General features: G+C 69.9%; 38 protein-coding genes and 3 pseudogenes. 26 read left to right on the top strand and 15 right to left on the bottom strand.

Features of this window, described 5'->3' with window-relative positions:
• The 5 genes and pseudogenes from HY049_02600 to rsmA all read right to left on the bottom strand — a co-directional run.
• Positions 1-499, bottom strand: a 499-nt coding sequence (locus tag HY049_02600; GenBank protein MBI3447801.1) for a DNA translocase FtsK, incomplete at its 3' end; no start/stop codon positions are given.
• Between the two features lie 531 nt (positions 500-1,030).
• Positions 1,031-1,471: pseudogene (locus HY049_02595) on the bottom strand (DNA translocase FtsK).
• 144 nt (positions 1,472-1,615) lie between these two features.
• Positions 1,616-2,131, bottom strand: a pseudogene (locus HY049_02590) (DNA translocase FtsK 4TM domain-containing protein).
• Entirely contained in the window at positions 2,131-3,741 is a 1,611-nt protein-coding gene (locus HY049_02585) for a ribonuclease J (protein ID MBI3447800.1), read from the bottom strand. The pseudogene HY049_02590 and the gene HY049_02585 overlap by 1 nt, the downstream one beginning before the upstream one ends.
• 28 nt (positions 3,742-3,769) lie before the next feature.
• Positions 3,770-4,567 (bottom strand): annotated as a pseudogene (gene rsmA / locus HY049_02580) (ribosomal RNA small subunit methyltransferase A).
• 147 nt (positions 4,568-4,714) lie between these two features.
• Between rsmA and trxA the strand changes: the two are divergent.
• Both trxA and HY049_02570 read left to right on the top strand, forming a co-directional pair.
• Positions 4,715-5,047 (top strand): thioredoxin, encoded by a 333-nt coding sequence (gene trxA, locus HY049_02575; GenBank protein ID MBI3447799.1) that lies wholly within the window; start codon positions 4,715-4,717, stop codon positions 5,045-5,047.
• Between the two features lie 141 nt (positions 5,048-5,188).
• Positions 5,189-6,340 carry an epoxide hydrolase gene (locus HY049_02570; GenBank protein MBI3447798.1) on the top strand — a complete coding sequence of 384 codons (1,152 nt, stop codon included), beginning with the start codon at positions 5,189-5,191 and terminating at the stop codon, positions 6,338-6,340.
• Between the two features lie 9 nt (positions 6,341-6,349).
• Here HY049_02570 and HY049_02565 read toward each other — a convergent pair whose 3' ends face one another.
• From HY049_02565 to HY049_02535, 7 genes are read right to left on the bottom strand one after another with little or no spacing between them, the layout of a single operon-like run.
• On the bottom strand, positions 6,350-6,856 hold the full coding sequence (locus HY049_02565; GenBank protein ID MBI3447797.1) for a chemotaxis protein CheD: 507 nt from the start codon (positions 6,854-6,856) through the stop codon (positions 6,350-6,352).
• A gap of 16 nt (positions 6,857-6,872) precedes the next feature.
• Positions 6,873-7,490 carry a chemotaxis protein CheC gene (locus tag HY049_02560; GenBank protein MBI3447796.1) on the bottom strand — a complete coding sequence of 206 codons (618 nt, stop codon included), beginning with the start codon at positions 7,488-7,490 and terminating at the stop codon, positions 6,873-6,875.
• 16 nt (positions 7,491-7,506) lie between these two features.
• Positions 7,507-9,465: a chemotaxis protein CheA gene (locus HY049_02555; GenBank protein MBI3447795.1), complete on the bottom strand. Its 1,959-nt coding sequence runs from the start codon at positions 9,463-9,465 to the stop codon at positions 7,507-7,509.
• A gap of 7 nt (positions 9,466-9,472) precedes the next feature.
• A complete protein-coding gene (locus HY049_02550; GenBank protein ID MBI3447794.1) occupies positions 9,473-9,841 on the bottom strand; it encodes a response regulator in 369 nt (122 codons plus the stop codon).
• Positions 9,842-9,854: 13 nt separating this feature from the next.
• Positions 9,855-10,334, bottom strand: coding sequence for a chemotaxis protein CheW (locus HY049_02545; GenBank protein MBI3447793.1), 480 nt, complete (start codon positions 10,332-10,334; stop codon positions 9,855-9,857).
• Between the two features lie 13 nt (positions 10,335-10,347).
• Positions 10,348-11,598: a methyl-accepting chemotaxis protein gene (locus tag HY049_02540; protein MBI3447792.1), complete on the bottom strand. Its 1,251-nt coding sequence runs from the start codon at positions 11,596-11,598 to the stop codon at positions 10,348-10,350.
• 10 nt (positions 11,599-11,608) lie between these two features.
• Positions 11,609-12,379 (bottom strand): protein-glutamate O-methyltransferase CheR, encoded by a 771-nt coding sequence (locus HY049_02535; GenBank protein ID MBI3447791.1) that lies wholly within the window; start codon positions 12,377-12,379, stop codon positions 11,609-11,611.
• A gap of 203 nt (positions 12,380-12,582) precedes the next feature.
• On the opposite strand from HY049_02535, the gene HY049_02530 reads away from it, so the two are divergent.
• Genes HY049_02530 through hemW form a run of 8 tightly spaced genes read left to right on the top strand, consistent with a single transcriptional unit; the run spans position 12,583 to position 22,037 of the window.
• Positions 12,583-13,569: an AAA family ATPase gene (locus tag HY049_02530; protein ID MBI3447790.1), complete on the top strand. Its 987-nt coding sequence runs from the start codon at positions 12,583-12,585 to the stop codon at positions 13,567-13,569.
• A 2-nt stretch (positions 13,570-13,571) separates the two neighbouring features.
• Positions 13,572-14,462, top strand: a complete 891-nt coding sequence (locus tag HY049_02525; GenBank protein MBI3447789.1) for a DUF58 domain-containing protein — start codon at positions 13,572-13,574, stop codon at positions 14,460-14,462.
• Position 14,463: 1 nt separating this feature from the next.
• The gene (locus tag HY049_02520; protein MBI3447788.1) at positions 14,464-15,495 is read left to right on the top strand and encodes a hypothetical protein; all 1,032 of its coding nucleotides are present in this window, start codon (positions 14,464-14,466) and stop codon (positions 15,493-15,495) included.
• Entirely contained in the window at positions 15,495-16,490 is a 996-nt protein-coding gene (locus HY049_02515) for a VWA domain-containing protein (GenBank protein MBI3447787.1), read from the top strand. The genes HY049_02520 and HY049_02515 overlap by 1 nt, the downstream gene beginning before the upstream one ends.
• On the top strand, positions 16,491-18,230 hold the full coding sequence (locus tag HY049_02510) for a tetratricopeptide repeat protein (protein MBI3447786.1): 1,740 nt from the start codon (positions 16,491-16,493) through the stop codon (positions 18,228-18,230).
• Between the two features lies 1 nt (position 18,231).
• Positions 18,232-20,088 (top strand): protein BatD, encoded by a 1,857-nt coding sequence (locus tag HY049_02505; protein MBI3447785.1) that lies wholly within the window; start codon positions 18,232-18,234, stop codon positions 20,086-20,088.
• Between the two features lie 25 nt (positions 20,089-20,113).
• On the top strand, positions 20,114-20,884 hold the full coding sequence (locus HY049_02500; protein ID MBI3447784.1) for a hypothetical protein: 771 nt from the start codon (positions 20,114-20,116) through the stop codon (positions 20,882-20,884).
• 1 nt (position 20,885) lies between these two features.
• Positions 20,886-22,037, top strand: a complete 1,152-nt coding sequence (gene hemW / locus HY049_02495) for a radical SAM family heme chaperone HemW (GenBank protein ID MBI3447783.1) — start codon at positions 20,886-20,888, stop codon at positions 22,035-22,037.
• Here the strand turns inward: hemW and HY049_02490 are convergent.
• Positions 22,024-22,767 carry an energy transducer TonB gene (locus tag HY049_02490; GenBank protein ID MBI3447782.1) on the bottom strand — a complete coding sequence of 248 codons (744 nt, stop codon included), beginning with the start codon at positions 22,765-22,767 and terminating at the stop codon, positions 22,024-22,026. The two genes, hemW and HY049_02490, sit on opposite strands and share 14 nt — an antisense overlap.
• A gap of 66 nt (positions 22,768-22,833) precedes the next feature.
• A complete protein-coding gene (locus HY049_02485) occupies positions 22,834-23,952 on the bottom strand; it encodes a PQQ-dependent sugar dehydrogenase (protein ID MBI3447781.1) in 1,119 nt (372 codons plus the stop codon).
• A gap of 100 nt (positions 23,953-24,052) precedes the next feature.
• On the opposite strand from HY049_02485, the gene HY049_02480 reads away from it, so the two are divergent.
• The 9 genes from HY049_02480 (at position 24,053) to HY049_02440 (ending at position 32,899) form a co-directional block, all read left to right on the top strand.
• Entirely contained in the window at positions 24,053-25,198 is a 1,146-nt protein-coding gene (locus HY049_02480) for an acyl-CoA dehydrogenase (protein MBI3447780.1), read from the top strand.
• Positions 25,195-26,172, top strand: a complete 978-nt coding sequence (gene meaB, locus HY049_02475) for a methylmalonyl Co-A mutase-associated GTPase MeaB (GenBank protein MBI3447779.1) — start codon at positions 25,195-25,197, stop codon at positions 26,170-26,172. The genes HY049_02480 and meaB overlap by 4 nt, the downstream gene beginning before the upstream one ends.
• Complete coding sequence (mce, locus tag HY049_02470) at positions 26,169-26,579, top strand: methylmalonyl-CoA epimerase (GenBank protein MBI3447778.1); 411 nt, start codon at positions 26,169-26,171, stop codon at positions 26,577-26,579. Before meaB ends, mce begins: the two co-directional genes overlap by 4 nt.
• Entirely contained in the window at positions 26,576-26,911 is a 336-nt protein-coding gene (locus HY049_02465) for a hypothetical protein (protein ID MBI3447777.1), read from the top strand. Before mce ends, HY049_02465 begins: the two co-directional genes overlap by 4 nt.
• Positions 26,908-27,486 (top strand): FHA domain-containing protein, encoded by a 579-nt coding sequence (locus HY049_02460; GenBank protein MBI3447776.1) that lies wholly within the window; start codon positions 26,908-26,910, stop codon positions 27,484-27,486. Before HY049_02465 ends, HY049_02460 begins: the two co-directional genes overlap by 4 nt.
• A 124-nt stretch (positions 27,487-27,610) precedes the next feature.
• Positions 27,611-28,183, top strand: a complete 573-nt coding sequence (locus HY049_02455) for a hypothetical protein (GenBank protein ID MBI3447775.1) — start codon at positions 27,611-27,613, stop codon at positions 28,181-28,183.
• Positions 28,180-29,070, top strand: coding sequence for a nucleotidyl transferase AbiEii/AbiGii toxin family protein (locus tag HY049_02450; protein MBI3447774.1), 891 nt, complete (start codon positions 28,180-28,182; stop codon positions 29,068-29,070). The genes HY049_02455 and HY049_02450 overlap by 4 nt, the downstream gene beginning before the upstream one ends.
• Before the next feature lie 213 nt (positions 29,071-29,283).
• Positions 29,284-31,983, top strand: coding sequence for a DUF1080 domain-containing protein (locus HY049_02445; GenBank protein MBI3447773.1), 2,700 nt, complete (start codon positions 29,284-29,286; stop codon positions 31,981-31,983).
• Positions 31,984-32,047: 64 nt separating this feature from the next.
• A complete protein-coding gene (locus tag HY049_02440; protein MBI3447772.1) occupies positions 32,048-32,899 on the top strand; it encodes a tyrosinase family protein in 852 nt (283 codons plus the stop codon).
• Between the two features lie 54 nt (positions 32,900-32,953).
• Here the strand turns inward: HY049_02440 and HY049_02435 are convergent, their stop codons facing one another.
• A complete protein-coding gene (locus HY049_02435) occupies positions 32,954-34,690 on the bottom strand; it encodes a GGDEF domain-containing protein (GenBank protein MBI3447771.1) in 1,737 nt (578 codons plus the stop codon).
• 93 nt (positions 34,691-34,783) lie between these two features.
• Between HY049_02435 and HY049_02430 the strand changes: the two genes are divergently transcribed.
• From HY049_02430 to HY049_02400, 7 genes are all read left to right on the top strand, one after another.
• On the top strand, positions 34,784-36,949 hold the full coding sequence (locus HY049_02430) for a thioredoxin domain-containing protein (protein MBI3447770.1): 2,166 nt from the start codon (positions 34,784-34,786) through the stop codon (positions 36,947-36,949).
• 1 nt (position 36,950) lies between these two features.
• The gene (gene mtnP / locus HY049_02425) at positions 36,951-37,814 is read left to right on the top strand and encodes an S-methyl-5'-thioadenosine phosphorylase (GenBank protein MBI3447769.1); all 864 of its coding nucleotides are present in this window, start codon (positions 36,951-36,953) and stop codon (positions 37,812-37,814) included.
• Positions 37,815-37,819: 5 nt separating this feature from the next.
• A complete protein-coding gene (locus HY049_02420; GenBank protein ID MBI3447768.1) occupies positions 37,820-38,761 on the top strand; it encodes a sugar kinase in 942 nt (313 codons plus the stop codon).
• The gene (locus HY049_02415) at positions 38,722-39,504 is read left to right on the top strand and encodes a hypothetical protein (GenBank protein ID MBI3447767.1); all 783 of its coding nucleotides are present in this window, start codon (positions 38,722-38,724) and stop codon (positions 39,502-39,504) included. The genes HY049_02420 and HY049_02415 overlap by 40 nt, the downstream gene beginning before the upstream one ends.
• A gap of 57 nt (positions 39,505-39,561) precedes the next feature.
• Positions 39,562-40,029, top strand: a complete 468-nt coding sequence (locus tag HY049_02410; protein ID MBI3447766.1) for a 6,7-dimethyl-8-ribityllumazine synthase — start codon at positions 39,562-39,564, stop codon at positions 40,027-40,029.
• A 19-nt stretch (positions 40,030-40,048) separates the two neighbouring features.
• The gene (gene nusB / locus HY049_02405; protein ID MBI3447765.1) at positions 40,049-40,510 is read left to right on the top strand and encodes a transcription antitermination factor NusB; all 462 of its coding nucleotides are present in this window, start codon (positions 40,049-40,051) and stop codon (positions 40,508-40,510) included.
• Positions 40,511-40,713: 203 nt separating this feature from the next.
• A partial coding sequence (locus tag HY049_02400) for an Eco57I restriction-modification methylase domain-containing protein (GenBank protein ID MBI3447764.1) occupies positions 40,714-41,409 on the top strand: 696 nt, incomplete at its 3' end.

Below are 41,409 nucleotides of genomic sequence, written 5' to 3'. Positions count from 1 at the left end.
CGCGCGCGTAGCCGAGCCGCAGGCGCCGCTGGAGGTTGCTTGCGGAGACCGACTTCGTCTCGATCGCCATCCGCACCGCCTCGCCGAACATCGTGTCCTCCTCGCCCTCGAAGTCCGCCGCCTCCTTCTTCTCGACGGTGACCGACTCGTCGAAGTTGGGGCGGGCCTGCTTCCTGAGGAACTCGGCCACCTTCAAGCACTCGTTGTCGGCGATGTACGAGCCGTGGAGCCTCAGGAGCCTCGCGCTTCCCGGGGGGAGGAAGAGCATGTCGCCGTTCCCGAGGAGCTTTTCCGCGCCGTTCGCGTCGATGATCGTCCGCGAGTCGACCTTGCTCGACACGCGCAGCGCGACGCGCGACGGGAGGTTGGCCTTGATGACGCCGGTGACGACGTCCACCGACGGGCGCTGCGTCGAGAGGATCAGGTGGATGCCGACGGCGCGCGCCATCTGCGCGAGGCGCGTGATCGAGTCCTCGACGTCGGCGGCCGCGAGGATCATCAGATCGGCCAGCTCGTCGATGACGACGAGGACGTAGGGAAGGGGCTTCACCTCGGGGCCGCCGTCGGCGGTGCTCTGCCCCCCCATCCCGGCCTTCCCCTGCTTCAGGTAGGCGTTGTACTGATCGATGTTCCGGACGCCGCACTCGGCCAGCGTCTTGTAGCGCCGCTCCATCTCGAGCGTGGCCCACTTGAGGGCGTTGCTCGCCTTCTTCGGCTCCGCCACGACGGGGGTGAGGAGGTGCGGGATGTTCTCGTAGATCCCCAGCTCCAGCCGCTTGGTGTCGATCATGATGAACTTCACCTCGTCGGGCGAGCATCGGAAGAGGATGCTGGCGATGATCGAGTTCAAGGTCACCGACTTCCCCGCGCCGGTCGCCCCCGCGATCAGGAGGTGGGGCATCTTCGCGAGATCGGCGACGTAGGGCTCGCCGTCGATCGTCTTGCCGAGCGCGAGCGTGAGGCGCGAGGGGCTCTTCTGGAACTTCGCAGACTCGAGCATCTCCCGCATGTAGATCGTCTCGCGGATGTCGTTCGGTACCTCGATGCCGACGGTGGACTTCCCCGAGACGCGATCGATGCGGACGCTCTCGGCCTCCATCGCGAGGCACAGGTCGTCGGCGAGCGACGTCACCTTGCTGTACTTGATGCCGGCGTCGGGCTTGAACTCGAAGGTGGTGACGACGGGGCCGGGATGGATCTCGATGACCGCGCCGTCCACGCCGAACTCGCGGCATTTCTCGGTGAGTTTCTTCGCCTTCGCGAAGAGCGCCTTGTCGTCCACCGTCGCGGAGGCCGACGCGGCCTGGAGGAGCGAGAGCGGCGGCAGCGTGTAGCCGCGCTCCCCCGGTCCTATCGGCAGGCGCGCCTGCTTCGGTGCGGGGCGGGGCTCGTGCTCGGGCGCGGGGCCCGCGGCGAGGCGGGGGGCCCTCTGCGGCGAGGGGGAGGGGCCGGCTTCGGCCTTCGGCCGCACGGGCGCCGCCGGGACGTCGAGGGTCTGGGAGCGGGCCTGCTTCTTCACGACCTGCTCGCGCATCCGATCGCGCCTCCGCCTCTCGGTGAACCTCGCGAGGGCGGTGCGCCCCTTCCGGGCCGCCGCGGCCGCCGCGCCGCCGAAGAGCTTGAGAACGTCGGGGAAGGAGACCTTCGTCGTGACGACGGCGCAGGCGAGGACGACGGTCAGGGAGAAGATGACCGCGCCGGCGCGGTTCATCACCGACGCCATGGCGTCGCCGATCGCCGCGCCGAGGATCCCCCCCGAGTCGACGCCCGCGCCGAGGAGGTTCGCGCCGAGCGCGAGGTGCAGCAGCGGCAGGAGCCCCAGGAGCATCCCGCCGAAGCCGACGAGGGCCGCGAGAAGGCCCGGCCCTCCTTTCCCGAAGATCCGCCGCAGACCGAGCCACGCCCCCGCGACGACGAGGACGTACGAGACGAGGCCGAAGATCTGGAGGAAGGCCTCCGAGAGGGTGGCCCCCGCGCGGCCGACGATGTTGTGCGCCGGCCCCGGGGAGGCGGCGTGCGCGAAGAACGAGGGGTCTCCCGGCGTGTGGCTGATGAGGGCGAGGGCGAGCGTGAAGCTGAGGGAGACCAGCGCGATGCCGACTGCCTCGCCGAGCCTGGGGATGCGGGCCATCAGACCTCCAGTACGACGGGGATGATCATGGGGCGCCGCTGCGTCCGCTTTCTCAGGAAGCGCTTCAGATCGGCCTGGATGCGCATCGTGATGAAGCCGTTGTCCCCCCGCTCCTCGACGGAGCAGCCGCGGATCGACTCCATGACGACCGCCGCCGCCTCGCTGAAGAGCTGCTTCTCGTCCTGCACCCAGACGAAGCCGCGGCTGACGATCTCGGGCTCCGACTCGACGTTTCCCGTGTGCTGGTCGATGAGCACGATCGGCACCACCACGCCGTCCTCGGCGATGTGGCGCCGGTCGCGGATCACCATCTCCTCGACCTCCTCGAGCGTGCCGTCGATGAAGACCGAGCCGACGCGGGCCTTGCCGGTGACGCGGGCGGACCCTTCGTCGAGCTCGATGATGTCGCCGGTCTCCGCGAGGAGCACCCGCTCGTCGGGCCACCCCATCTCGGTCGCGATCCGCGCGTGCTGCGAGAGGTGCTGGAAGTCGCCGTGGACGGGGATGAAGTACTTCGGGCGGGTGAGCGAGAGCATGATCTTCAGCTCCTCGCGGCTCGCGTGCCCCGAGACGTGGATGCGCGCCGGGCCGTCGTCGAGGAGGACGTCGGCCCCGCGCCGGCACAGGTGGTTGACGACGCGCCCGATGGGGCGCTCGTTCCCCGGGATGCGGCGCGCCGACAGGATGACCAGGTCGCCCCGCCCGATCGTCAGATCGCGGTGATCGTTGAGCGCGAGGCGCGAGAGCGCGCTCATCGGCTCCCCCTGGCTCCCCGAGACGATGGCGACGAGCTCGCCCGGAGGGTGGCGCTCGAGCTCCCGCGGGTCGATGACGATGCCGGGGGGGACGTGCATGTAGCCGAGCTCCTCGGACACGCGCACGTTCGAGGCGACGCTCCGCCCGAGGAAGGCGACCTTGCGCCCGGTGCGCGCGGCGATGGCGACGATCTGCTGCAGGCGGTGGATGTTGCTCGCGAAGGTGGTGACGATGACGCGCCCCTTCGCCGCCTTCACGAGCGGCTCGAGCGCCCTCCCCACCTCGCGCTCGGAGGGGGTGAACCCCGGCCGCGCGGCGTTCGTGCTGTCGGACAGGAGCGCGAGGACCCCTTCGGACCCGAGCTCGGTGAAGCGGCGGAAGTCGAAGAGGCGCCCGTCCACGGGGGTCTGATCGATCTTGAAGTCGGCGGTGTGGACGATCGTCCCGACGGGGGTGCGGATCGCCATCGCCACCGCGTCGGGGATGCTGTGCGTCACCTGCAGGAACTCGACGCGGAAGGGCCCGGCCTCGACGGTCTCCCCCGGGCGCACCGGGTTCAGCTCGTTCGCGTGCGTGTCGATCCGGTACTCCTCGAGCCTCTGGCGCGCGAACCCCAGCGTGAGCTTCGTGCCGTAGACGGGGCACTTCACCCTCTGGAAGAGATGGGGGAGGGCGCCGATGTGATCCTCGTGGCCGTGCGAGAGGAAGACGGCCTTCACGATGGCCGGCTCGTCGAGCAGGTACGTCATGTCCGGCACGATGAAGTCGACCCCGTGGAAGGAGTCCTCGGGGAACATGAGGCCCGCGTCGATCACGATGGCGGCGTCGCCGTAGCGGATCGCCATCATGTTCATGCCGAACTCCCCGAGCCCGCCCAGGGGAGTAGATCCGCAGGCACTCGGCGCGCGTCAGCGTTTCGGGACGCCGCGCGGGATCGACGCCGAGCGCGGCGACGCGCGCGGCCGCCGCGCCGCGATCGCCGCCGAAGGCGTGGGCGAGGTTGTGGGGGAGGGTGCGCCGCTTCTGGTGAAAGAGCGCGCGGATGAAGGGGGGGTACCCCTTCTCGGCATCCCCCTCGAGCTCCCGGCTCTCGCGCAGCGGCATCACCACGACGGCGCTGTCGACCTTCGGCGGCGGGGAGAACGACCCCGGGGCGAGCCGCATCACCACCCTCGGGGAGCTGTAGTACTGGGAGAGGACCGACAGCGACCCGTACGTCTTCCCCCCGGGGGGGGCGCAGATCCGCTCGGCCACCTCGCGCTGGAGCATGACCGTGAGCGAGGCGAAGAGGGGGGCCGCGAGGAGGGCCCGCGAGACGATCTCGGTCCCCACCGAGTAGGGGAGGTTCGCGAGGAGGCGAAACCGCGCGGAGGGAGCGGCATCCAACCCCCTGAGGTGGGCGGCGAGCGGCTCGTCGAGGGCGTCGCCGACCACGAGGTGCAGCCGCCCGTCGGCGCCGAGGCGATCCCTCAGCCCGGCGGCGACCGCGGCGTCCTTCTCTATCGCGAGGACGCGCGCCCCCGCGGCGAGGAGCCGCTCCGTGAGCACGCCGTGGCCGGGGCCGACTTCGAGCACGACCTCCCCGGGGACCGGGGCGAAGTTCGAGACGATCTGGTCCGCGGCCGCGAGGTTCCGGAGGAAGTGCTGCCCGAGCGATCGGCGCCGCCTCGGCGTCGTCATCGTCAACAGGCGCCGCGTGCGGCGCCTTCCTTGAACGTCGCGGCGCGGCGGGCGCCTTGCCGCCCGAGAACGCTGTGATAAGATTGACGACCCCAGACCGTTCCGCCCGAAACGCAGGGCGGCCACCGACAAGGAGCGCCGTTCCAGATGAGCGAAGGGATGATCGTTCTCACCGAGACCAACTTCGACGCCGAGATCGCGAAAAAGGACGGCGGCCCCATCCTCGTGGATTTCTGGGCGACCTGGTGCGCCCCGTGCCGGGCGGTGGCCCCGATCCTCGAGAAGCTCTCCACCGAGTACAGGGGAAAGGCGCGCATCGGCAAGCTCGACGTGGACGACAACCCCGCCATCGCGACCCGGTTCGGGGTGATGAGCATTCCGACCCTTCTCCTCTTCAAGGACGGCAAAGTCGCCGAGCAGATCATCGGCTCCCAGTCGAAAGAGGCGATCTCGGGGATGATCAGCCGCCACATTTCCTGATTTCCTGGTCCCGCGGGCAACGCTGAGCGGGCGTGATCGCGGCGGCCGCCCCGGCGCGAAACCGGACCCCTGCCGCCGCGTAGTCTACATCCACACGCGCGCGCGCCGCAGGCAGGGACGCGCGGCGACCCGGAGGCCACGATGGAAGGGGAAAGGTTTGAGATCCACATCGCGGACGCCGTCCTCGACGACCTGCGCGATCGCCTCTCCCGCACCCGCTGGCCCGACGAGATCGAAGGGGCCGGCGCCGCCTACGGCCTTCCCCTCGCCGCGCTCCGCGATCTGACCGACTACTGGCGCGAGCGGTTCGACTGGCGCGAGAGGGAGCGGGCGCTCAACGCCTTCGCGCACCGCCTCATCCCGCTCGCGGGCGGCCGCGTCCATCTCGTTCACGAGAGGGGGAAGGGGACGAGGCCGTTGCCGCTCCTCCTCACGCACGGCTGGCCGGGGACGTTCGCCGAGTTCGTGAAGGTCATCCCGCTCCTCACCGATCCGGTCCGTTGGGGGGGTGATCCGGACGACGCCTTCGATGTCATCGTGCCGTCGATCCCGGGCTACGGCTTCTCCGATCGGCCGAACGCCCCGGGGATGAGCAGCCGCCGCGTCGCGGGGATGTGGGCGGATCTCATGTCGGCGCTGGGGTACGAGCGGTACGGCGCGCACGGAGGGGACTGGGGGGCCGCCATCACGACGTGGCTCGCCGTCGACCACCCGTCGCCTCTCCCCGGAATCCACCTCAACTACATCCCGGGATCGTACCGCCCGCACCTCGGCCCGGGCGCGCGCGAAACGAGCGCGGCCGAGCGGCAATTCCTCGAAGGTCGCGATCGCTGGCTCGAGGACGACGGCGCCTACGGCCACGTGCAGGGGACGAGGCCGCAGACGCTCGCCTACGCGCTGAACGACTCGCCGGCCGGGCTCGCCGCGTGGATCCTCGAGAAGCTCCAGGAGTGGAGCGACTGCGGCGGCGACGCGCTGCGCCGCTTCAGCCGCGACGAGATCCTCACCCACGTGACGATCTACTGGGCGACGGGGACGATTGGCTCGTCGATGCGCCTCTACCTGGAGTCGAAGAGGACGCCGCTCCACTTCCGCGACGGGGACCGGATCGCGGTCCCGGCCGGCGTCGCCCGGTTCGCGAAGGAAGCGCCGATGCCCCCCCGCGAGTGGGTCGAGCGCGTCTACGACGTGAGGCGGTGGACCGAGTTCCCCCGCGGGGGGCACTTCGCCGCGATGGAGGAGCCCGAGCTCCTGGCGGCCGACATCCGGGAGTTCTTCCGGCCGCTCAGGTAGGCGCGGGCGTCAGATCTTCTTCGCCTCGCGCTTCAGGCTCGTGATCGTCAGGTCGCCGCTCCCGGCGTCGGCCACGATCGTCCGCCCGTACGATCCGCCGATGTCCATCCCCGCGATCTCGACCCCGTGGTGCGCGAGCGCCTCGAGCGCGGCGCGGATGTTGCGCTCGCCGAGCGTCTCCCGGTCGGTCGAGGGCGTGGCCGCGAACATGTGGGCTCCGCCCGCGACCTTCGCGACGCACGAGGCGGGGTGTCCCCCCATCTCGCGGATCGCCTCGAGGATCGCCGGGATCGCGGTGTCGGCGAACTTGCCCGTCGGCGCCGCAGGCCCCGCCGCGCCCCGTGAGGCGGGGGCCGGGAGGAGGATGTGGGCGAGCCCGGCGAGTTTTCGCCCCGGCTCGTGGATGAAGACGGCGACGCACGATCCGAGGCCGTAGATGGCGAGCTGCGCCGGGGCCTCGCGGACGAGGATCTCGCCCATGCGCACGCGCTCCACCACCGCCTCCCCACGCCTCACGCGCCCCGTCCCTCCGTCACGGCTCTCGGCTCTCGGCGAGGGCCTCGAGGATCCGGGGGAGCGATGCCGGGTCGGGCATCAGGAGGAGCTGCCCCCTCAGGTCCGGCTCGGCGGTGATCTCCGTGTGGATGACGAGCGCCGCGTCGGCGCGCTGCCCCTGCTCGATGAGGAGGACGTCGACGACGGCGCCGGCCATGTCGCTCGCGAACATCGGCACGCTCGGGATGAGGCTCATGCCGAGCGCCGCGCTCATCGCGTTCAGGTAGGCGCAGGTGAGGATGTTCCCCATCTCCATCAGCCCGGAGATCTCCATCTCGCTCATCTCGTCGACGCTGAGGGCGCCGGGCGGGAACAGGATCGCGAGGATCTTCAGGGCGGTCCGGGGGGGGAGCGCGAGGAAGACGCTCGCGCGGCAGTCGCCGAAGACCTTGAGGTGGATGCCGACGACGGGAGCCTCGGGGCCGCCGAGGAGAGCCGGCACGTCGGCGAGATCGACGCTCGACACGGCCGCGACGTCGAGCCTCACGGCGGCGCCCGTGAACTGGTGCAGCGCCCGCTCGGCGGCGTAGGCTCCCTCGACGCTGATGCGGCGGAGGCGCTCGAGATCCTTCGTTGCGAGGCTGAGGGTCGTCATGCGGGCCTCCCGGCTGTCAGCTCCCCGTGACCTGCCGGTGCAGGTTGGGGACGTCGAGGATGAGCGCGATGCGGCCGTCGTCGAGGAGCGCGGCGCCGCTGTACTCCCGCAGGTGCTCGAGGGGCGGCCCGAGCGGCTTCACGACCAGCTCGCGCCGCTCGAGGATCGAGTCCACCGCGAGCGCGCCGTGGACGGCCTCGGTTCGAAAGAGGAGGACGGGGAACCGCTCCGGCAGCTCCCGACCGTCAGGCTGCAGGCCGAGGGCGTCGTCGGGCCTGAAGGCGTGGAGGAGCGTGCCCCCCTCGTCGAGGAAGAAGCCGCCGCGGGATCGCCGCACGAGGTCGCGCGAGGCGAGCATCGTGCGGTAGGCGACCGAGCCCGGGACGGCGAAGATCGTGCCGCCCACCTCCACGAGGAAGGCGTCGATCACGGCGACCGTGAGCGGGAGGTCGAGGAGTATCGTCACCCCCGACCCCTTCTGCGTGCGGAGGTCCATGTGCCCGCCGAGCTTCTCGATCCGCGTGCGGACCACGTCCATCCCGACGCCGCGGCCGGACAGCTCGTTCGGGCGCTCCGTCGTGGAGAATCCGGGGATGGTCGTGAGGAGGAGGACGTCCGCGGGGGTGAGCGCGGCGGCGTCGGCCACCGAGATGAACCCCCCGTCGATGGCCGACTTCAGGATCTCGTCGGGGTCGATCCCGCGGCCGTCGTCCTCGATCTTCAGCCTCACGCGATCCCCCTCGCGGGAGACGGCGATGAAGATGCGGCCCGTGGAGTCCTTGCCGTGCGCCTCGCGCTCCTCCGCGGGCTCGATCCCGTGATCGACGGCGTTGCGTAACATGTGATTGAGGGGATCGAGGATCTCCTCGAGGACGGCGCGATCGAGAGCGACCTCCATCCCGGAGACCTGGAGCGCGACCCTCTTTCCCGTCTGCCGCGCGAGGGCGCGCACCGTCTGGTTGAGGTGCGGCGCGATGTGCTCGAACGGCAGGAGGCGGATCTCCATCACGTCCGCGCGCAGGCGGTCGATGGCCCCCGCGAGCTTCCCGTGGCTCTCGGTCGCCGTGTGGAGATCCTTTCCCTTCAGCGCGGCGCCGAGGCTGCCGCGCCACGTGATCAGCTCGCCGAGCGTGTCGAGAAACCTGTCGAGGGAGTGCGTCGGGATGCGGATCGTCGAGGGGAGCCCCGCCTCGCTCTCCCTCGGGCCCTCCCGGCGCGCCGCGGGCTCCACGGGGAGGAGCTCCTCGTTGAGGCTGTACGACGCGACGTCGAGGATCCCCTCGATCGCGGCGACGATCTTCGCGCGCGGGAGCTTCGTCGAGAGGAGCAGGGCGATCGATCCGTCGAACGGGGCGTGGCCGAGCGTCTCGCGCGCCGGCGTGGAGGTGAGAATCGAGCCGACCGAGTCGAGCTGCCTCAGCGCGAGGGCGGCGCGGGCGGCCGGAAGCTCGGCGTCGGGGTTGATCTGGAGCCGGCACCTGAAGACCGTCGCCCCGTCGTCCCCATCCGGCGCCGGTGCCGCGGCGCCGGCGATCCCGCCCGGCGCCCGCTCGGCACCGGGAGCGGGGGAGGGGGCGCTCTCTCCCGCCATCGCGACGGTTGCGCGCGCGACCGAGGCGGCGAGATCCTCCGTCCCGGGAAGGTCGTGCCCGCCTCCCGCCACGGTCTCCACCATCGACGCGATCACGTCGAGCGCGGCGACGACGAGGTCGGCGACGCCGGGGCGGCCGGCGCGGGCGGCGGGGTCCTTGCGGATCTCGTCGAAGAGGTCCTCGACCTTGTGGCTGAGGGTGGCGATCGGCGCGAACCCCATCGACGCCGCCATCCCCTTCAGCGAGTGGAAATGGCGGTAGAGGGCGTTGAGCCCCTCGGCGTCGCTCTCTCCGGCCGCGAGGCGCGCGATCTCCCGCTCGGCCTCCATGAGGTGCTGCCGCGCCTCCGAGACGAACAGATCGAGGTAACGGCTCATGTCCACGAGGACGTCACCTCTTCATCACGTTGTCGACGACCTTGAGCACCTTCTCCGGCGTGAAGGGCTTGACGATGAAGTCCTTCGCCCCCGCCGCGATCGACTCGATGACGAGGGCCTCCTGCCCGAGCGCGCTGCACATGATGATCACGGCCGTAGGGGTTCGGCTGAGGATCTCGCGGGTCGCCTCGATGCCGTCCAGCTCGGGCATCACGATGTCCATCGTCACGAGCTCGGGCTTCAGCTCGAGGAACCTGTCGACCGCCTCGCGGCCGTTCGCCGCCTCGCCGACGATCTCGAACCGTCCCGTCGTCTTCAGGATGTCCCGGATCATCGAGCGCATGTAGAGCGCGTCGTCCACGATGAGCACCCGCGTCGCCATTCGAAGCTCTCCTCTATCGCGTCCTGAAACGCTTCAGCACCCGGGCCTCGCAGTGGGCCGCGAGGTCGGCCGCGGAAAGCAGGTGCACCATCCGGCCGTCCATCTCCACGAGGGCGGCGTACGGCGGGGCGCCGAGGCCGTCCGCGGCGCGCGGGCCCCCCGGCCGGCCGCCCGAGATCGACGACTCCTGGCCGCGCCCGATGTCGACGCGCGCCCGCGTGAAGAGGGCGAGGTTTTCGCGCGGCGCCGCGAGGACCACCGCGTGGCCTGGGCCGTCCCCCCTCGGGCCGGGGCTCCCCGGCGGAGAGTAGAGGACGTCGACGTCGATCAGCGTCACCACGCGGCCGCGGATGTTCGCGACCCCGCGCACCGCCGCCGGCGCGCGCGGGACGGGGGTCACGCGCGTCACGCGGGCTACCTCGCGGATCTCGTCGAGGAGGACGCCGAGGCGATCCCCCGAGATCTCGAAGTGAACGAACGCCGCTTCGGCCACGCGCCCCCTCCGGCTACATCTTGAAGATCGAGACGAGATCCTTGAGCGTGTCGGAGGTGCGCGCGAGCTGCGCCGCCGACGTGTACATCTCCTGCATCGAGGCCGTCTGCTCCTGAGTCGCCGCCGAGGCCTCCTCGGTGCCCGCCGCGTTCGACTCGGCGATGCGCGCGATCTCCTCGATCGCCTTCACGAGCCCCTCGGCGCCCCGCGCCTGCTTGTCCGTGAGCCCCGAGATCTCCTGCACGCGGGCGACGACCGCGTGGACGGAGGCGGTGATCTCGTCGAGCGATCGCCCGGCCGCGTTCACGACGTCGCGCCCCTCGCGCGCCGACTCGTGCGAGTCGGCCATCGTCTGGATGACCTCGGCGGAGCCGTTGTTGATGTCCTGCGCGAGCTTCGAGATCTGCTCGGCGAAGACCCGCGCGTTCTCGGCGAGCTTCCGGACCTCCTCGGCGACGACCGCGAAGCCGCGCCCGTGCTCGCCGGCGCGGGCCGCCTCGATCGTCGCGTTCAACGCGAGGAGGTGCGTCTCCTGGGCGATGTTGCTGATGAAGTCGACGGTCTTGTTGATCTCGAGGGCGCGCTCGCGGAATCCCGCGACCGCGGTCGAGGCCTTCTCGACGCGCAGCGAGACCTCGTTGATCTTCCGCACGGCCGAGGTCGCGTACTCGCTTCCCTGGCGGGCCTTCTCCTCGGCCTCCCCCGAGCTCGCCGAGGCGGCGCGCGCCTTGGTCGCGATCTCCTCGACCGACGCCGCGAGGGTGCGGGTGATCTCCTGCGTGCGCGACACCATGTCGGCCTGGGTCTCGGCGCCGCGCGCGATGCTCTGGACGGTGTTCGATATCTCCTCCGTCGAGGCGTTCATCTCCTCGGCCGTGGACGAGAGACTTTGGGCCGACTCGAAGATGTGCTGGCTCGTCGACTTCACCTCGGTGACGACGTTCAACATGCTCCCCAGCATCGCGTTGAACGAGTTGGCGAGGTCCCCCACCTCGTCGCCGGCGGGGATCTCCACCTTCCGCGTGAGATCCCCCTTGCTGAGCGCCGCCGAGGCGATCGCCAGCTCCTTCAGGTTCCGGGAGTAGTAGCGCGAGAGGGTGAGCGCGGCGAGGCCGCCCATCACCACGTCGCCGCCCACGATGATCGCGACGAACCAGCCGAGCCCCGTCTGGGGGTTCTGCTGGGCGACGTAGAAGATGACCAGGTTGATGACGGAGACCAGGACCGCGACGATCAGGAACCCGACGAACAGCTTGCTCTGCATTCCGTTTCCCTCAGAGTCTCCGGTAGATCCGCTCCCTCACGTGGACGACCTCGAAGAGCGCGCGCGATTCCCCCGCGATCCGCTCCACGCGGCCGAGCGCGAGATAGCCGCCCGGGCGGAGCGCCGTTGCGAGGCGCGCGAGAATCTGCTGCTGCCGGTCGGCCTCGAAGTAGATGAGCACGTTGCGGCACAGGATGAGATCGAAGGCGCCGGCGGCGCTCCGGGCGAAGAGGCTCTCGACCCGGAAGGTGGTGACGGCGGCCAGGGCGCTCGAGGGGGCGCAGCCGCGCCCGCCGTCCACCCCCTTGAAACAGCGGGCCCGGATTTCCGTAGGGACGCCTCGGAGCGCGGCCATCGGGTAGACGCCGCGCTTCGCGGTCGCGATCGCCTGCCGGTCGACGTCGGTGCCGACGACGCGGATCGGGACTCCCGGCGCGTCGCGGGCGCACAGGTCCACGATCGACGCGAGCGACCAGGCCTCCTCGCCCGTCGCGCACCCCGCGGAGCAGAGGCGGACGGTCCGCCCGGGGGAGGCGGCGGCGAGGATCTCGGGGACGACGCGGGACTGGAGGAGCGCATAGAAAGTCGGATTCCGAAAGAATTGCGTGACCTTGGTGCTGAGCGCCGCGACGAGACGATCGGCCTCTTCGGGGTCGCGCGAGAGGAGCCGGGCGTACGCGGCCGCGCCAGAGGCCCGCGTGGCGCGCATCCGCGCCAGGAGACGCCGCTGGACGTAGGACCGTCGATAGTGCGCGAGGTCCTGACCCCTGCGGCGTCGCACCAGCCATCGGATCCGCTCGAATTCGCTCTCCGCATCCGCCTGCATCGGCCCCGTGAGGCGCGGCATTCTACCATGCGAGGGGGTGGGGTCAAGGCTAACTCCTTGACGGTGTTGGAGGTAGCGTCTACCATCGCAGGCCGCCGCGGCCGGCTGCAAAGATAATGACAGCGGGCCGCCGCATCAATGTTTGAGGGGGTTTATTGATGGCGACCGACATCCAGGCTGTGAACGAGCTCGTCCGGCGGGAGGGGGTCTTCGTCGAGGCCCTTCTCGCCGAGATGCGCAAGGTCATCGTGGGCCAGAAGGGGCTGCTGGACCGGCTCCTGATCGGCACGCTCACCGGCGGGCACCTCCTCCTCGAGGGGGTGCCAGGGCTCGCGAAGACGATGGCGGTCAAGACGTTCGCCGACGCGATCGACGCGAAGTTCCAGCGCCTCCAGTTCACCCCCGACCTCCTCCCCGCGGACCTCGTCGGCACGATGATCTTCAACCAGAAGGACACGGTCTTCGTCCCCAAGAAAGGGCCGATCTTCGCGAACATCGTTCTGGCCGACGAGATCAACCGCGCCCCGGCGAAGGTGCAGTCGGCGCTGCTCGAGGCGATGCAGGAGAGGCAGGTCACGATCGGCGATCAGACTTTCCCCCTCCCCGACCCCTTCCTGGTCCTCGCCACGCAGAACCCGATCGAGCAGGAGGGGACGTATCCCCTTCCCGAGGCGCAGGTCGACCGGTTCATGCTCAAGCTCAAGGTCGACTACCCCTCGCGCGTCGAGGAGCGCGAGATCCTCGAGCGCATGACCGGCCCCGTGCTCCCCTCCGCCGCGAAGGTGATCACGACGGACGCGATGAAGCGGGCGCGCGCGGCGGCGGCCGAGGTGTACGTGGACGATCGGATCAAGGACTACATCGTCTCGATCGTGCACGCGACGCGCCGCCCCGCCGAGTTCAAGCTCGACATCGCCGGGCTCGTCCAGTACGGCGCCTCGCCGCGCGCCACGATCTTCCTGACGACGGCGTCCAAGGCGCACGCCTTCATCCGGGGCCGCGGCTACGTCACCCCCGAGGACGTGAAGGCGATCGGGGCCGACGTCCTGCGCCACCGCCTCATCCTCACCTACGAGGCGGAGGCCGAGGAGGTGACGACGGAGGAGATCGTGCGGCGCGTGTTCGACGCCATCGAGGTGCCGTAGGCATGTCGGTGAGAGGCGTCCCCCCCGAGGTGATACGGGCCGTCCGGCGTATCGAGATCCGCACGCGCCGCATCGTCCAGGACTCCATGGCGGGGGAGTACCACAGCGTCTTCCGCGGCCGCGGGATGGAGTTCTCGGAGGTGCGCGAGTACCAGGTGGGCGACGACGTCCGCAGCATCGACTGGAACGTGTCGGCCCGCATGGGACACCCGTTCGTCAAGAAGTACGTCGAGGAGCGGGAGCTGACCGTTTTCATCGCCGTGGACGTCAGCGGCTCGAAGGACTTCGGCTCGCGGGGGCGCACCAAGGCGGAGCTCGCCGCCGAGGTCGCCGCCCTCCTCGCCTTCTCGGCGATCAAGAACAACGACCGCGTCGGCGCCATCCTCTTCACCGGGCAGGTCGAGAAGTACATCCCGCCGAAGAAGGGGAAGACGCACGTGCTCCGCGTCATCCGCGAGATCCTGAGCTACGAGCCGGTGGACAGGCGGACGGACGTCGGGGCCGCCCTCGAGTACGCGCGCCGCGTCCTCACCCGTCACTGCGTCCTCTTCCTGATCTCCGATTTTCTGGCCTCGGGTTACGACAAGCCGCTCCGGATCGCGGCGCGCAAGTACGACATGATCGCGATCTCGATCGAGGACCCGCGGGAGGCGTCGTTCCCCGACGTCGGCCTCCTCGAGATCGAGGACGCCGAGACCGGAGCGCGCCGCGTCGTCGACACCGGAGATCCCCGCCTCGAGGGGGCCCTCACGCTTTCGGCCGCCGAGCGCCGGGCCTCCCTCAAGAAATCCCTTCGCGCGTCGGGAGTCGATCTCGTGAGGCTTTCGACCGGCGAACCCTACGATGTCCCCCTCATCCGGTACTTCGAAGCGCGGGCCCGGTCCGCGCGGTGACGTGAGGCGCCCGGGCGTCCCCACCGGCGCCGCCCTCCTCGCGCTCGCGGCCCTCCTCACCGCCGCTCCCGCGGCCGGGGCCGTGGCCGCGCCGCCCGACGCGGCCGGCGCGGTGAAGCTCGACGTCCGGGTCGACAAGGACCACGTCGCGGTCGGCGAGCCAATCCTCGTGACGGTCACCGCCACCGAACCCCGGCCGCTGAGGTGGGAGCCCCGCTCCGTCTCCGAGAAGGCCGGGGTCTTCGACGTCGAGACGGTCTTCGGGCCGGGACCTCCGCCCCCCGATCCGAACGCCCCGCCCGCGGGCGGGAAAGCCGCGGACCCCAACGTCACGCAGTGGATCTTCAAGCTGACCGCGTTCGAGATCGGGAAGACGGAGATCCCCGCGCTCACCCTGAGGTACGCCCCCGAGGGGGGAGGGGAGAGCGTCGCGATCGAGACGGCGCCGATGAAAGTGGAGATCGTCGCCACCGTGAAGGATCCCGAGGAGAAGCCCGCGGACATCCGCTCGGGGTTCGGCCTTCCCGCCGAGCTGCGCGGCTGGCTCTGGCTCGCGGCGGGGCTCGTCGCGGCGATCGCCGCCGCGATCCTGATCCGCCGGTGGCTGAAGAGGCGCGCCGCGCGCCCGGCCGCCCCCGCGGCGCCTGAGGTTCCCTCCCGGCCGGCCTACGACCGCTACCGCGAGCTCCTCGAGGCGCTGCTCCGCGCGGGGCATCTCGAGGCGGGGCGCGTGAAGGAGTTCCACGTCGAGCTCGCCGAGATCGTGAAGCGCTACCTCGGCGAGGTCGCCGGGATCGACGCCGTGGACAGGACGTCGTGGGAGGTCATGCAGGACCTCCAGACGGTGAAGGCCCCGCAGGCGGTGAGGGGCGAGACGGGCGCCTTCCTCGGTGCGTGCGATCTCGTGAAGTTCGCGAAGCACCTTCCCGACCGCGCGGCCGCCGGCGCCACGGTCGAGTGCGCCCGCCGCATCCTCGATCTGGCCCGCCCCGCGCCCCCCGTTCCCCCCGCCGCCGGGGGGGGCGCGCCGTGATCGACTTCCGCTTCGCCGATCCCTGGCTCCTCCTCGCCGCCGCGGCGATCCCGATCGTCGTCTACCTCAAATTCCGGCACGAGCGGTCGCGGCGGGCGAGCCTCAGGTTCTCCAGCCTCGGCATGCTCGGCTCCTCGGGGACGACGGTCTGGTCGCACCTGAGGCACCTCCCGGCGGCCCTCCGCGTGGCGGCGCTGATCCTCCTCGCCCTCGCCTTCGCCCGCCCGCAGGCGGGGCACACCGAGGACGAGATGCTCACCCGCGGCATCGACATCATGATCACGCTCGACAACTCGACGAGCATGGCGGCCGAGGACCTCCGCCCTCGAAACCGCCTCGCCGTCGCGAAGGAGGCGGTGGCCGCCTTCATCGAGGGGCGCAAGAACGATCGGATGGGGCTCGTCGTCTTCGCCGGGCGCGGCTACACCGCCTGCCCCCTCACGCTCGACACGGAGGTGCTCCTCGGCCTCCTCTCGAACGTCGATCTCGCGAGCCGCGACGAGGGGACGGCGATCGGCATCGGGCTGTCGCTCTCCCTCAACCGCCTCCGGGGGAGCGACGCGCAGAGCAAGGTCGTGGTGCTCCTGACCGACGGCCGGAACAACCGGGGGGAGATCGATCCCTCCACGGCGGCGGCCCTCGCGAAGACCCTCGGGATCCGCGTCTACACGATCGGCGTCGGGACGCGCGGGGAGGCGCCGTACCCGGTCGAGGACCCGATCCTCGGGAAGCGGTACGTGTACCTGCGCGCCGATCTCGACGACGCGTCGCTGACGAGCATCGCCGAGGCGACGGGAGGGAAGTACTTCCGGGCGACCGACCGCGACTCGCTCGTCGAGATCTTCAAGTCGATCGACTCCCTGGAGAAGTCCGACATCAAGGTCCGCCACTACGCCCGGTGGAACGAGCTCTTCCCGTGGCTGCTGTGGCCGGCCGTCGGCCTCGTCGCGCTCGAGCTCACGCTCGCCGGAACGAAGCTGCGGAGGCTTCCCTAGATGCGCTTCGCGGAGGCCGGGATCCTCTGGGGGCTCACGCTGGTCCCCTTCCTCGGGCTCCTGCTCGTCTGGTCGATCCTGGCGCGCCGCCGGCGGCTCCTCTCGCTGGCCGACGCGCGGATCCTCGATCGAATTGTCACCACCGTGCCGCTGGAGCGGCGGTTCGTGAAGGCCGCGCTGGCGACGGCGGCGGCCGCGTTCATGGTCCTCGCCCTCGCGCGCCCGCAGTGGGGGATGACGGTCGAGCCGATGTCGAGGCGGGGGGTGGACGTCGTCCTCGCGGTGGACGTGTCTCTCAGCATGCTCGCCGAGGACCTGCGCCCGTCGCGCCTCGCGAAGGCGCAGAGCGAGGCGGCGCGCCTCGCCGATCTCCTCCCGGGGGATCGGATTGGCGTCGTCGCCTTCTCGGGTTCGGCGGCGACGCTGTGCCCGATGACGCTCGATCACGCGGCGTCGCGGATGTTCCTCGACGCGATGGACCCCGGGATCCTGAGCTTTCCTGGGACCTCCCTCGGCCTCGCGATGAAGCAGATCGCCGAGACGCTCAAGAGCAAGGAGAGGCGGTACAAGGCGGCGGTCGTCTTCAGCGACGGGGAGGACCACGCGGGGGAGGTCGACGCCGCGATCGCCGAGGCGGCGGAGCAGGGGATCATCGTCCATACTGTCGGCGTCGGCACGGCCGCCGGCGGGCCCATCCCGCTCAGAGACGATCGCGGCGCCGTCACCGGCTACAAGCAGGATCGGCAGGGGAAGGTCGTCACGACGCGCCTCGAGGAGCAGGGGCTCGCCGCCGTCGCCGAGAAGACCGGCGGCCTCTACCTCCAGGCGACCCCGGGCGAGGGGGAGATCGAGAAGATCGCGGAGGCGATCTCGGGAATGGACAAGCGGGAGATGCAGCAGCGCCTCCTCACGCGGTACGAGGAGCGATTCCAGATCCCACTGGCCGTGGCGATCGCCCTCCTCGTCCTCGAGGCGCTCATCCCCGATCGCGTGAAACCGCGAAGCGGGTCGGAGAGCCGCCCGGCGGCGGGGGGCGCGGGGCGGGCCGTCGTCGCGGCCCTTCTTCTTTTCGGCGCGGCGATCGTTCCCGCGTTGGCCGCGTCGGCGCCGGCGCTGGTCGACGAGGCGAACCGCCTCTTCAAGGAGGGGAAGTACGACGACGCGCTGAAGCTTTACACCCAGGCCCAGCTCTCGAAGCCCGACTCCCCGGAGATCCAGCTCGGCATCGGCAACGTCTTCTACCGCAAGGGGGAGTTCGACAAGGCGCGCGAGGCGTACCAGCGGGCCTTCGCCGCCCGCGACGGGAAGCTCTCCCAGAGCGCGCGCTTCAACTCGGGGACCGCGAGCCTCGCCGAGCAGAAGTACAAGGAGGCGATCGAGGACTACAAGGAGGCCCTCCGCGCGAACCCTCAGGACGCGGAGGCGCGGAAGAACCTCGAGCTGGCGCTCATGAAGTTGCAGAAGCAGCAGCCCCCGCCGCAGCAGGATCAGCAGAAGAAGGACGACAAGAAGCAGGACGGCAAGCAGCAGAAACAGCCGCAGGAGCCGAAGGACGGGGATCAGAAGAAGGATCAGAAGCCGCAGGCCGGCGCCACCGAGGAGCGGCCGAGCACTCCCACCGAGCGCAAGGATCGCCAGGAGGCCGAGCGGATCCTCGACGCCCTCAAGGGGGCCGACAAGCCCAAGGCCGAGGGGACGAAGCAGCGCCGCCCCGACAGGCCTCCCGAGAAGGACTGGTAGGATGAAGCGCGTCCCCCTGACTCTCGCCTTCGCGCCCCTGTTCCTGCTCCTGGTGATGGCCGCTTCCGCGCAGGGGGCCGCGCCGGAGGTGACGGTGCGCGCGGCGGCCGACGCCGATCGGATCGGGGATCGCGACGACCTCTCCCTCACGATCGAGATCCGCGGCGCGAGCCTCCCTCCCGTCGCCGAGCCTACGCTTTCGGGGCTGGCCGACTTCTCGATCGCCAACGGCCCGAGCACCTCCACCTCGACGTCGATGGTGTGGGACGGGGGGGGCGCGAAGGTCACGACGGTAAAGCGCTACGCGTGGACGCTCCTGCCGAAGCGGAAAGGGACGCTGACGATTCCGTCGTTCGCGGTCGTCGTCGGCGGCACGCCCTTCCGCACCGAGGAGATCAAGGTGGAGGTCGAGTCGGGGAGCCAGAAGCGGGCGGCGCCGCAGCCCCAGGCGGGGCCCTTCAACCTGGGGCCGTTCGGCCCGCGCCCGCAGCGCAAGGCGGCCGCTCCGGCGGGGGACATCTTCGTCGAGGCGACGGTCGACCGGAAGGAGGCCTTCGTCGGCGAGCAGATCCTCCTCACCTACAAGCTCTACACGCAGACGGAGCTCGCCGCCCTCCCGCAGCCGCGCCAGCTCCCGTCGTACACCGGCTTCTGGGTCGAGGAGATCCCGATCGATCCCCGAACGACGATCAAGCGCACCGTCGTCCGGGGGAAGGAGTACCTCGAGCTCACCCTCATGAAGAAGGCCCTCTTCCCCACGAAGAGCGGCGACCTCTCCCTGGACGAGACGGCCTTCGAGATCCTCGTGCGGGCCGACGGCGGCGATCCCTTCGACTCGTTCTTCAACCCCGCCCGGCCGATCTACCGGCGCACCGATTCGATGATCGTCAAGGTGAAGCCCCTCCCGGAGGCGGGGCGACCCGACTCTTTCCGCGGGGCGGTGGGCCGGTTCTCCCTCACCGCCGCGACCGACAGGAAAGAGGCGCAGGTGAACGACGCGGTGGGGCTGACGGTGAAGGTCGAGGGGGACGGGAACGTGAGGCCCATCGGCGAGCCGGTCCTCCCGGACCTCCCCGACTACCGCCGCTACGATCCGAAGGTCGAGGAGAAGAGCGACATCCAGGGCGATCGCGTGAAGGGATCGCGCACGTGGAGCTACGTGCTCGTCCCCCTTTCGGCCGGGGAGAAGGCGATCCCCGCCGTGAGGTTCTCGTACTTCGACCCGTCGGCCGGCGCCTACAAGGAGATCTCGGCGCCGCCGATCCCCATCAAGATCGCGCGCGGCAGCGGCTCGAGCGGCGGGGCCGACCCGCCGGGAGGTGTCAGGCGCGACGTCGTGGCCGTCGGCCGCGACATCCGCTACATCAAGCCGGAGTCGGCTTACGAGGGAGGGAGCGGCCTCGCCGCGAGCGCGTGGCTCTCCGCGCTGCTCGCCCTCCCCGTCGCCGGCAACGTCGCCGTCTACGCCCACCTGCGCCGCCGAGAGCGCTTCGCCGCGAACGTCGGGCTCTTCCGCGGGCGCCGGGCCTCGCGGGTCGCGCGATCGCGGCTCAAGAGCGCGCGCGCGCTGATGGCCTCGGGGACGGAGGAGGCCTTTTTCGCCGAGATGGACCGCGCCGTCACCGGCTACGTCGCCGACAAGTTCAACGTCGCGGCGGCGGGGCTCACGCGGGAGCGGATGCTCGAGATGCTCGAGGAGCGCGGCGTCCCGGAGGATCTGCGCCGGCGATCGATCGCCTGCCTGGAGCGGTGCGACTTCGGGCGCTTCGCCGCGCGGCAGGCCGCGCGCGATCAGGTGGCGTCGCTCATGGCCCAGGGGGAAGAGGTCCTGACGAGCCTGGAGCGGTTTCTTGCGTAACCCGCCGAGGTCCGCGCGGCGGGGCGTGGCCGCGGCATTTTTCGTCGCCGCATGCTTTCTCGCTTCTGCGTTCGCGCCCGCGTGGGGGGCGGTCGAGACCCCGGCGCGCGAGAAGTTCGCCGCCGGCAACGCCGCCTACGAGCGCGGGGCGTACCTCGAGGCGATCACGCTCTACGAGGAGCTTCAGCACGCGGGAGCCCGCTCTGCGGCCCTCGAGTACAACCTGGGGAACGCCCTCTTCAAGGCGGGGCGGCTCGGCCCGGCGATCCTCGCGTACGAGAGGGCGAGCCGCCTCGATCCGAAGGACGCCGACGCGGTAGCGAACCTCGAGTACCTCCGCACCCTGACGATCGACCGGATCCCCGAGGCGGCCTCGCCCCTCACGGCGCTCGGCATCACGTACGTGATGGATCTGACCAGCCGCGATCAGGACGCCGCCATCCTCGTCGCCCTCTGGCTCCTCGCCGGGGCGGCCCTGGTCGTCGCGCAGGTCGCATCGCGCGACGCCGCGCGGAGAATCGCCCTCTACGCCGCGCTCGTCTTCGCCGTGCCGGCCGTCCTCGCGGGGGGGGATCTCGCGCTGAAGTCGTACCTCGACGCGACCCGCGTGCACGCCGTCGTCATGGAGCGCGAGGTGAACGTCCTGTCCGGCGCAGGGGACGAGAACCCGACCCTCTTCACCGTCCACGAGGGGCTGAAGGTGAGGGTGAGAGGGGCGAACGGGGAGTGGACGCAGGTGCTCCTCGACAACGGCCTCGCCGGCTGGATGCGGGCCGACGCGCTCCGGGAGATCTGACGTGCCGGGCCTCTACCTCCACCTCCCTTTCTGCGCGCGCCGCTGCGACTACTGCGACTTCTACGTCCTCGTGGGTCGGGACGACGCGAAGCCCGGCTTTGTCGAAACCCTGGCCGCCGAGATCCGGCGGGCCGGCGCCGGGGCGGTGGGGGATGAGCGGCGCGCCGACACGATCTACTTCGGCGGGGGGACGCCGTCGTCGCTGGCGCCAGCCGGCATCGCGGCGCTCATCGCGGCCTGCCGCGAGGCCTTCGAGGTGGCGCCGTACGCAGAAGTCACGCTCGAGGCCAACCCCGAGGGGATCGATCGCTCGTCGCTCGACGCGTGGCTCGCCGCCGGGGTGAACCGGCTCAGCGTCGGCGTGCAAGTCCTCGACGACGACGGGCTGCGTCGTCGGGGGCGACTCCACACGGCGGCGAAGGCCCTCGACTCGATCGATCTCGCCCACCGCGCGGGGTTCACGAACGTGAACGCCGATCTGATTGCGGGGCTCCCGACGGGGGATTTTGTGGAGGGGTTCGGCGCCGGCCTCCTCGCGCTCCTCGATCGCCGCCCCGAACACCTCAGCGTCTACCTCTTCGAGGCGGACAAGGACACGCCGCTGATGCGCGCGGTGCGCGCCGGGAGCGAGCGCCTTCCCGACGACGACGATGTCGCGGCGGCGTACGAGGCCGCGTGCGGCCTCACGCGCGCCTCCGGGTACGAGCAGTACGAGATCGCGAACTTCAGCCGCCCGGGGCGCCGGTCGCGCCACAACCTCAAGTACTGGACGGGGGAGCCGTACCTCGGCTTCGGCCCGGCGGCGCACTCGTTCTTCCGCGGCCGCCGCTACAGCGCGCCGCGCGATCTTGACGCTTGGACGGCGTCGGTGCGCGCCGGATCGCCGGCGGCGGAGGCCTCCTCCGACTACACGCTCGCCAGCCGTGAGTCCGCGGCTCGTGAGGCGCTCGTTCTGAATTTGCGCCTCACCGAGGGGGTCGATCTCGAGCTCTTCGACCGCATGTGGGGGACCGACGCCCGCGCCTGGATCCGCGACGGCGCAGCGGACGCCATCGACGCCGGGCTCATTTCCCTCGAGGGTGCACGCGCGCGGCTCACCGAGCGCGGGATGGTCCTCGCGAACGAGGTCTTCTCGCGGCTCACCTCAGCTTGAAGTCGACCACCACCGTCACGAAGACTTTCACGGCCCGGCCGTTCTGGAGCGCCGGCTCGTAGCGCCACTTCCTGACCGCGACCATCGCCGCCTCGTCGAAGACGGCCGAGCTCTTCAGCACCGTGACCGCCTCGACGTTTCCGTCGCGCCCGACGACGATCTCGAGGACGACGCGTCCTTCCATCCGCGAGATGCGCGCGAGCTCCGGGTAGGCGGGATCGACCCGGCGGACGAGCGACGGCGGCCGGATGTCTCCGGTGAGCCGTGCCGGCGGGTCGTCCGGGGGCGGAGCCGGCTCGATTCCGCCGGGAATGCCGTCGCGGGAGCCGAGGAGCGATCCATCGAGGACGCCGTTCACGTCACCCCCCGGCGTGCCTCCGGGTGTTCCGCCTTGGACCCCGCCGTTCTCCCCCGCCTCGACTCCTCGATCCTCCGACTCGATCGCGTCGACCGCGGGCGGCTGAGGAAGCTCGGGGACGACCTGAGGCTGGATCATCTCAGGGAGCTTCGCCTTCGGGGGGTCCTTCCGGCGCTCGGTGACGGCCGCGGCGGCGCTCCCCTTCGGAGGCGGGGCGACGACGAGCGGCGCGTGCGGGATGAAGATTCGGAGGGGGTCGACGTCGATCGGAGCCTGAATCGTCCCCACCGCGAGGCACGAGGCGAGGAGGAAAAGGCCGAGAGCGCCGACGTGCAGCGCCGAGGAGAGCGGGACGGAGAGCCTCTGGATCATGAGCACCTCCTGATGCATGGATCGACACCTCGGCTCGCGATCCGGGTGACGCCGCGAAGAAGGATTTCAGGGAACGTCGACCAGCCGGTAGATCGTCCCGCCGTAATCGACCACGAGGATCTCGCCGTTCTCGTCCTCGCCGAACGACGAAATGTTGAGCGCGGTGTCGAGGACGAGCTGCCGCGGGCCGCCCTCGAGGAGGAAGATCTCCCCGGTGCAGAAGTCGCCGAACAGGTACGCCCCGTCGGTGAAGGTTCCCGCCGTGCCCCGGTACGCGTACCCGCCGGTGACCGCGCAGCGCCCGCCTGCGTGATCGTACGTCTCGACGGGGGCGATGAAGCTCGGATCGCCGCAGCGCGCCGGCTCGATGCCGGTGCACTCGTCCCCCTCCATCACGCGCCAGCCGTAGTTGCCGCCGCGCGTGACGAGGTCTATCTCCTCCCTCGAATCCTGGCCGACGTCGCCGGCCCACAGATCGCCCGTGACCCTGTCGAAGGACCAGCGCCAGGGGTTCCTGAGGCCGAATGCCCAGATCTCGTGCGCTCCCCGGATCGCGACGAAGGGATTGTCGCCGGGGATCCCGTACGCCTTGCTCCCGGAATGACGGTCGACGTCGATCCGGAGCATCTTCCCGAGAAGCGTGTGGAGATCCTGGGCCCGGGCGCCGGGATCGTTCGCGAATCCGCCGTCACCCATCCCGACGTACAGGAATCCGTCCGGTCCGAACGCGAGCATCCCGCCGTTGTGGTTCGACGCGGGCTGTGGGATCGAGATGACGCGGTGCGACTTGCGCCGGCCGACGTTCGGATCGGACGGGGAGACTCGATGGGATTCGACGATCGTCCGGCCGTCTCCCTTGCGCGTGTAGTTCACGAAGAGGAGGCCGTTCACGGCGAAATCGGGATGAAAGGCGAGGCCGAGCAACCCCTGCTCGCCCCCCGACGTCTCGACGCGATCCGACAGATCGACGAAGACGGTCGGCGTGGCCGATCCGGGCTGGACCACCTTGACGAGGCCGTCCTGCTCCACGATGAAGAGGCGCCCCGTCCCGTCGCGCGCGCTGGTGACGAAGACCGGCCGCGAGAGGCCGGTGACGACCGGCTGCAGGTCGATTGCCGCGGCGGCCGCTGCGATCTGGAGCGCGAGGAGCGCCGTCGTCGCGAGTGTCCACCGCCGGAAGTCCATGACCTCATGATACCTCCGGCGCGGGCGTTTTCTTGACGGTTCTCCGGGCGGCCCGTAGAATCGCCTCACGGCGCGCGGTTTTCCGGGAGGAACGAGACCCTTGAACTTCGATCTGACCGACGAACAGGTTCAGGCAAGGCGGACCGCGCGGGACTTCGCGGAGAAGGAGATTCGCCCGAACGTCCGGACGATGGACGAGGCGGGGAAGTTCCCGAGGGATCTCTTCCGGAAGATGGGGGAGATGGGGTTCCTCGGCGTCTACTTCCCCCCCGAGTACGACGGCGCCGGCCTCTCGCTGGTCGAGTACGCGATCATCGTCGAGGAGATCTCTCGGGTGGACGGGTCCATCGGCCTCGGCGTCGCGGCGCACAACTCCCTCTGCTCGAACCACATCTACCTCTTCGGGAACGAGGCCCAGAAGCAGAAGTACCTCAAGCCCCTCGCCCGCGGCGACTTCATCGGCGCGTGGTCTCTCACCGAGCCGACCGCCGGCTCCGACGCCGGCGGCACGCGCACGCGCGCGGTGCGGGACGGCGATCACTTCGTCATCAACGGATCGAAGACCTTCACGACGCACGGGGCGACGGGGGACGTCTGCGTGATCTTCGCCGTCACCGATCCGACGAAGGGGAAGCACGGCATCTCCGCCTTCGCGATCGAGAAGGGGACGCCGGGATTCCGCCCCGGCAAGATCGAGGACAAGCTCGGGATGCGCGCGAGCGAGACCGCCGAGGTCCTGATGCAGGACTGCCGCGTGCACCGCGGCCAGATGCTCGGGAGCGAGGGGGAGGGGTTCGTCAACGCCCTCCAGATCCTCGACGGCGGCCGGATCGGCATCGCCGCCCTCGGCCTCGGGATGGCGCAGGGGGCGTACGAGACGGCGGTCGCCTACGCGAAGCAGCGCGAGCAGTTCGGCAAGCCCATCGCCTCGTTCCAGGCGATCCAGAACATGATCGCGGACATGGCGATGGACGTGGAGGCCTCGCGATGGCTCACGTACCGCTGCGCCTGGATGAAGCAGCAGGGGATGTCGGTGACGCGCGCGTCGGCGATGGCGAAGCTCCGCGCCAGCGAGACCGCGGTGCGCACGGCGGACCGGGCCGTGCAGATCCTCGGCGGCTACGGCTACACGAAGGACTTCCCCGCCGAGAAGTTCTACCGCGACGCGAAGCTCTGCACGATCGGCGAGGGGACGTCGGAGATCCAGCGCCTCGTCATCGCGCGGCAGGTCCTGGGGACGTCTTGACGGATCGATCCCCTCACGCTCTCGCGGGCGCGCTCCTCGCGGGCGACGTCGGGGCGATCGCGAGGGCGATCAGCCTCCTCGAGGACGGGTCGCCCGGCGCGCACGAGATCCTCAAGGCTGCGCACGCGAAGTCGGGGCGCGCCCAGCTCGTCGGCGTGACCGGGGCCCCCGGCGCCGGCAAGAGCACCCTCGTCGATGCCCTCGCGGCCGCTTACCGGAAGGCCGGCCGCCGCGTGGGGATCATCGCCGTGGATCCGACCAGCGCCTTCTCAGGGGGGGCCGTCCTCGGCGACCGGATCCGCATGCAGCGGCACAGCGCGGACCCCGACGTCTTCATCCGCAGCATGGCGACGCGGGGCCACTTCGGCGGCCTGGCGCGCGCGACGAGCGACGCCGCCGACGTCCTGGACGCCGCCGGGTACGACGTCGTCCTCATCGAGACGGTCGGGGTCGGCCAGGACGAGGTCGAGATCGTGCGGGCCGCCGACTGCGTGCTGGTGGTGCTCGTCCCCGGCCTCGGCGACGACGTCCAGGCGATCAAGGCGGGGCTCCTCGAGATCGCCGACGTCTACGTCCTGAACAAGGCCGACCGCGAGGGGGTCGATCGACTCGAGTCCGAGATCTCGATGATGCTCTCCCTCGCGGCCGACGGGGCGAAGAGGCGGCCGCCGATCGTGAGGACGGTCGCCACCGAGGGGACCGGGGTCGAGCCCCTCGTGGGCGCGATCCAGTCGGCCCGCGAGGCGGCCGAGTCGTCCGGGACGGCCGCCGAGCGGCGGCGCGAGCGGAGCCGGTTCCGGCTCGTCGAGCTGGTGAGGGAGCGCATCCTCTCGTGGGCGGTGGCCGACGCCGCGGGCGCGGGGGCCCTCGACGCGGCGGCGGAGGCCGTCTACCGGCGCGAGATCGATCCGTACGAGGCGGCCGACCGGATCCTCGGCGCGTTCGCCGCCCGGAGGGGGAAGGGGGCGCCGTGAAGATTCACCACATCGGGATCGCCGTGAGGTCCCTGAGGGAGAGCGTCCCCTTCTACCGCGACGCCCTCGGCCTCGCGGTCGCCTCGACCGAAGAGGTGCCGTCGGAGGGGGTGAGGGTCGCCTTCCTCCCCGCGGGCGAAGCGCGGCTCGAGCTCCTCGAGGCGCTGAGGCCCGACTCGCCCATCGCGAAGTTCGTCGCGAAAAACGGGGAGGGGATCCACCACGTCTGCTTCCAGGTCGACGACGTCGAGAAGTCCCTCGCCGTCCTGCGCGCCGGCGGCGCCGAGATCATCGAGCCCGCGATCCGCGTCGGCGCGGGAGGGCATCGCATCGCCTTCGTCCACCCGCGGTCCACGCACGGACTCCTCGTCGAGCTGAAGGAAGTGAAGGAAGGGGGGTCGCGATGAGCGCTCACTTCACGCCCGGGACGATGGTCGTCGTCTACCTCGGCGCTCCGCGCGAGAAGATCTGGGGGGTGCTGCGCACGCTGGACGGGATGGGGATCACCATCGAGGGGATCGATCTGCGGTCGTTCGACGAGTGCCTGCGCGGCGTCGCCGCGAAGGAGATCCACCCGGCCGACATCTCGCTCGCCTTCTTCCCGATCGGCCGCGTCGAGAAGATCCTCGTCGATCGCGGGAGCGACGACGTCCCGTCGATGGAAGAACAGTTCACGGCCCGCGTCGGCGTCGGGCTCGCCCAGTTCCTCGCGCGGGGCGAGCCGGCGAGGCGGGGATGATCAGCAACGATCTCGTCTGCCCGCGCTGTTCCGCGCTGCTGCGGCTCAGCGAGCGCCGGAGCCGAAAGGCCGGGAAGCTCATCTACGACTGCCGCGAGTGCGAGAAGCGCTTCTCGCTGCGGGCGGCGGGATCGGGCCTCGTGGAGGAAGCGCGCCTCGAGGACTCCGGCGCCGCGACCCAGCGCCTCCGGGCGCTGAGGCGGCCTCAGGGGCGCGAGAAGCTCGCGGAGGTGCGCGCCCCGTCCGCGAAGGGGGGGCTCCCCGGCGGCCTCGCGGTCAGCTTCGACGTCTCGGACGGCCCCGACCGCGGGCGCTCGCTCAGCGTGGTCCACTCCCGCTGCGTCATCGGGCGCGAGGAGGGGGAGGTGCAGATCCCCGATCCCCTCATCTCGAGGCGCCACGCCCTCGTCGAGATCTTCGACGTGGACACGATCATATTGAAGGATCTCTCCTCGACGAACGGCACCTTCCACAACGGCCGCCTCATCGATCACTGCAAGCTGCAGGACGGCGACGAGCTGCGCCTCGGCTCGACGATCCTGAGCGTGGTGGTGGAGCGGGCCGCGGAGACCTGATTCTTTCCATTGCGTGGAAGGTTTGTGCATTGCCGCTCGGCGCGCCTTGCACAAAGATTACATTCAATGTAATCTTTGTGCTATGAGAAGTGATCCCCGAAAGACCGAGCGTGCTCTTCGAAAAGTGGCAGGATCCCAGGGTGGCTACTTCACCGCGGCCGAGGCCCGCAAGGCCGGGTACGGCTATCGGCTCCAGCACTTCCACAGGACGAACGGCAACTGGCAACAGGTGGCTCGCGGTCTATACCGTTTTCCCGACCATCTCGAGTCACCGCACGACGACCTCATCCGGTGGTCCCTCTGGAGCCGCGATCGGCAAGGACGGACCCAGGCGGTCGTGTCCCACGAGACCGCACTCGTCATTCACGAGATATCGGACGTCATGCCGGCGAAGATCCACCTGACGGTTCCGCCGGGATTTCGGAAGAGGATCGCGCGAGCCTGCGTCCTTCATCGCGGTGTCATCCCGGACTCGGAGATCGAGGCGCGAGAGGGCTTTCTTCTGACGAAATCGCTCCAAACCCTCCGTGACGTTGCCGAAGGTGACCTGAGCCCCGAGCACCTCGCGGCCGCCATTCGGGACGCGCTCCGGAAGGGCCTGGTCCGCATGAAGGTGCTCCTGCAGGCACGAGTCTCACCCCACGCGCGCGAGCGGCTTCGAGATGCGCTGCTCGGCTTGTCGGAAGGACACGATTGAAGGACGTCCGGCGCGCGTACGAATCAGCCGCAGCGTTTCGCCGGGCCCTGACCGATCGGTTGCAGAAGCGCGGGCGCGAGCGGGGTGAGGATCTCCAGCGCCTCCATCGGCTCGTCGCCTTCGATCGACTCCTCGCCAGGCTGTTCCCGGAGAACGCATCGGTGCCGTGGGTACTGAAGGGCGGATGCGCTCTCGAGCTTCGGTACCATCTCGCCGCGAGGGCCACCGTCGACGTCGATCTCGCCGTCCCGAGGATCTCCGAACTCGGCCGAACACCCGGCGAAAGAATCGCCGATGTCCTGGATCGGCTTCGAGAGGCCACGGACACGGATCTCGGGGACGGTTTCGAAGTCAGAATCGAAGCGCAGGTACGGGAGTTCACGGCGCCACCCGAAGGCGGCGGGCGATTCCCCGTTGTCGTCCGCCTCGCGGGCCGCAGGTTCGCGAACTTTCACCTCGACATCGGAATGGGAGACGTCGTTCTCGAAGGGGCCGAGATTCTTGCAGGAGAGGAACTCCTGGCGTTCGCGGGCATCCCCGCCGCGCGGGTCTCGGTCGTCAGCGTATCGCAACAGTTCGCCGAGAAGTTTCACGCCTACACGCTTCCTCGCGACGGACGTGCGAACACGCGCGTCAAGGATCTCGTGGACCTGCTGATCATGATCGAGCGGGGCCCGCTCAATCCGCGCGGCGCGCGCGCCGCGATCGAGGCAACCTTCGCTCGCCGGGGGACGCATGCGATCCCGGTGAGAGTTCCGGACTCGCCGGCGGCGTGGGAGGCTCCCTACGCCCGGCTGGCCGAGGAGGCGGGACTCGGGACGCGAAGCGTGGAGGCCGCAGTACGTCGGCTGGCGGAGACGTGGATCGCGGTCGCTCGGGCGACCTGAGGAGAACACAAGCGCCTCACGCTGCCGAGCTGACCTTGTCGTTCCCCTCGCACCGGGCTTGCGTTCCTCCTCCCAATCGAATAGTGTTTACGAAATTCCAACGAGTGCCGTAGTCACTTCTCAAGAGTTACGTCCATTGACAATCATGTTGATGCCATCCGCTCCGTCCGAGTGGATTTCGCGCTCACCCGCCCTGCGCGCTGGAGGCTGCTCATGGCGCCACTCCTGACCACCGAGTCCACCTCGTTCACGCTGGACAACATGGGGCGATTCCTCGCCAACACGCTGCAGGAGGCCCTCGACAGCTCGACCGTCAGCCTCGCCGGGCGACGCAGGGATTTCGACGTCCTCGTGATCGGCGGCGGCACGTTCGGCGCCGTCCTGGCGGAGCACCTGTTCGTCACCGATGCGACGCGCAGCCGCAGGATTCTCGTCCTCGAGGCCGGCCCCTTCGTCCTGCCCGAGCACGTCCAGAACCTGCCGTACCTGGGCGGAGCTCCCGAGATGCGCGTGCCCTGGGTGAGCCATTCGGCGCTCAACTACGCGGGACTGCTCTTCGCCGTCGGAGGGCGATCGCTGACGTGGGGCGGCTGGTCGCCGGAGATGCTCGACTCGGAGCTTGCCGGATGGCCGAGAACGGTCCGCGACGCTCTTCGGGCCGGCTACTTCGAGGCGGCCAGCCGGCAGATCGGCGTGAGGGACACGAACGACTTCATCTACGGACCCCTCCACGTCGCGCTGCGCCGCCAGCTTCACGCCGGGCTCAAGGCGCCGGAAAACGCGACGGGGCTCGGGTTCGCCGAGCTTCTCGATCACCCCGCACTGCGTTACCTCGACCCGGGTCAGGCGCCCGTCGACGCCGCGCGATTGCGGGAGATGCTCGGGCTGCCGGTGATCGACACGACGCCCGAGCCCCGGCTGCGCGAGCTATTCAAGCTCGAGGCGCCTCTCGCCGTCCAATCCAGGACGCTGCCGGGGCTCTTTCCGATCAACAAGTTCAGCGCCGTGCCCGCGCTCACCCGGGCCGCTCGCCTCGCGAGCGCCGAGGCCGACGGCGTCGGTCCGGGCGCCGACGCGCGGAAGCGATTGATGATCGTGCCCGACTGCCACGTCCAGGAGCTGTTGACCGAGACGCAGGGGGACAACTGGGTGCGTGTCACCGGCGTGCGCGTCTGGCACAACGGCGCGTCGACGCACGTCCCGCTCGCGCCGCCGAGGAATGGCCGGCAGGGGGCCGTGCTGATCGCCCTCGGCACCGTCGAGACGACGCGCGTCGCCCTGACCACATTCCGGCAGTCTCTTGCGGGACGCGCCGCGGATCGGATGGGGACGAATCTCATCGCCCACCTGCGCTCGAACCTGACGATCCGCGTGCCGAGGAGCGCGATCGAGGCGAACCTGCCGGCCACCGAGCTGTCCAGCCTGCAGTGCTCCGCGCTCCTGGTGAAGGGAAGGACCCCGAACGGTCGCACGTTCCACTTCCAGATCACCGCGAGCGGGCTGCAGAAGCTCGGGGCCGATTCGGAGGCCGAGCTGTTCAAGAAGATCCCCACGGTCGAGCACCTGCAGGACATGCTCCGGGCGACGGACGACACCGTGGTGATCACGATCCGCGGTATCGGCGAGATGACGACGCGCAATCCCGACAGCTTCATCGAGCTCTCGGCCGCGGACCTGGACTTCCAGCGTCCCAGGGCGGTCGTGCACCTCGGCAACGCCAAGGCGGCTCCGCAGGCGTCTCATGGAAGCGCGCAGACGCAGGACGATCGGGCCACCTGGGACTCGATGGACGCCGTCTCCGACAGGATCGCGCTCATCTTCGCGGGAGACGCGCCGTTCGACGTTCTCGCAGGCGCGAACCGCACGATCCCCGTCCCCGCCGGCACACGGGCGGAGCGACTTGCCGCGCTCGCCGCCCACGTGGACCGGCGCGACGATCTGGGCACGACGCACCACGACGCCGGATCGATGAGAATGGGCGACGACGTCGCCGACTCCGTGACGAATGAGTTCGGCCGGATCCACGACACGACCAACTGCTACCTGGCTGGGCCGGCGCTCTTCCCGACTCTCGGATCGCCGAATCCGATGCTCACGGGCGTCGCACTGGCCAGACGCACCGGCGACCTGCTCAACGCCGGCGTTCTTCCCGGCCCCGATCCGGTCGCCAGCCCGCAGCCGGAGCTCGGCTTCCGCCCTCTTTTCGACGGAACGGCAGCCACGTTCAAGAACTGGCGCCTCGCCGGTCCTCCGGGAGGCGGCATGCTGCACGTCAACGGTGAGATGGTCAGCTACGGCGAGGGAGGTCTTCGGCTCTTCTACTACGCCACGGAACTGTTCGGCGACTTCACGCTGCGCCTGCAGTTCCGTATCTTCGATTCCATCACCCACAACAGCGGGGTGTTCGTCCGGTTTCCGAGGCCGTCGCTCGACCTCGCCGCCGCGCTCGGGCCGCGGACTGCCGGCGAGCCGTCCTGGGACCCCGGCAATCCCGCCTGGAAACCCGTGATCGCGGGATTCGAGGTCCAGATCGACGACAACGCGAGGGGGGACTCGACGAAGGACTTCTACGGCGTGCGCCCGGAGCCCGACGGCCTCTTCAAGAACCGCACGGGCGCCATCTACAAGATTCAGGCGGGAGATCGCATCTGGCACCTGGACCGGAATGAGCCCGAGATCCAGACGTACCGGCCGGGCCCCGCGCTCGTGCCGGGAGTCTGGTTCGAGTACGAAATCGCAGTCCAGGGTGACGACTACACCGTGTTCCTGGTCGATTCACGTGACGGCCGGCGGACGCAGACGACGACCTTCCGTAATGCCGACGCCTTCCGGGGACGCTCGCCGGGCTGCATCGGCATCCAGGTCTACTCGGGAAGTGCCGTCGCGTGGCGCCACGTCCGGATTAAGACGTGATTCGGTTCGACACTTCTGTACGGCGCGGCGAAAACGCCGCGGATTCTTCTGATGGAGGCGTCCCATGACCGGAAGAAAGAAGACGACGAGTTCCCCGAGATCCGCTCGATCCCCCAGGCGGCGGGTGGCGCGCGCGCCGCACGTCCGGCACTTCTCGACGCACATCCTGAGCGGGCCGCCCGCGCCGGTGGTCCGCAAGTCGGCCGATCTGCTGACGGCCCAGGAGCAGGGGGTGTTCAAGAACGCCGTCACCCGGGCGATCGCGGACGGCATCTACTCGCGCCTGGTCCGCATCCATGCCGACATGACGCACGACATGCACACGATGCCGGGCATGGGGACCACCGGGACACAGAGGTTTCTTCCGTGGCACCGCCTCTACCTGATCAAGTTCGAGCAGGCGATGCGCGCCTTCGAGCCGACGTTCTGTGTGCCGTACTGGCGCTGGATGGATCGCTCCGCAATCCCGGCGTGGCTGGCGTCGTTCAGGCCGTCCGGGGTCACCGACACGAACGGCCATCCGATCCCCGTGACGCGCGCGCCGGGAACCGATCAGACCGCCCCGACGCTTCCGACGTCGGCGCAGATCCAGGCGTCGGTGATGAGCCGGAACGACTACCGGACCTTCACGCTCGCGCTGGAGGGGGCGCAGCCTTTCGGCGCGCACAACCTGGTCCACGTCTGGTTCAACGGGACGATGAGCAACGTCCCGACGGCGCCGGCGGATCCGATGTTCTGGATGCACCACGCGGAGCTCGACCGCCTCTGGACCGTGTGGGCGGCCGCGCATACGGGCCAGGTCCCGAGCCTCACGGGTGCCAAGAGAATCCTCGATCCCTGGCCCGAGTCGGCCGGTGACGCGCTCGACACGCACGTGGGCGAGTATGCGTACTCGTACGACAGGATGACCCTCTGATCCGAGCGCACGAGCCAGCGACGGCCGGGGCGATCCAGCAGGAGCTCGGCGACGTCACGCCGCCGAGATGACCTTGTCCTTCCCCTCGCGCTTGGCCTGGTAGAGGGCGGCGTCGGCCTTCTTGAGGAGCTCCGCGACGGAGCGGCGGGCCGACTTCGGGTACGACGAGATCCCGATGCTCATCGTCGTGCCGAAGAGCTTCTTCCCCTCGCGGACGCGGATGTCGCCGACCGTCCGGCGGATGCGCTCGGCGATGACGATGGCCTCGGGGCTCTCGGTCTCCGGCAGCAGGATCGAGAACTCCTCGCCGCCGTAGCGGCAGGGGATGTCGTGGGATCGCAGGTTGGCCTGGATCACCTCGCCGACGCGCCTCAGGAAGCGATCCCCCGCGAGGTGGCCGTGCTCGTCGTTCACCGCCTTGAAGGAGTCGATGTCCATCATCAGGACCGAGAAGGAGTGGCCGTAGCGGCGGGCGCGGTTCAGCTCCTCGTCGAGGCGCTGGTGAAAGTAGTCCTTGAGGTAGAGCTTGGTGAGCTGGTCCACGGTCGCCATCTCGTAGTAGCGCGCGTTCTCGATGGCGATCGCGGCGGTCTGCCCGATGGCGGCGAGCGTCTCCTGGTGCCGCGCGGTGTACGCGTCCACCCGGGGCGATGACACGGCGAGGACGCCGATCACCTCGCTGTCGAGCCGCACGAGCGGGATCGCGAGGACGGAGCGGAGCCCCGAGTCCATGTCCGAGAGGTCGATCCGCTGCTCCTGGCGCGCGGCCAGGAGATCGCGGATCTGCACGGAGCGGCCGCTCTTGATGACCCACGACACCGCGTCGCGCCCGAGGGGGTCGGTGCGCGGCTCCCGCCTCTGCCCGTCGCGCACGAGGTAGGCGGAGTGCACCTCGGCCCGCTCCCTGTTGTAGAGCGCGATCGCGAATGAGGCGGTGTCGACGAGCCGGGCGCACTGCGCGTGGATCGTCTCGAAGACGCGATCGAGATCGAGGCTCGCCGCGATCTCGCGGCCGATGCTGTTGAGCGCCTCGAGCTGCTGCGCTCGGTGGACGAGCTCCTCGTTCGAGTGCCGCAGCTCCTCCTGCGCGAGGTTCAGGTTCTTGAGGAGGACGCTCGCGAAGAGGGTGGTGATCCCCAGCATCAGGAAGGCGCCGAATCCCGCCGCGGCGTGGACGACGACCATCACCGTCGCCAGGGGGACGGTGTAGGCCAGCTCGACGAGGAATATGTAGAGGTAGTGCCTCACGTAGGCCGCGACCGATTCGCCGCGGACGCCGACCGAGAGGCCCATCAGCGCGAGGTTGACCGCGTTCATCACGATGAACAGGAGGATGAGCGCGGCGAGGAGCCTGAGCGTGAGCCCCGAGCTCACCGTCGCCGGCAGGCCGAGGGCCTGCGCGGTCAGCTCGCCGGCGGTCGTCATCGCGATCAGGATGGCGCTGTTGATGAGGGCGATCGCCGCGTTGGCGGCGAAGGTGGGCTCCTCGCGGCTCCGCATGACGCTCCCCAGCACGGCCGTCCCGGCTCCCACGAGAGCGGTCGCGGGCGTGGGGAGGACGAGGAGCGCGGTGAGGAGATACGCCATGTCGAGCGAGACGCTCGTCTTCGGGAAGATCGAGAAGGAGAAGCGCCACGAGAGAGCCGCGAGAAGGGTGAAAACCGCGACGTCGCCGACGCGGCCGGTCAGGTTCGGCGCGAGCGCGATCGTTCTCGCCGCGAGCGCCAGGTAGGCGAGGATTCCCGCGGCGGCGGCGAAGAAGGCGAACGCGGTGCGTCGTGTGGGTTCCATGCGGCCTCGCGCGGGCGGATCCAATATACCGGACGTGATCCGCGTTGCAAGCGGATCGCTTGACGATCGAAGGCCCCAAGCTACAATCGCGCGATGAATCGTCTCCCCGGCCTCGCTCTCGTCTCGGCTCTCGCCGTTCTCGCGCCCCGCGCCGCCGTCGCCGCGCCCGAGCCGCCCGCGGCCGCCGCTGCGCCCCGCATCCACTGGCTCCCCTTCAACGAGGCCGCTCTCAAGACCGCCGCCGACGCGGGAAAGCCGATCCTCCTCGACATCTCCGCGGCCTGGGATCACTCCGCGCAGGTCATGTCGACCCTGACCTACGCCGAGCCCGCCGTCGTCGCGCTCGTCGAGTCGTCGTACGTGCCCGTCCGCGTGGACACCGACGACCGTCCCGACCTGTTCGCGCGCTACGGCATGGGAGGATGGCCGACCACGGCGATCCTCCTCCCCGACGGGCAGCCCGTCTACTATCCCGACAAGGACGACAGGGTGTCGCGGGCGGGCGGGCTCTTCTATCCCCCCGACACGTTCCGGGCGTACTTCTCGCAGCTCGCGGCGTACTACGCGAAGAACACCGAGATGGTCACGCGCGTCACGCGCAACGTGGACGACAAGATCCTCGAGAAACGGAACGTCGAGACGGGGGCCGTCACCGCCGAAGCCGTCGAGTCGATCGTCGCGAAGATCCTCGACACCTACAAGTTCCGCCCCGACGTTCCCGAGCCCGGAGAGCGGCATCCCGACTTCGACATGGCCGAGCTCACCTTCGCCTACTGGGCGCGCAAGGCCGATCGGAAGGTCCTCGACGCGGGCCTGGGGCACCTCACCGAGATCTCCCGCGGGGGCGTCTACGATCAGCTCGGCGGCGGATTCCATCGCTACGCGCACGACACGATGTACCTCGTCCCCTCGTTCGAGAAGCTCCCGGTGACGCAGGCGGGCGCGATCCGCGCCTTTCTCGACGCCTTCGAGGTCACGGGCAACGGCGTCTACCTGAACGTCGCGACGGGGACGATCGATCACGTGCTGAAGCACGGAATCGATCCCGTCTCGAAGGCCTTCATCGGCGCGATGGCGTCGGGGGCCTCGGTCGCCGACAACGGCGACTACTACACGTGGACCGAGGACGAGGCGAAGGCGGTGCTCGACGAGGAGGAGTTCAAGGTCGCGAGCGTGGGGTGGAACATCTTCCCGACCGGGGAGATGGTCGACGTGGCGCCGAAGCGCAACGTCCTGTTCGTCGCGGAGGGGCCGAAGGCCCTGGCCGTCCATCTCAAGATCGACGAGAAGCACGCCGGCGATGTCCTCGAGTCGGCGCGCGCGAAGCTCCTGAAGGCCCGGGATGCCCGACCCACGCCCCCCACGGACCCTCGCGCCTTCGGCGACTCGGGGTCGGCTCTCGCCTCCGCGTTCCTGCATGCGGGGCGGATCCTCCACCGGGACGATCTCACGGGCCAGGCTCTCGCGGCCGTCGACGCGCTCTCGCAGCGATGCGTGCGCCCGGACGGCCTGCTCGCCCACGCATGCGAGCCGGCCGCGGGGACGCGCAGCACCGAGGCCTTCCTCGCCGACCAGGCGGCGTTCGTCAACGCGCTCCTCGACGTTCACGAGCAGGCCGGGGCCGCAACGCCCCTCGCGCAGGCCCGCACCCTCGCCGACAGGGCCACCACGCGGTTCAAGGACGCGATCGCGGGAGGGCTCTCCGATCGCGCGATCGACGCCGCCGCCCCCGGTCTCCTCTCGTGGCCGGTGCGCGATCTGAAGGACAACATGGAGATGGTGAGGGGGCTCCGCCGACTGGGCCACCTCACCGGCGAGAGGGCCTTCCTCGATCGCGCGAAGAAGATCCTCGAGTCGTTCGCGGACGAGATCGGCGCGTACGGGGAGCACGCGGCGCCGTTCGCCCTCACCGCCTCCATGCTGCTGAACCCTCCGCTCGAGATCCTCGTCGTCGGGGATCCGGGTGACCCGGCGACGGTGAAGGCGCGCGAGCGGGCCCTCTCGCTCTACCATCCGTGGCGCGTCGTCCGGCACTACGCCGCGAGCGACGGCCGCGCCGCCCTGCACGCGAAGGGGCTCAAGGCCCTCGACGGCGCGCAGGTCGCCTTCTGCGTGGGGGCCGAGTGCGCCGGCCCCTACCCGGGGGACGAGCCGATGCGCAAGCATCTCGAGGCGTTCCTGAGCCCGGGCTCGAAGGGGGCCGTCGCGGCGCCGGAATCGAAAACCGGGAAAAACGGGGAATCGAAGGGAGGAAGCTGACGTGGCCGAGGCCGACATCGGGATCATCGGAGGGACCGGGCTCTACCAGCCGGACGAGATCGAGGCGGTGCGCGAGGTGCGCATCGACACCCCGTTCGGCGCCCCCTCCGACGTCTTCCACGTGGGGACGTGGCGGGGCCGCAAGGTCGCCTTCCTCGCGAGGCACGGCCGGGGGCACGTGCTCAGCCCCACCGAGATCAACTACCGGGCGAACATCTACGCCTTCAAGGTGCTGGGCGTCGCGCGCATCATCTCGGCGAGCGCCGTGGGGAGCCTGCGCGACGACATCCACCCCATGGACGTCGTCATTCCCGACCAGTTCTTCGACAGGACGCGCCAGCGCCCGCAGACCTTCTTCGGCGACGGCCTCGTCGCCCACGTCTCGCTCGCCGATCCGACCTGCGCCGTCGTCCGCGCCGCGCTGACCTCCGCGTGCCGCGAGGCGGGGGCCCGCTTCCACGATCGCGGGACGTATCTCTGCATCGAGGGGCCGCAGTTCTCGACGCGCGCGGAATCTCAGGCCTACCGCGCCATGAAGGCGAGCGTCATCGGGATGACCAACCTCCCGGAGGCGCGCCTCGCCCGCGAGGCCGAGATCTGCTACGGCACTCTCGCCCTCGTCACCGACTACGACTGCTGGCACGTCGCCGAGCAGGCCGTGACGGTCGACGCCGTCCTCGGCTACCTCAAGAGGAACGCCGAGACGGCCCGCGCCGTCATGTCGCGCGCCGTCGAGACGCTTCCCGTCGGGCGCGACTGCCCGTGCGCGACGGCCCTCGCCTCCGCCGTCATCACGGAGCGGTCGGCGATCGCGCCGGTCGTGAGGGAGAAGCTGAGGCCCATCGTCGGGAGGTACCTCGCGTGAGCCGGATCCTCGCCGTCGGATCGGTCGCCTACGACAGCATCGAGACCCCCTTCGGGAAGCGGACGGAGATCCTCGCCGGCTCCGCCACCTACTTCGCCCTCGCCGCGCGCCACTTCGCAAAGGTTTCGGTGGTCGCCGCCGTCGGGGACGACTTCCGGAAGGAGGATCTCGACGTCCTCGCCTCGCGGGGGATCGACGTGAGCGGCGTCGAGCGCAAGCCCGGGCGCACCTTCAGGTGGGCCGCGAAGTACACGGACGATCTCCGCGGGCGGACTACCCTCGCGACGGAGCTCGGGGTCTTCGCCGAGTTCAAGCCGCGCGTGCCGGCCTCGCAGTCCGGCTCCCCGTACCTGTTCCTCGGCAACATCGATCCCGATCTGCAGCGCGGCGTCCACGCCGGGATGGAGCGCCCATCGCTTGTCGTCTGCGACACGATGAACTTCTGGATCGAGGGGCGGCGCGAGGCGCTCGACAGGACGCTGAAGGTCATCGATCTCCTCGTCATCAACGACGAGGAGGCGATCCTCCTGTCGGGGGAGGGGAACCTCGCGCGCGCCGCGGGAAAGATCCTCGGGATGGGGCCGAAGGCTCTCGTCGTGAAGCGCGGCGAGCACGGCGCCGCCGTCTTCGGGAAGGGGTACGTCCTCTTCGTCCCCGCGCTGATCCTCGACGGCGTCGTCGATCCGACCGGAGCGGGGGACACCTTCGCGGGGGGCCTCGTCGGCTGCCTCGCGGCTCTCGATCTCGGGGGCTCGCGGGCTCTCGACGAGCCGTCGATGCGCCTCGCGGTCTCGGCCGGAACCGCGCTCGCGTCGTTCACGGTGCAGGGGTTCGGCGTCGAGTCGCTCGTCGGCGTCACGCCCGCCGCGATCGCGGAGCGCCACGCGCAGCTCCTGAAGCTCGCGGGATGGAGCGGCCTGAAGCTCCCGCTCGGCGTTTCCGCCTGACCAAGCCTGCGGCGCGCCGCGATCCGATGCGGCCGTCGGTCCTCGTCCCCGGCCTCGCGCTCGCCGCGGTCGGCACAGCCCTCCTCGGCGTCCGGATCGGCAACCCGTGGCTCCTCCCGCTCCTCAACGCGGCCCCTGCGTACGCCGTGATGCTCCGCCTCGTCGTTTCCGGGAGGCGGTTCGCCGCGTTCCTCTCGATCGTCTGGTGGGCCGCGTGCCTCGGCGCGTCGATGACGGTCCTCTGCGCCGTGGACCCGTGGGGGACGGCGACGGCGGCCGTGCATCACGGCCCCGAGTACTTCCAGGAGATGCGCGCGTGGGTCGAGACAGGCCGTGGGTGCGAGTCGACCCCCGCCTGCTTCGTCCCGGTCCACCTTCGCCACGCGGCGATCTTCATGGCCCTCGCGCTCGCCTCCGCCGGGGCGCTCGCCCTCGTTCTCGGCGCCGTCCTGATGAACTACATGGCCTACTTCGTCGGCTCTCTCACCGCCGCGGCCGTCACCCCCGTCGCCGTCGCCGCGATCTCGTGGTTTCCGTGGTCCCTCGTCCGCATCGTCTCCTTCATCGCCCTCGGCACGGCGCTCGCCGAGCCCCTCGTCTTCCGCGTCACGCGCCGGCCGGCGCCGCCGGGGCGGGCGATCTGGATCGCGGTCGCCCTCGCCGGCCTCCTCCTCGACATCGCGCTCAAGGCGTGGCTCGCCCCGCGCTGGCCGTTCCTTCTGCGCCCGCTCCTGCACGGCTGATTGACAGGGCCGGCGGGAGGCCTCTATTATCTCCAAGGATCTGACAGGTGAGGACTTATGCCTAGAGTCGTGGAAGGACATCTCGGCGCGAAGGGGCTTCGCGTCGCCATCGTCGCCAGCCGGTTCAACGAATCGCTCGTCTCTCGCCTCCTCGCGGGGGCGGTCGACTGCCTCACGCGCCACGGCGCGGAGGACTCCGCGATCACCATCGTCCGCGTCCCGGGATCGTTCGAGCTGCCGGGGATCGTGCGGCGCCTCGCCCTCGCGAAAAAGCACGACGCGATCGTCGCCCTCGGCGTCCTCATCCGCGGCGAGACGCCGCACTTCGATCTGATCGCGGCCGACGTGACGCGCGGCCTCGGGGCGATCGCCGCCGAGACCGGTGTCCCCGTCGCCTTCGGGGTCCTCACCGCCGAGACGTCCGAGCAGGCGGCCGAGCGCGCCGGCGGGAAAATGGGGAACCGGGGCTGGGACGCGGCCATCGCGGCGATCGAGATGGCGAACCTGGGGCGCGAGCTTGGCTGAGATCCGCGAGAGCACCGCGATAGGGGAGAGGCGGCGGGCGAGAGAGTACGCGCTGCAGCTCCTCTTCCAGCTCGACCTCTCCCCGGAGGGGACGGTCGAGGCGGCGGCGGCATTCTGGGAGGGGAAGAAGGTCCGCGCGTCGATCGTCGAGTTCGCCGACACCCTGGTGAAGGGGACGGTCCTCCACCAGGCGTGGCTCGACGCGACGCTCAGCTCCATCTCCCATCACTGGCGCATCCCGCGCATGGCGGTCGTCGATCGCAACATCCTCAGGCTCGCCCTCTACGAGCTGGTCTTCGAGACGGCCACACCTCCCATCGTCGTCATCAACGAGGCGATCGAGATCGCGAAGAAGTTCGGCAACGAGGAGTCGGGGCCGTTCGTGAACGGGATCCTCGACGCGATCCGGCTCCGCCTCGAGTCGGGGGAGATCGCACTTCCCCCGGCGGTCGCCCCGGGCGCGATCAAGACGCCGGCCTGAAGCTCTGGCTGCTAGACTTGCCCTCGGTTGCGAGGGATTTCGGTTTGAGCCCAAGAGCAGCACGAGCTAGATCTTCAGGTCGGTCGGCGGTCAGAGAGTCGACTCTCAGGCCGTACTCGGCCACACTAGGCACCCTTCTCTCGAGCGTGGACCTCCTGCGCCGTAGCGTCTCCCGGAAACTCGATCCGAATCACCGCGCGGAGATGGGGCAGTTCTTCACCCCGGCATCCGTTGCGGAGTTCATGGCAGGATTGTTCGACTTCTCCGCTCCGGCCGTTCGAGTCCTGGATCCTGGAGCCGGGATAGGGTCGCTCTCGGCAGCTTTCGTAGCAGCCGCATGCAGAGCGAACAAGCCCCCCAGCGTCATCAAGCTGACTGCGTACGAAGTTGATCCCGCTCTCTCCTCTCATCTCAACGAAACTTTGAACCTGTGCCGCACGACCGCGGGGGCGGCCGGAATTCGACTCGAAGCTCAGGTGATCCCGCATGATTTCCTCGAATGCGGAACCCGGGCCTTGACGGCGAGCCTGTTCGAGGACGCGTCGCGAGATCGCTTTGACTGCGTCGTGCTCAACCCGCCGTACAGGAAAATGCGAACGGAGTCACGAGAGCGAAGGCTGCTCCGGCGCATCGGCATCGAGACCAGCAACCTGTACTCGGGTTTTCTGGCGCTAGCCTCTCAACTCCTTGAGCCCGGCGGCCAGCTCGTCGCCATCACTCCACGGAGTTTCTGCAATGGTACCTATTTCGAGGCCTTCCGACGCTCGTTCCTGAGCACCGTGCGCTTCCGCAGGCTGCACGTGTTCGAGTCGCGGGATCGAGCCTTCTCGGACGATGATGTCTTGCAGGAGAATGTGATCTTTCGCGCCGATCGAATCACCAGTTCGGATGGTGTCGTG

Source organism: Acidobacteriota bacterium, from assembly GCA_016195325.1.
Classification (GTDB): domain Bacteria; phylum Acidobacteriota; class Polarisedimenticolia; order JACPZX01; family JACPZX01; genus JACPZX01.
The sequence above is the reverse complement of the archived record's forward strand: the minus strand, read 5'-3'. Positions and strand labels throughout refer to the sequence as shown.

Excerpts from the sequence above, each read along its gene's own strand:
- HY049_02585 (MBI3447800.1), bottom strand. The coding sequence starts at position 3,741 with ATGAACATGATGGCGATCCGCTACGGCGACGCCGCCATCGTGATCGAC.
- trxA (MBI3447799.1), top strand. The coding sequence starts at position 4,715 with ATGAGCGAAGGGATGATCGTTCTCACCGAGACCAACTTCGACGCCGAG.
- HY049_02570 (MBI3447798.1), top strand. The coding sequence starts at position 5,189 with ATGGAAGGGGAAAGGTTTGAGATCCACATCGCGGACGCCGTCCTCGAC.
- HY049_02560 (MBI3447796.1), bottom strand. The coding sequence starts at position 7,490 with ATGACGACCCTCAGCCTCGCAACGAAGGATCTCGAGCGCCTCCGCCGC.
- HY049_02550 (MBI3447794.1), bottom strand. The coding sequence starts at position 9,841 with ATGGCGACGCGGGTGCTCATCGTGGACGACGCGCTCTACATGCGCTCG.
- HY049_02540 (MBI3447792.1), bottom strand. The coding sequence starts at position 11,598 with ATGCAGAGCAAGCTGTTCGTCGGGTTCCTGATCGTCGCGGTCCTGGTC.
- HY049_02530 (MBI3447790.1), top strand. The coding sequence starts at position 12,583 with ATGGCGACCGACATCCAGGCTGTGAACGAGCTCGTCCGGCGGGAGGGG.
- HY049_02525 (MBI3447789.1), top strand. The coding sequence starts at position 13,572 with ATGTCGGTGAGAGGCGTCCCCCCCGAGGTGATACGGGCCGTCCGGCGT.
- HY049_02510 (MBI3447786.1), top strand. The coding sequence starts at position 16,491 with ATGCGCTTCGCGGAGGCCGGGATCCTCTGGGGGCTCACGCTGGTCCCC.
- HY049_02505 (MBI3447785.1), top strand. The coding sequence starts at position 18,232 with ATGAAGCGCGTCCCCCTGACTCTCGCCTTCGCGCCCCTGTTCCTGCTC.
- HY049_02490 (MBI3447782.1), bottom strand. The coding sequence starts at position 22,767 with ATGATCCAGAGGCTCTCCGTCCCGCTCTCCTCGGCGCTGCACGTCGGC.
- HY049_02485 (MBI3447781.1), bottom strand. The coding sequence starts at position 23,952 with ATGGACTTCCGGCGGTGGACACTCGCGACGACGGCGCTCCTCGCGCTC.
- HY049_02465 (MBI3447777.1), top strand. The coding sequence starts at position 26,576 with ATGAGCGCTCACTTCACGCCCGGGACGATGGTCGTCGTCTACCTCGGC.
- HY049_02460 (MBI3447776.1), top strand. The coding sequence starts at position 26,908 with ATGATCAGCAACGATCTCGTCTGCCCGCGCTGTTCCGCGCTGCTGCGG.
- HY049_02445 (MBI3447773.1), top strand. The coding sequence starts at position 29,284 with ATGGCGCCACTCCTGACCACCGAGTCCACCTCGTTCACGCTGGACAAC.
- HY049_02440 (MBI3447772.1), top strand. The coding sequence starts at position 32,048 with ATGACCGGAAGAAAGAAGACGACGAGTTCCCCGAGATCCGCTCGATCC.
- HY049_02435 (MBI3447771.1), bottom strand. The coding sequence starts at position 34,690 with ATGGAACCCACACGACGCACCGCGTTCGCCTTCTTCGCCGCCGCCGCG.
- HY049_02430 (MBI3447770.1), top strand. The coding sequence starts at position 34,784 with ATGAATCGTCTCCCCGGCCTCGCTCTCGTCTCGGCTCTCGCCGTTCTC.
- HY049_02415 (MBI3447767.1), top strand. The coding sequence starts at position 38,722 with ATGGAGCGGCCTGAAGCTCCCGCTCGGCGTTTCCGCCTGACCAAGCCT.
- HY049_02410 (MBI3447766.1), top strand. The coding sequence starts at position 39,562 with ATGCCTAGAGTCGTGGAAGGACATCTCGGCGCGAAGGGGCTTCGCGTC.